Here is a 57,671-nt window from a genome sequence, read left to right on the forward strand (position 1 = left end):
TTATCAATTATCGCTCTAAGCTCGGATACTTCTTCTTGCAGTAATTTGACCCTGTACCTTTTCATCTTTTTTCTAAAGGTACTGAATTATTACGTTATTTTAAATTTTACTTAACACTAGTTGAGAATGCCTGATGAATCTGACTGAACTGAAGAATAGAAATTTTCTATTTGGCTAACATATCCTAAACTCACATCCACAACATCACTCGTGAGAGAACACTAAATAAAGGTTTGCATATCAGTTATTTAAATATTTCACATTTGAGACAATTTTCTAAATCCTTAGATAATATAAGCTTTGGTGTTAATGTAAGATAAAGTTCAGACAAAGAAACTAATTTACATATTGACATGGGTAAAGTTTGAAGGGGGTTGCTTCCCAAGCCTAAGGATTGTAAACTTTTCAAACCCCCGATTTCCTCAGGTAGTTTTTCTATCCCATTATTACTCAGATTTAAATGTTTAAGATGCTCTAAATTAGAAATCTCTTTAGGTATTGTTTCAAAATTACCATTTTGTATATCAATATATTCTAAATTTTCCCATGAACAAATAGCTTTAGGAAAAGCAGATAATCCTGAATTTGGAAACCAAACAGATTGAATATTAAGTAAAATAATATCTTCATCTATGCTAGAAAGACCCGAAAAAACAGCCAAATTCTTCAAACTTTCAAACTTACTGAAGTCCCTATCTAATTCTAATGGATTATCTACTGTAATTTCAATTACTTCAACCCAATTTAATGCATAAATCTCTTGGGGTAACTTGGATATATTGCCAGCAATTGACAAGTTTTTGAGTTTCTCTGATTTTGGTTTTTTTAATACCTCATTAATTATTCGAGTATTATCAATCTTCTTAGCACTAAGGATCAATTGAATTGTATTTTCATCAATGTACTGGTAATTAGCTTGCGCATGAAGTTTTACTATAGTAAAGCAAAAACTAAGAATTAATAAATTTTTCAATAGTAGATTATTTAAAATTCGTTCCAAGTATTGTTTGATAACCACGAGAAAAATTATATACTCCTTGATTATTGAATCCAAATGTACTAGTAGCTGTATAACTTTTATTAGGATAAGGCACTTGATGCCAATATGTTAAGCCTATTATCCTACCATTTGAATCACGATTATAATGAAGAAAAATAGCAGCATGCCATGACACTCCTGTTCCATCAGGTCCAGGAGTTTGACTTAGTCTTAGTACAGCTCCAGGACTAAGCAAACCATTTCTTATGCTATTTTCGTCTATTATATTACCATAACCTAACGCAGAAAGTACACCAGCTGCAAATTGATTTCCTTTTCCTTGCCACTTGCTGTATAATGAATTTGACATAAGCATTTTGCCTAAAACATCATTCCCATAAACATATTCCATAGCTTTATCTACTCTGTTAAAAGTGGTTGGAGAACAATTGTTTCCATTGAATTTAGTAGCACCCCATCTTGGATTTTGACTTTGAGAATAAGTAAGATACTTTCCTACTAAATTATTGAATAGACCAGTACTTGAAGACAAAGCTAGCCCTTCTTTAATACCACCATTAACAAATGGAATTTGGTTCAGTATTTCATAACGGTCGTAAAAACTCAATTCAAGCCCCATACCAGATAGATACTGCTCTAAAGTTTCCATATTATCTCCAGGATCAGCAACTAATACTATATTTCCATTTCCATCTTCTTCAGGATGCCACCCCCCCCATCCGGGTCAACACCATTCACCGGACTATTCCCCATCCCCACATAAGGCGAAGCAAACTGCCTGGCCGGATCCGTACTCAACCATCTTCCTACTTTCCCATCATACATCCTAGCCTCAAACGCATTCCAGCCGGTCTCTTGGTCTTTTTCGGCAAAGTTTCCTGCGGACGGCTAGTCTGGTAGTCGTAGCGGCCTTTGTCCACTCCTTCTAAGTGAAGTTCTTGCAAGATACTACCGTAGGGGTACTCATCCAAGGTGGAGAGCACTTCCAATAAGGAATTTGCAAGTTATAAAATTCAAAATCAAACCTTTCTTTAAAAGGAAATACCGAAACCTTCTTGACAACTTTGTCAGGGATTTGTTACTTTTAAATAGACTCTCCTAAAAGTCCCGGAGGGACGCCATCCAATAGTTCAGGGAGCAGCCCTGAAATAACCATAGGAAATGTAGCCATAGCTCCGAAGGGGCGAAATACAATAACGAGCCTGGGATTAAAAGATATCCCGCCCTTTCAGGGCTGGGATGGAATCTCCCTTTTTTTCAAGGGCTGCTCCCTTGGCTATGTGATTTGGCCCCTTTGGGGCTGAGAGGTTATTTGGCCGTTCGGACTCTTTAGACCTCTAAAGGGTGGGAAGTTTGGATTTATTCCCAACTTTCCCAGCATACATCCTCAGCTCAAACGCATTCCAGCCAGGCTGTCTAAACCTGGCTAATATTTTTAAATGATTTTGTTTACTACTCTTTCAAAACAACCATTTTATTTTTTACCAATTTACTATAACGGCCTAAATTCCAATTGGAGTTGATAAATATTGTATCTCTATTTTCCTTCACATTAAACTCTATATTTTTGTAGGTAGCATCATTTAAATGCACCACAAACACATCTAGTGTATCCTGCTTAGTACTTATTTTAAATTCGTACTTATAATTATCAATACCTGTCTTGTATAAATCATAATAAAGTGTTCCGTTTGTATTTATCGGTGCCAATTCCACCTTGTGAACAAAATCTTTTTGTTCTCCACAACCTATGAAAAATAAAGTAGAAAGGATATATAGCGCATTTTTACTCATAGTGATTAATGCAAAACTTTTGCGTTAGAAGGCATGTCGTTAAACCATGCATTTCGATTAAATACATAATTCGAAAAATGCCACTTAGTATACTTCCATCCTCCGATAATATTATTCCCGATATCCTTCCATTCGAATGCAGTGCCAGGTCGACCTCTTAGCGCATCAAGCATCCTCCCACTTTGTCTATCATTAATTATTAATCCTCTGATTTCATTGGCAGTAGTTATCGCACCAGCAGATCCAGGGCCCCATCTATTCGTCATTAAAACTGTTCCGATATGATGCTCAAGAGCATTATTAGCTTCTGTCCCATTAGCAATTGAGCTGTGTGTCCATTCTGAAATGTGGAAAGCATCACTTATTGGCAAACTGTTATCTATTAATGACGCTAACCACCCCTCACGAGGAAAATCAAATGTGTTAGAAAGGTCAAAGAAATAATCACTGCCTAAACGAGAATTATTAAAGTACTCTAAAAACTTATCAAATCCACCAGCCTGTATACTTGAGCTAATTGCACCAATTACTGAAGGGTCAAGCGCATTGGCAGATAAGTGTGTAAAGCCATCAACCTCTGCTGAGCCATCTATCCAAACCACATCGTTTGTCTGATTATTTCTATACCAATCAAATCCACCATCAGGGTCAAAACGATTAACAGGATTGTTACCCATACCCAAGTAGGGACTGAAATATTGCCCATACGGATCGGTAGTGAGCCAACGTCCTATTATAGGGTCATAATTTCTTAACTCAAACGCATTCCAGCCGGTCTCTTGGTCTTTTTCGGCAAAGTTTCCTGCGGACGGCTAGTCTGGTAGTCGTAGCGGCCTTTGTCCACTCCTTCTAAGTGGTGTTCTTGCAAGATACTGCCATAGGGGTACTCATCCAAGGCGGAGATTACTTCCAGACGGGGGCTGTAGGTGATTTGCAGGTTGTCGAACGGGGACGCCCAGTCCATACGTCCACATCGCTTTTGTTGGGTACAAAGAATTCAATACCATCTATTTAACTTGTAATCAGTTAATTACACCGATAAAAAACATTAAAACCTCTAAAAATATAGCTATCATTCTGAGTAAGAATTTAATATTGACTTACATAAAATGAATAAGCAATCGAAGACAAGTCAATAAATACTAAATAGTTTCTGTTTGTAGCTTAACCCACCTAAAAAGCACCCAAATATATCTACTTCTTTCCTGTGAAAATTGGCCGCCATGAACCAGAGCATGAAAATCCAAATGTTCAGAATAGATTCTCGTAAAGTCTAATTTTGCAAGAAAAAGAGGAGAGTTTCCTAAATGACATACTTTGTAAATAACACAAGTAAGAGAATCACCTGAAGACAATTGATCTGTTAAAATTTTGGCCACATCATCATTAAAGTCAAAAACTTTAGCATAGTGAGAATAATCTTCATTAGAAAAGCTAGTGCTACTAGCTGAACTACCAATTAGTTGACTTAACTCTTTCTCGTCCCGAAAAAACTCATGGCCACATGATGAAAAAAAGAAAACATCACTTAAAAGTGCCTGATTAGCTTCAGACAATCGAGATGTATTAAACCTTTTAAAATCTCGAAAAACCATATCTTCAAGCATTGCCTCACCTATAAACAAATAGGTAAGGTAGTTAAAAATAAGTAGTACCAATAAACCTTTAAAAACAGATTTCTTCTTAATCATACGCCTCTTTTAACCTAAAAATTTCCAGTACGCTTCGGTAAACTTTGATTAATCAAGTTGAGTTTCATTTCATGAGAATTTCCACTTCTACCTCCAATTCTGCCATATAGCCAATTGGAGTTTCTCCCTGAGTTCAATAAAGTTTGCCCTGCTGGACTAATATGCCATAATACTTCATGCAAAATTTGGGAACCTATATTAAAATTGGTTCTATTGGGATCATAATCAGGCAAATCAGAGGGAATAAGAAAAAGGTGAGGACTCTTAGTTACGCCATAAATTTGCCCAACAGTATATGGACCACTTGCTGGAAAATTTGGATCAACAATTGCTCCTCTAATATGTGTTCTAGAGTTAAGCACATCTAAAAATGAATTAGCAATAAATTGATCCTCAGCACCTAAATCAGAAATATCCCACTCTCCATTGGGCTCTATGTAATATCGGGTTTCAACTTTAGTACTTTTTATACCAAACCACTCATGAATAAAGGTTTTATAATATGTCACTTCAACATCTATTTCTGCGACTGACACAGCATTGTCTAACCCAAATTTATCCGAAAAGATAGCATTAACATTTTTGGTTGCTATTTCTGCCGATTTTCTATTACCAAAAAACAACCAAGCTCCATCCAAATCAAACCCTATGATTGGATTATTTCCCATTCCCAAATAAGGAGACCAAAACTGACGATTTGGATCTACAGTAGTCCACCTTCCTATTCTCCCATCATACATCCTAGCTTCAAAGTCAAAAAGACTTGCGCGAGGGGGGATTACAAATCCGCGCCAGCGGGGGAGATTATAAACTAATTACTGATTTTTTTAAGACCTTTTTCTTCATAGTCATCATACAAGTTCATTAACTCAGCATTATTCAATTCAATTTGTTTGATAACTATGCCGTTCTTAAAATTTTCAGGTACAGGAGATTTTTTCGTAGCGTAAATTTTTAATGTATCCCCATTTTGCTTGTAGAAAAAAGGAATTAACCCCTCATAAATATAATCAGTTGAGTTGTCTACTTGAAATGAGTCATTTGGATTCTCGGAAATTACAATTACTTGATGGTCTCCTGTCATTCCCCAACTTTTTAATTTAATAAAAATAGAGAAGTCACCATCTGATGAACGAATTTCAACTTTCCTTGTCGCAGGTTGACTTCTTCTTTCTATTCGATTCAGATAAAAATTAAGTATTCCACCAACACCAAGAAAAACCGTCAGTCCAATGATAATTAAATACGAAAGCTTAATCTTCATTCCTTTTGTCATCTATGTTTCCAGCCCATTTCAATCATTCGCCCGGCATAGGGGATTTCACCATAATAAGGAGCAGGCCCACATGCCCCATCATTTATAATAATATTATAAATAGCTCCCTTACTCAACTCACCATGAACATGGTAAGACCCTGCCAGTTTCATGTATCCTGTTAGCTTAAGGCTTGCTATTCCCAATTTACCCCTACTTGCATTATATCCTGCCAAAAAATTACCGGCTGATCTCGCAGTGGCATATCGGCCATATAATAACTTCCCTGTATTTATTCCGTATGGAGCCATATCAGAGTTCTCTTTTATATCGAATTTCTGAAACCTTTTTGAGGCATCTCTGATCTCTAACAAATTCATTCCTTTAGAAACCTCGTGTAAAGACTCTATTGTAGAATTCCAAGAATCTCCAAACATAATTCTTCCTCCATTTTGAAATTCATCCCAAAAGTATGTTTGTCCCATAAGCATACCACCTGCACCTGTATTTGAGGCTGAATAATTAGCTACAAGATGTGCTTGTGTGTCTTCAAAACTCATATTATGTTGGTAAACACCTAAATCGTCATCATCATAAACAGCCACAACATTCCCATCTTTGTCTGTATGAGTAGAGAATGGACTACCTCCATCGGGATCAACTAAGTTTACAGGATCATTAGTCATTCCAATGTAAGGAGAAAAGCCAACCCGTTTAGGATCAACTGATAGCCATCGCCCAATAACAGGGTCGTAGTTTCGCAGTTCAAAAGCATTCCAGCCGGTTTCTTGGTCTTTCTCGGCAAAGTCCCCCTGGTAGTCATAACGGCCTTTGTCCACTCCTTCTAAGTGAAGTTCTTGCAAGATACTGCCATAGGGGTAATAATCCAAGGCGGAGATTACTTCCAGACGGGGGCTGTAGGTGATTTGTAAATTGTCAAACCATACGTCCACATCGCTTTCGTTGGCCACAAAGACTTTTACCGTGCCGCTTTGGCTGGCGGTCAGTTCCACCGGACTGGGGTTGATTTCGTACCAGCCGCCTTTGGCTGGGGTCACATAGCTGGCCTGCTGGCTGATGGTTGTTCCGTTTTCGTCTTGCAGTTCGATCCGTAGATAGGCATGGGGCACCTGGCCTTCAGTGCTGCCTGGCATCGGGAATACGCCAAAGGTGTTGAGCGGTTGGTCGATGCCATCTCCCCCGTTGCCCAACAGTTGGGTGTTATTGTACAGAGTTTTGTGCACCGGATCGGTTTCGTAACGGAACATTACCGTGGCGCTGATCTTATCGCCCGGCTGTACACTAAATTCCTTGTAAGGGCCTACTGCCTGCAAATTTCCCGCATTCAGGCGGGCCGCTCCCGTACTGTTCTGATAGCCCTGGGAAGGATCGTGGCTCTCCCGGATATTTTGGAAGCCCAATTCGTTTTCCTCTTTGTCCAGCTGGTCCGCATCCACCGTGGCCAGGTAGTCCCATTCGGAGTGGCTTCTGTACACTGCCCGCACATTGCCCAGGTGATCTTTTTGCTCGTAACGCGCCTCCCAGCTCATCTCCTTGGCCAGATAATGGTAGGAACCCAGACGCCCTGCCCCGTAAATGGGAACTTCCAAAGGCATGGTCAGGTCCTGCACCGTTTCGTAAATACCCAACACACTGCCGCTGGCATCCCGTACATACCAGGTGGTTTTACCCGTCTCGTGATTGGTCTTTTTCTGCCGTAAGCCTTTGTCATCGTAGCCAAAGCTGACCTTTAACTGCCCGGAAGCGTCCCGCACGGCCAGTACTTTGCCCGTCACATCGTATTCCAGTTGCTGGGTTTGGGTCTCGCCCTGGTAGTGGCGGTTTTCCTCTATCAACTGCCCGATGGCGTTATAGTGATAGTTGGCATAATCGCTCACGGATTGTAAACGGTTGTTGGTCGTCTGGCTACCGGGAACGGTTTCATAGGTATAGGTAAACGCATCCGTAGCATAGGCCGCAGCCGGGTCGGCATAGTTTCGTTGCAAGTTCAGGATATTGCCGTTGAGGTCGTATTGCAAGCCCTGCAACTTGTACTTAAAGTTGTCCATCTGGGCATTCAGTCCGTTCAAAGTCCCGAAGTCGGCCTGTTTGAGTTGGTAGCGTTCGTCATACTGGTAGGCGTACAAGGAAGGAGCCTCCATAACCTCAGGACTTTGCTCCGGCTTTAAGGTCTGCCAGGCCATGGTCCGGATATTTCCTCCGAAGTCTTCCTTCGCTTCCGCTGGTAAATTGCCTATTTCTTGGGTGAAGGCCGTGGCTCCTCCCGTATAATCCCCGGAGAAGTAGTCCAGCCGCATGCTGAATACATCCGGGGCAAAGTTGCCATCCTGGTCAGCACTACTGTTCAAGCTGTTGATCCCTTTTAACCAACCTTGCAGGGTATATACATAATCCGTTCCTTGCAACTGGTCGGCCACTTCTACCCGCTTCAAGGGGCCGTGCAGGTAATAAATGTAGTTAGCTTGCCGTTGCCAATCCGTCCCGTTAAAACTGGTGGAGGCAGTGAACAGACGCTGATCGGCATCGTAGGTATAGCGATGGTAAAACTCCTCTCCTACCACGCCTTTCTGATAGGCCACCTCGGTCACATTGCCAAAATAATCGTAGGTATAGTCCACTGTTTTCAAGCCCAGCCCTTCGATATATTGTACCATCCAGGTGGCCTGTCCCAGATCATTGTAACTGTACCAGGTTTTGTGCACCACCGGGCCATTGGGTTCCGGTTGGTATTCGGTGTAAGAGACCCCTCCCATGGTAAAATCCTGGCTGCGCCCCGAGCCTGCTACCGGCATATCGTAAGTCATACGATTCACCCCATAGCAATGGGCACGCTCCAGCCCCCCGGTCAAAGTCGTATTGCTATAGGCACTTTCGACCAGTGGGTTTCCAGCCGGATCCTTGGCCGCATGCAAGCTCTCCGAGCCCTCGGGATAGCAGTTTCCGGGAATCACATCCGCGGTAAAAATCACCCCCGGGTCGGCTACAAAACCGGGGTTTAATTCCACCGACTGATGGGCGGTAAAACTCACCGTTCCTTGTACGATTACCTCTCCTTCGGTATAAATCTGGCTTACTTCACTGTAAGAATCCGTCACCGTAGGCCCGGTCACTTTTATTTCGTTAGTTGAACAAATGTCAATCGGTCCTTCGGCTGCTTCGGCATAAGATTGGAACTTGACCGTTCCCTCCCGGTATTCTCCGGATTCCAACACCCGTCCAAAGCGATCGTAGGTGGTATATGAAAAGCGGTCATCCAAGGCTTGCTGGGCATTGCGGGAAAAGCGGATGTTGCCATCCCTGCGGTAAATTAAGTCACCTTGACCTGCATCTGTTTCCTTTTGAGAGAGCAACCAGCCCTGGGCATTGTATTGGAAGGTATTTTTATCGATGTACTCGTAAGCTACGTCCTGTTGCAATTGTTGCACTCCTTTGGGAGAAATGCTGGCCACCAGTTTTCCTATATCGTTGTAAAAATTATAGGTAAAGTTATAATAGGTAAGCTCATAGGCCATTGAGCAAGGCCCCACGGGAACCAGGCGATAAAAACCAGGCCCTAAGTCCAGTATTCCCCCTTCAGTAGGTACCCCGGCTACCGGTTGCATGGTTGTTAAATCTACAATTGACAAAGAGTTTCCATTGACTGTAGTAGTCGTAAGGGTTAGGGTAGTATTTGTACTGTCTGCCTTTTCGGGAATATGGAAATCAAAAGGCGTCAGTTCGTCTCCTTCAACAAAGGTCTTTTGAACCTTCATAGTGATAGGTTGCCCTTCCCGGTCCAAAGCTACAGCAGTGGCCAACACGTTTTCGTCCTGATCCATAAAGGAAATCACCTCCTTGCCATTCACATCCCGGCTGACGCTTTTCAGGCCTTTGCCCATTAGGCTTTGAGGCTTGAGGATATTCTGATTGCCAAATACGATCTGGTTTCGTACGGATAAATAAGCATAAGGTACCGGAGTACCTGTCCCCGCATCTTCGTCCAGTTCCTGCAGCAAAGGAAAGAGCTTGGAATACACTTCATGCCCACTGCCAATCTTATGGTGCTCCCCGGGCCCTCCGGAGCGTTTTACTTCTCCCGTCCCGTCATCATAGTACTCTGTCCGGCTATAGGGAAAGCCGGTTTGCGGGGTATTGGGCTCTTTATCGTTGTTGGCACTGTAATACCAACCCAAAGTTCCCGGGGTGGTATTGTCCAAGGGCGTATTGTAGTCGCTTTCGGTCAAAGGCTGTCCGCCATTCACTGTCACAAAGTCCGGCTGATAAGTAAAACCCTGTATTACCTCCGGCAGAGGGGCGGACATCGTACTGATGACCGGACGGCCGTATTGATCGTAAATGGGTTGCGTAGCAAAAATAGTATTGGTGGCATAGGACTTACTTTGGGATTGTAGCGCAAGTCCTTTTAAATCAAAATAAGATTTACTGGAAGCAATTACATTCCCATCCTTATCAAAAGCGCGGTTAGTAGTCCAGTTAAGGACTTTTTCCGGATCGTCTTCCAGTTCGATAGTAATCGTTTTGCCAGCACTTTCACAATATTCATTCTCAACAGTTACAAGAAAAGTAGATGTTTCCTCCAAAGGGGGAGTTGTATAGATTTTACCAGAATGAACTAAATCATAATTTTTATACCAATTGTATTTGATAGTATAATCCTGGTTCGTTGAATTCAACGTTAGCCTGACTTTACTCCCATAAGGAACCCTGTCTGCAGAAGCCTGTAAAGTAAAATCATCTACAGGTTCAGGTAGAACAGTAATTGCACTTGTATACTTTCCTACACTGCTTCCACTTTTCACATAAGCCCTGTATCTTGTTGCTTCCGTAATACCTTCAGTAATTTGAGAAGACGTTTCATTGATATATTGCCAAGGTCCACCGTCGAGAGATTTTTCCCAACGCCGAACAGAGCCTGTAAAGTTTTTTAATTGAAGCTGAATTACATTGGGTACACAATAAGCAAGTTCAGGGGGAGAAGAGTTCTCTTGTGAAGGAGGAATGATGTTTCCCAGTTCATCTAGTACTTGGATATATCCAGGGTTAGTGGGTTCTGTAACCGTTACCGAAATAATATGGGTCTCTCTCTCTCCACGACAATCTTCAACTGAAATAGGAACTATTTTGAAATTCGTAGTTTCTGTAATTACTTCTCTATATTCTTTGTGATCCGAAGATGTAGGTAATACCACCCATTCACCAGTTTCCTTATCATGTTTTGACCATTCAAACCTTTTTGGAAACCCTTCTACTTTAGTGATTCTAAAAGTTAATTCATCACCTCCGTTATCCCCAAGTTGATAGGATGTACGCGATCCGGTTGAGGTCATTACAACATCCCACCCATTGAGAATTTGAAGTTCTGTTATTTTTGGGGCATCATACATATCCACCGCCTTAGATCCGGTATAATCAATATTCCCACAAGAGTTTTGAACTTTCGCCCGAAATTTTACATCACCAGAAATAGTCGGTATATTTCCAGTAATGTCGGACCAGTATGTTCCATTAGTGGATTGTTGATATGTCAGTAAAGTCCCAGAACCGGAGTAATTTAAAGTAACAGGTTCCCCATAGCAGACAGAGTTATTGGAAACAGAAATTGAGCCTGCACTAGGAGTAGAAGCATAGTAAGTACACTCCATAACCACTCTATTGTCTCTATCATATCCGTATGCTGACAGATATCTTTGATATTCGATATCAGCTGTCCACTTTACCTCGACAGAAGTTGGGGTACTTGACAGTTTGTCCCCACCTTTTACTAGCCACTCCGTTCTAGTCACTTGGGAACCTCCTTCAAGACGGTAAAAATATGTTCCACCTACACATTCCGAATCACCACTTACATTTTCTATAGAACAACTTTGAGCACAACTAATAATAGGGTTAGTATAATAGCAGGCTACAAAAAGCAACAAAATTCTATATATATTTTGATATAGCATACTTTTAAATCGCTAAATATTTCTAGTGAAAAAGTTTTGATTTTGTAATTAGGACTCTCTTACTAAGTAGAGAGTCCATAAAGATAGCTCTACTCTTGTTCCCTGGCATAATGATAATCGTGCTCAGAAACTTTCTTCTCTCCTTGGTATTTCAAGGACTCCTGATAGGTACGTTTCAACCTACCGGCCGCATCGTACTCAAAGCGGGTATAGAGGTTGTGTGGATTCAGGATATAAGTCACCTGCCCGGTGATGGGATCATAGACAAAACTCTGCATAGAAGCATCGATCGGATGGAAGCGGAAGTCGTCAAAACCGACTGCAACCCCTTCGGCAAAACACCCCACTTCCAGTGAAGTAACGGAGGGCTCTAATTGAATATCGTAATTCAATAAGTACCAGTTCCCGGATTTCTTGGTACTGACCGGAGCCGGGGATTTTTGGAGCGTTTGCCCACCATCGGTAGAGTAATACAATCGTCCCTGGAGTTGATTGGTCCATACGCTCAGGCGATAGGTACGTGTCACATCCGGATCACTGAGTTTGAACACAAAACCTTTGCTGCCGGCCGGTACGGAAAGGTGGTACTCCCCGGTATGGGCTATCGCAGCATCTTCTACTATCTGACCGCCTCCTTTATGGACTTCTCCGCCGAAGTACCCTTGTGTATTGGCTACATCTTCCGCTCCTGAGTAAGCAAATTCGGTATACCGGGCATTACTGGCCGAAGCATAAACCATACTTTCCTTGTCCCCCATCTTGCTAGCCGCATAATTGCCGTTGAGATCTTTAGCCTCCAGGGCATGAGAATAACGGTCGAACAAAGTGATTTCCGAATTCTTCTGCCAATGAGGATTATTTGGCTCCGTACCGGCATTCCAGGCATCAAATGCGGTAACTCCAATATAGGTACCATCCGGATTCACCTCGTTACTTTGCCAGGTATAGGTCCGGTGTTTTCGCCAAATATCCGGGTGGTTAGTTACCAAAGATCCATCCAAATCCCGGTATTGCCATTGTTTGTTCCAGGTTTGAATACTTGCTCCAATCAGCTGGTTCCAATCTTCACTAGCTCCTTTAAACGTATAGGAAGCAGAAGTTTGGCTCAGCATATTTTTACGATTTTGTCCAGGGATTTTCACGCCCATTTCCGGGTAGTCTTTGTATGCATGTTTGGTTACACTTAAAAACTGATTTCCGTAACCGTCAGTGGTTAATGTTTTGGTGGGTGTTCCCGCATACATATCGAATGCCAAAGTCCGGGAGGTAGTTTTTACTCCTGTTTGGTAATTAATTTGAGTAATTCCTGTTTGAATCGCAGGATATTCTTCTCTACGGCTAATTACACCACGAATATCATAAATACTAGAGTTTGTTGTTCCTCTTTGTACTAGTTTGATATTACCAAATACTTCTTCGATCACACCTTGATTAGCGTACACACTTAAATGGTTATCATACTCGTCTGCCCAGTCATTCAAATAATTTACGTTTTTTGCACCACCAACATAATCCTCCTTATTAATCAAAACCTGATCGTGTAAATATTCATTTCTAGTTTCACTAACTTTTTCATGGTTTTTATTGTAATATACCACTCTATTAAGTTGCCCTACCCTTGAAGTATAATTTTTAAGAGAAATATTCTTTGATTGTACAAACCCACTCCCTAATTCGTTTGTTTTTCCTGTTGCATGAGTTTTAGTTATATCAGCAATATAATGTAACATACCCTCTTCAAAAACTTCAAAGTTATATTCAATATATTGCGGGAGTATTTCCTCTTGACCATCGTAAACCACATAATCCTTCACTGTCACATATTCATACATTACATTTGGAGGTGGAACTTCCCTAGAATTTATCAATAGATTTGAGAATGATTCATATAGTAACTTCTTATATTCCTCAATATAAGACACATTATTATTTATCAAATCAAAAATACCAGGTTCATAGGATGTAACTCCTGAAGAGATACCTGATCCTGGAATAGTATAATCATAACTTGTAATATATTTTCTCTCTGTAATTGGCTCTGTAATACTTATTTTTTTAACACGCAATCCTCCTCCTAAAGTTTTTTTCAAGTTTCGACTCGAAATATTTCCACCACGAGGTGTATGCCGCACTTCCCTTTCTCCTTCACGGACATAATCAAAAAATAGCCAATGTACTAAAGATGGCGATTCAATTTCCAAATAATTCGAGCCTATTTCTTTAATCAAACCACTTATACGTGAAGCTCTGTCATATATATTTTCCTGCGGCGGATTTTCTAAATCTGAACTATATATTAACTCCCAAACATTATAAGCATAAAATATATCCACTTCTTCATTTAAAACAAAAAACTCATTTAATTGATAATTTGAAGTATTTGATAACAAAACCTTAACTCTATCTCCTGACAACTTTTCAAATGAATCTATATTAAGTGGGTGATTAGAATGTAAGATACTTTTACTATACGAATCAGATTCATATGTTACCTCAACTTTAGCTCCCAGACTAGTAAAAACTTCACTTAAAGACCAAGCATCCACATGTTGTGAGGAAGTTTTTGTTACCGTTCTGTCTAAATTTTCATTTCCTGTATCCCTATAATCAGATTTATACATATTCCAAAGGTCATATGCATCTTTCTTATATTTAGGGTTATCCCCATACTCAAAATGCATAGCAGGAATTGTAGCAATAGCCTCTTGTCCTCTGAATTGCAAAGACTTTAAGGTAAGTTTCCCATCCCCCTTTTCGTCTTCATTATAGTTATTTTGTTTGTCACTAGCAGAATAAAAGGTATTAGGTGTTTCTGAACATAGGGAGTAATCCGTAAGTAAATCGATTCTTCGAATACAACCTTTATTTAAGTCTTCTTTGATATTTACTAAATCATTGTCATCAAGAATATTCTTTCCGAAGTGAATTTGCTCTTGATATTCCCCTTGATCTTCAGTTCTATCAAAATCTTTACTGTAATATCTAAACTTGGAAATACCCGATACAATATTATTATAAACTGTATTTTTATCCCTTAATTCTTCATTTGCTGTCAATGATTTTAACACATCATTCTTCAACAGATAGACATGATCTAATTTTAATAAGCTAATAGGCTTTAACGGGGTTAACTTCTCAATATGACCTGTTATTGGATGATGCCCAATATACTCTCGTTCATAACCTTCACCCCTAAACCTTCCATTGTCTTGACTGATAATACTTTTTCCGTCTTTACGAGAACTTTTCACAAAAAGCGCTGTATGTGTTTGGGTTTTGATAGCATCCAGGTAATAAATTTCTTTTTTGCCAAAAGAAAAAAATTGAAATTTGTTGTCAATATCCATATGAAAGCCCTCCGCAGGACTCCTCCACCGGTAGTTCTCAGCCCACTTACCATATTCAAAGCTTACCCAGTACCCCCAATCACCTTCATTCACTTTGCCTTTCATTTCCCCTGATAGATCTCGATCTACATAATCTACTCCTGTGACAGCAGTCAAATACCACGTATAAGCATATTTTTCAGGTTTTCTTAGTTCATTGTAGGACTCAACCGTTGAAGTTGTATTTTCAGACTTGGAGTATTCCCCAAAGGCATAAACTGGTAACGCATAATGATAGGTCACCCCACTGGTATTAGTAATCATAATTCCTCCGATTTGATCATCGTCCGGTCTTACAAACCCAGGAGCAGTACAATTTATAAAACCCTGACTTTTAGCTAAGCCATTTAAGATTTCTTTGTTGGTAAACCAGTTGATACTTTGAGACCCTGGTAACACATAATCCACAAATTCACCTGTTTCGGGTTCCAAAGCAGAACCATTTAATGATAAAGGAGTAAGGGTATTTGGATCTTCATTATACTCAACATCCCAAGAAGTATTATACCTTATTTTGTTAGAAAAATCATTAACAAACCGAAAATCTGTTTTTTGGGAAGAGCTTCTTAAAGAAGAATTATGATAGTGTTTTACAGTATAAGTATCTCCATCTTTAATATTTTGACGGGTAAGGTATTGAGCATACAAATAAGGCTTTATACTTCCTCCAATCCCTTGCCCATTTACATTATACTGATCATATGCAGGGTAAGTCCCTCCTAGTTCTTTCTCTGGTTTGGCAAGTACGTATGCAGGATCAAATAAATCGTAGGAATCGAATGCAGTTTCATCAAAATTAATATTTGACCCTTCATCATTATTAGGGTAGTATAAAACACCATTTGTAGCGATATCTTCACTTTCATCGATCCAATAGCGTTCATGCCTATGACCCAAGGTGATAGATACAACAGGAAGTACCGGAATTTCAACATTAAACCCAGAACTAGAAGAACTGATTTTGTTAATTTTAGAATTATTTATTCTATTTATAGAAGTACCCATCATTGAAATGGACCCTTTTCCTGATGAAGATATACTCATACCAACTAAACTAACTGTTTGTCCTAGCATTCCTGTACTAACTCCAACTCCAGCACTGGCACTAATAGATTCAAAATTAGTACTAACACCTACATTTGCTCCTATATCTATTGGAAGTTGCCCTCCGGTGGCTTTAGAGAACTTTTCATTTAAATATTTTTCTCTTATATTAACTGAAGCATAAGTACTCCCATATGGCGATACACCAATTCTCCCTCCTACACCCGCGTATTTACCTACACTAACTGATACGCCTAAATACCCCCCAATTCCCTTACCTTGAAAAGTATCCTCCGAATATTGTACCCCAGCAGTAAACTTAGGTCCATGAATAGCTCCAACCGATATACCAATAGTATAAGTATCTCTCTCCCCTCCTTCCCAGTAAAACCGGTCGGTTTGTGTTGCATTGTGGTGATCATCCGGGTAACCATTTATTGTCCTTGTGATAGAACCAGGGTTCAGTGTCCACCCTAAGCCCACCCATGAGGCCTCTTCGTCTGGCATTATCCCCGAATGGTAAGACAAAGACAAAGGATACCCCCCTTCCGGACCTGGCACTTCCAGTAACGGAATATTATAAGTAAAGTCTCCTGTTGCCAGGTTCACCATATCGGTGGTGTCTACCGGCTCAAAGCTGGTGGCTTCCGGGGCTGTAGGGCCTGCGGTCAGCGCCCAGGCTACGGTAGGTGCCGCCAAGTTGGTGAGTAAGGTAAAAAGGCAAAATACGGCAATGGCTCTAAGCCACCGGGTGTTTCGGATGATCATTTGCTTCTAGGGTTTGATTTTTTGGCTGTGTTTCTTATGTTATTTTTTATTGGGAAACTCAATTTGCGGAGCGGCCTGTAAGGTTTCCGTGTCAAAGCGGAATTGCATGTTTCCGGTTCTCAAACCGGGATCTTTCCAGTTAACTTGTACCCAATCGCTACCCGGCCAATCTTCCTTTCCAAAGACTAACATCAAAGTAGTATTCCGGGAAGCGCCATAAAAACGGGGAAAGATGGAATCTGCCAAGGGTATGGTATCGTTCTGGCTGGTGGTCAGAAACACGTGCTGCTCCATGCGAAAAGCCAGTGTTTGCAATACTTCGCTGAAGCGGTCAAACTCACCCACCATTCCCTGCAAAGGCTCCTGCCCGTTGCGGGATGCGTTGAATATGAAATAGGCATATTTTCCATATTGCTGACGCAAGCTGTCCAAAGAAATCGCATGTCCTCCCCTCAATTCTTGCGTCACTAGCAGGTCAGTGGGTTTGTAATACATTTCCACCTCCAAGTCCTTAATAGATTTTTTATGGTACAACCCATGCGACTCGTCCATCACATAGTCCATCAATTCCTGCTCGGAACGTATTTTGGACGAACAACTGATCAATCCCAGGCTAATACCTAACAGGCAATACTTCAGGATACAAAAAAATTTCATTCTAGGAGTTAAGTATAAATTTGGAATCAGGATAGAAAAACCTTTCTATCCCTATGCAATTATTTGACTTTCAGAATCTTTTCTTGTCATACCGCCCTTCCCTGCCAGACACCTTCACACAAACCGGCTCATCAGAAAGGGGAGTTTCAAGTTCCGGAGCAAGCAATAATTAAGGCTTTACATAATTTTTATTCAAGCCTTTCAATACTTCTTCGGTAATATTTAACATCTCTTCGGCATAAACGATGTTACCGGCATTGGTAGCAGCCAGAATGATTTGATAGTTTTGTTTTTTTCCGTATTCTGCCAAATAAGCATTCACTTCATTAATCACCGATTCCGTAAGCTTTTGGTCTTCGGCCTGGGCTTTTTGACGGATAGCTTCCTGGTATTGCCCTAGCTGTTGCTGCTTGGTTTTTAACAACTCTTGAGACAACTCTTTTTCTTTTTTACTCATACGGGCTACGTTCTTTTCGTAGTCCTGGAGTTTTTTGTGGATTTCTTGGGTGAGGGTATCAATATTAGCTTGCCAGGTAACAGTCTTTTGTTGATAAGCTGCCCGGGCATCTATCATCCCTTGGTATCCATTTAACAATTGATTGCTGTCCACATACGCCATTTTTTGGGAAGTGGAGAAATACAAAAAGTACAAAACAGCATTGGAAACCAATAAGATAATAATTAGAATTAGTTGTAAACTTTTTTTCATTAATGACTTAGTTAGGAATTGTCCGAATCAAATCCAACAAAGTGTACCACTTCATCGGTAAAATTTCAGTGCAAAAATGCATTTTTTAAGTTAAGCTCAAAGCAAATGTAAGTAACAAAGCAAACATCTATTTTTTTTCATAACTACAAAATACTTCGTAGGCTATATTCAATTCCTTGATAGATGAAGACCTGTTTTTTAACTCATTCACTAAAAATCATATAGGGGGCACTTCGCAATGGGAATTGATATACCTTCTCCTTCAGCAACTCCTAAACTTCCTCACTCAGTCGAATCATTTTCTTTAACATGTTAAAATTTCGCGTGGGGGCGTTTTGAAAGAAACAAAGAAAACCCGTGAAATATCGTAGCCTTCTTGAAAAGGATTTTCCTCCAAAACTTTTTGGAGTTGGGCTCCTGTGCGAACCATTACGGCTAAGTCCGGACCTATGTACTTTTTTATCAAATTCTGTACATATTTTTCCAATTTGGTGGCCGTTTGCTCTGTTTTTAAGAGTACATTTCCACTTTGAACCCAAGTACGGACATTGTTAAACCCGTCATCGCTCAAGACCTGACGAAGTTGTGCCATGGGTACTTTGTTTTTCCCTGTGGGCATTACTCCCCGCAATAAAACTATGTATGTTTTCATTCTAATTTTTTATTTGTTAAAGCATACGGAATACTCAATAAATACCTGAAAAGCATCCCTGACCTAATATAGAACATACGTCTAAAAAAGTCGGGCCACACAATGTTAACCGGACTTTTTCATGGCAGTGTTTTTCTTTTCGTGATCCAAATTACGGAACACTGTTTTTACCCTTTTGTAAAAGGGATGTGTTTTTCTACTTTGTGAAGTGCACTTTGTTCAAATACCGTCAATGTATCCTACCTTCGGATACTCAAAACGGGGCCAGGTAAGTGATCTTAATTTCTACCTTGTTCTGAATTTCTATAAATCTCCGGCTTACACTCGCCGACTACAGTATAGGGTTATACCTCTAAAAACCGGATGAGAGCCTTGTTAAACGTTTTCAACCACTACGTTCAAGACAATGATTATTTCAGATATTTGCCTGTAAAATACCGATAAGAAACATAGATTCCCCTCAAAACCTCCCTTTCTTCCGGTCACGATGGCCTCAACAGCGATTTTCTTGGAAAATCGCCAAAGGCATTTGGTATAGACCGTGCAATAAAGCATTGAACACCTATTGGACAGGTTGCTCAAAACCTTGTTCCTTTTATATCACTCACCTGGCTTTCTCCACCTCCTTCACTTCAGCCCCGGCGGGTCGTTATTTTGACCTGTCTATTGAAGACCTGACTAACAATGTAATGCTGTTTTATATTGAAAGGGCACAAGGTTCTTTGCACAATTCCAGGATCAAGCAAAACAATGGTTTGGCGGATTTACCCAACGCCCTATGACATACCTGACTTCTATACAATATCCAACTCACCTATTTCTTATAACCGTTGGTCAAAATTGTAAGCTTTATGTACTAAGCATTTCAGATACCTCCAAAATTCCCGGCAAAACACTATTCCAATTCCGATACTCGAAAACATCAACACCCTACCTATATTGGGTTAAAAAGTATTATAAAAAAATAATTGGATAATTTAAAGATGTGACTAAATTTGGGGAATTAAAAAAATAAGGGTTACCTGGTATGTATCTTTCAATTAAGTAGAAAGACTGCTTCAAAAAGCAGATGATTTTTTTACCGGGAAGATAGAAGGGTTTTGTAATCTTTTGTACTCCCGTGCTTAAATCATAGGATTAGGTTTACGATATACAAACAACCTATTACTTACTAAAAATCAACAAATTGGCTCTATTACCAATACTAAAAGAGGCCTTGGATATTATTTTTTTTAAAACAAACCAAATGAACTTTAATTATGTCATTTTTAGCCCAATTATCGCTCGAAGAGGAAGTGTATAATGTGATCCATTGCACCTATCATTTTGAGCAAGACGTGGACCGGAACCACAAACCTTCCGGGATTCCCCGGGGTGGTAGAATCACCCTGCTAATAGAGGCCAGGGGAAACTCCGAATTACTTCGCTGGATGGTGGACCCTGCTCATACCAAAGATGGAAAAATTACTTTTTTCAGAAGGGATGAACACGCCCGTTTGTTTCACCTCCGGTTTCAGAAGGCCTACTGTATCGAATACCACGAACATTTTAACCACGATTCCAATGTTCCTATGCAGATTCAGTTATGCATTTCCGTACAGAAAATGCACGCTGAAAAAGCTGCCTTCGAAAACAAATGGCCGGTTACCCTGTAACATTTTTTTATTATCACTTTGTACTTATTTAAACTACGATAAACTATGGCAAAGCCCGTTGATATTAAATTATTTATTGGTGGAAATGAAGGAGAAGAAATTTTACAAAACAGCAATTTCAGCATAAAATTAGAGCAAAAGATTGCCGCTCACCATAAACTGACCATTGAATGCCCCATGGAAGCCCTGGAAGATACCAGTGGGCAATTTGCAGAAAAAGCGCAAGGCTATATCGGACAAACCTTAAGTCTTAGTATCAATACGGATGAATTGGTGTTTAACGGTATCGTCATGAATGTAAAAATTAATAAAGAAGATGGTGGGAACGGATCGATGGAAATTACAGCCTACAGCCCTACAAAGTTGATGGACAATGGCAAAGACTCTCAAAGTTATGAGCAGAAAACGCTGAAAGAAATCATAGATGCCGCTGTAAAGGGACATCAATACGAGTTCAATGTAGAAAGCAAACCCCGTTACCAAAACAAAATCCCCTATACGGTTCAATACAAGGAAAGTGATTTTGACTTTATCCGCCGTCTGGCAGTGCGTTATGGAGAATGGTTGTACTACGATGGACAAAGCTTACAGTTTGGCAATAGCGGTTTGAAGGTTACCCCTTTGCGCTTTGGAGAAAGCCTCGAAAGTTTTAATGTCTCTATGATTACCAAACCCCAACGGCATACCTATTTGGCATATGATTTTCACCAGGCTGGCACACATAAAGCCGAAATGAAAGGCCCTGAGAAGCAAGAAGGAAACTCTTCTCTCAATATGAAAGTTGCCTATGCCTCTAAAAACCTATATGCCAAAGTACCAACAGCCATCTACAATAATTCCTTGATGGAAAACGGACCAAGTGAATTAAGCAATGTATCAGAACTAAAATCCAAACACGCGTTGAATACCGTCGAGATAGATGGGGAAAGTGATGAAGTGCAAATAGCCTTAGGCAATATTGTGGATATCACCGGGAAAAACATGGCGGTAGTGGGTAAAACCGATCCTTATGGAAAGTATATCATCACCCGCGTAACCCATGTGGTAAAAAATAGCCGGGAGTATAGTAATAAATTTGAAGGCGTTCCCCATACCATAGAAGTACCGAATTACTTTGATGAGAATGCCGTCCCTTCTTGCGAAGAACAATATGCGATAGTAGTAGATAATCATGATCCCAAAGGGATGAGCCGTATCCGTGTCCGGTTTCCGTGGCAAATTGACGGTCAACTATCCCCCTGGCTCAGAGTGGCCACCCCTTATGCAGGAAAAGGCAAAGGCTTTCATGTATTGCCCGAAATCAACGAAGAAGTATTGGTGGGTTTTGAAAACGGCAATGCCGAAAAACCCTTTGTGATTGGCGCCATGTTTCATGGACAGGGCAAAAGTGGCTTCGGTGGCAAAGGGAACCATAAGAAGGGCTTTGTAACCGCCAGTGGGAATCGACTGGAAATAGATGATGAATGGGGTTCGGTAACTTTGGCTGATAGTGCCAGATCTAGATTGATCTTAGATGGCTCTAACAATGCTGCAATCCAATCAGAAGATCTAATTGCTTTGGTTTTAGAAACTGAAAATAGTACTTGGACTTCTGCTGCCACAAAGTTATTAATGAAAGGAACAGGCGAGGTACTGCTAGAAGGGGAGAAAGTATTAACGCTTCAAGTAGGGGAAAGTAGTATCGTATTACAAAAAGATGGAACAATTATATTAAGTGGAAATGATATTATTATTAATAGTAATAAAACGATAAATACGAGTTCTTCTGAGGAAACAAACATCAATGGAAAAGCTGTAAATATCAATTGATTCTTATTCCTTTATAAAAAGGATAATCTCATAGCTTAAAAGTTGATTAGAATGAAGTTGATTCAACTACTAAAGAAGGTTTTGGTAGTTGAATCCTTAATGAAATTAATAAATATACAGTAATAAAATAGTTAACCAGCAACTAATGAATTCAAACAACAATAAACGAAAAATAAGCTTACTCTATGACGAGCAAGAACAGACGAACTATGGTACTACCAATCCCCGAAGAACTTCGGAAGGGATTCTATTTACCTTGAAGCAATTTGGCAAGGAAAAATATACCAGTTCGTATACAACGGAGGTTTTGGTGAATGGAGGGCAAATGGTTACTCATACCGAAGACAAAGAGTTTACTTTGAACCTCTTGGAAGCTGGCAGCCAATACAAATACAAGTTGGATACCTTAAATAGCAATATTGAGGACAATATGTTGCTTAATGATCAACTTGGAGACATCTTAACAAAATCCATGGCTCTAAAAGACAACCTGGAAGTTTTGTTAGATGACAAAGGAAAATTGGTAAAAGTTACCAATAAAGCCGAACTGAGAGCCAAGTGGGAAGAGTTGAAAAAGGAATTTCAACAAAATGAAAAGATTAAAAACCTTCCGGTGGGAGTACAACAAGATATGTATAAAAAGGGAGACTCCGAATTTACTCCGGAAGCCCCATTGGCTGCCGAACTGAGGAATACCCTCTATTATTCCACATTGTTTTTCCCTTTATACAATATACACTTTTATGAAGAGGCGGCTAACCCTATTTCCGGGCAATTCATCAACTCTCTTCTGTTTGATGATATCCGTATCCCTCTACACCTTTCTGTGGACATCTCCCGGTATACACAAACCGGAGAATACATTTTAAAACTAGACGGTAGTATCAACAAAACCCACCTTAGTCGAAAACTATTGGAAGAGAAATTCAAGAAAAACTATCCTTTTGTCAAAGGAAAATTCACTAAATACAGCTATGATTTCTATGCACTTTATGTAATAGACGGGGAAACGCATCAAATTAATTACATTGAAGTGGAAACCGAAGAAAAAGTGGGAGACAACCTGGAAGCTTACCAAGAATTAGAAATAGCAAAAATCATCGAAGAACCTCAAAACACAGCAAATAATGAGTGAAAGTTATGTACATGAAGAGGTGATCCTGACTTGCACCAGTGGATTTCAGACCTCCAAATTAAACGTGCAGGATAGAGGGGTTACCATTGCCAAGGGCAAAAAAATTGCCACCGAAAAGGATAAGCCGACTTGCTTTGCCTGTAAGTGGACGGCCGTTTTGGCTGCTGCCGCAGCCGCTATATTACTCACCGTAATGGCTGCACCCTTTCTTGTAGGGGTACTTGCAGCCTTTTTGATCGGAATGTCTGCCCAAGGTTCTGTAGGCAACATTTTATGTTGGCTTTTATTAAGAGGGAGCCAATGGAGCAATATACACCCTACGGTAAAAATAAAAGGAGAGCGCGCTTTGATAGGCAGTTCAGAACTGACCTGTTTGATCGGTGGAGGGGATATTCAAATGTTTTTCTCTCCGGCCATGGCTCAGAAACAACACAGAATTAACCTTATTAAAAATACCACGGAAGTACTCGGAGCGGCCTTTATGGGAAAAGGACTGGGTATGTTTGTGCATTCAGCAAAAGCCATTGGCTTTGCCAAAGCTGGAATAGCCTTTGTACAAAGTACGATTAAGTGGACTGCCTTAGGCTATCTAATGTCTGAAACATCAAACAGTGTTGCAAATGTGATTAACTATTGGGGAGATGAAGAAAAAGATATTGAATATACATTTGATGATTTTGGAAAAGCAACTCCCTTTATAAATACGTACAATGCAAAGAAAGATATATGGCTTGATGGCAGTGTAGATGATGACCCGTATACTATAGCTAAAAACGACTACCAAAAGCCCTTTACCGAGCCCCTGGACGTTGCCGCAGAAAGAAAATACACCCCCAGTAATTGGGTAGAAAAGATAGCCCAACACAAGGCCGATCAAAAAATGGCCTCTCCTGAAATGACAAATAAATTGCAACAATATCAACAGAACCAGAGGGCCGATTATATCCAAAAGAACCCCGTCCACCAATATAAAAACCGAAAGAACAAAAAACTAAAAAGAAGGCAATGGCATAAAGAAAACAGGCGCAATGGCAAGGCCAGAAGATATGCCGAAGGGAAAAGGGATGCAATCAGCAATCGCATGAATAGCCGCACACAGAATACCATAGCCAATAGCATATTCAAAAACTTTAATTATGCGGTAATAGCTGCATTCTTTGTCTCAGATGTAATTTCCAAAACCTTAGAAAAAAGATTAGATAATGAAGTTTACGGAAACGATAGCCCGGAAAATCAAGCAAAGTCTTCAACCAAAGTCTTTGCGCAAAACGTGTAAAATATTTTTATTTTACGGAACCCTTTTCGGGCTTTTCAGAGTATTTTACTACTTCCCTGAGGAACCTTTTTCTCATACTATAAGCTTACATATTTTTAATGGAGATGCAGCTATCTCAGGTGAATATATTTCAGATAAAGTTACAATACTTGTTGTTATCCCTTTATTTATATTATGTTTATATGCTTTCTTTTTTTTGCTTTTAGCAAAAAAAAGAAAGTTTTCATATATCAAAACGACTTTTAATATTACTCATGTTATCGCAATTTTTTGCTTAGGGTGGTTTGTTTTTGGGAAAGCACGTCAATATCTTAACTTGGTAGGAATCAACACGTATTATGAAGTAGAACGTACTGTAATCTCTAAAAAACAAACTTCTAAATCTCATAATGGAGGAGGTTTCAGAGGAGCCGGGGGAGGCATTGAAACAGATTATGATATTGAATACCCTACCACTCATTCCAAGAAAGGCTATAAAAGAATCACTATTTGGAAAGGGGACTGGGAAAAGATTGAAGAAGGAGATAGCCTGTTGATTTACTATTACAGAGGACATTTCAATGGGGTTACCCAGGTGACTTTAAAAAAAGATTAAAAACAAATCCTCCCATCAGAGTACTTTTTCAATCTAAATCTCTGATGGCTTTTTAAAGAAAAGTCGCTTTCAGCACTCCGTTATTACTTATAGAACACCCAGTGTTTTGTTGGAGTTTAAACCGTCCGAATGAAAGAAGTAAAGGAAATACTTGTCAAAAAAATCAAGCAAAGTCTTCAACCCAAGTCTTTGCTCAAAACGTGTAAACTATTGTTGTTTTACGGAACCCTCATTGGACTTTTTATTTATTTTTTCCCTTTTCCTGAGGAACCCTTTTCTCATACGGAGAGTCTATATATCTTTAATGCGGATCCGGCATTAGCTAAAGAGTATGGTTCAACTAAATCAACAACTCTTTTACTAGCATTTTTTTTTATACTATGCTTATATTTTATATTTTTCTTAATCTTTGCCAAAAGAAGAAAGCGCGCCTATATCACGGATACTTTTAGCGTTTTTCATGTGATTATGATTCTTGTGGGAGGGTTTGTACTGTTTTTCAAAGCCCGTCAATATTTTAATTTGGTAGGAATCGACACGTATTATGAAATAGAGCGCACCGTGGTTTCTGAAAAATATACGTTCAGATCTCACAATGGAGGAGGCTTCAGAGGAGCTGGAGGGGGTACTGAACTCGATCATAAAATAAGATACCCAACCACCCACTCTTCAGAAGGAATTGAAACTATAGAAATATGGAAAGGGGACTGGGAAAAGCTGGAAGAAGGGGATAGTCTGTTGATCTACTACTACAGAGGACATTTCAATGGGGTTACCCAGGTGACTTTAAAGAAAGATTAAAAACAAATCCTGCCATCAGAGTACTTTTTCAATCTAAGTCTCTGATGGCTTTTTAAAGAAAAGTCGCTTTCAGCACTCCGTTATTACTTATAGAACACCCAGTGTTTTGTTGGGGTTTAAACCGTTCGAATGAAAGAAGTAAAGGAAATACTTGTCAAAAAAATCAAGCAAAGTCTTCAACCAAAGTCTTTGCGCAAAACGTGTAAATTGTTATTGTTCTATGGAACCCTAATCGGACTTTTTATCTACTATTATCATTTTCCGAAAGAACCTTTTTCTCATACGGAGAGCATACATATTTCAAATGGAGATGAGGCTTTATTGGGAGAATATACTTATGGTTATTTTACTTTTTTCATGTCGTTATTTCTATTTGTATTTGTTTTATATTTCCTTTTTTTTTCTCTTATAGCCAGACGAAGGAAACTCTCCTATATTACGGATACATTTAGTCTTTTTCATGTGATTATGATCTTTTTTTTAGGTTTATTTTTATTCCTAAAGCTAGAACAATTTCTAAACCTATTAGGCATCTCTACCTATTATAAAGTAGAACGTACCGCTATCTCTCAAAAAGATGTAAACAAGTATAACCTGAGTGGTAGTAGAGGAGAAAGCAAAAAAATAACAGATTATGATATTGAATACCCTACCACTCACTATAAGAAAGGCTATAAAAGAGTTACTATTTGGAAAGGGGACTGGGAAAAGCTGGAAGAAGGGGATAGCCTGTTGATTTACTACTACAGAGGACATTTCAATGGGGTTACCCAGGTGACTTTAAAGAAAGATTAAAAACAAATCCTGCCATCAGAGTACTTTTTCAATCTAAGTCTCCTGATGGCTTTTTAAACAGAAGTCGCTTCCAGCACTCCGTTATTACCTATAGAACACCCAGTGTTTTGTTGGGGTTTAAACCGTTCGAATGAAAGAAGTAAAGGAAATACTTGTCAAAAAAATCAAGCAAAGTCTTCAACCAAAGTCTTTGCTCAAGACGTGTAAATTATTGTTGTTCTACGGAACCCTGATCGGGCTTTCTGCGTATTTTTTCCCTTATCCAAAGGAGCCCTTTTCTCATACGGAGAGTCTATATATCTTTAATGCGGATCCGGCATTAGCTAAAGAGTATGGTTCAACTAAATCAACAACTCTTTTACTAGCATTTTTTTTTATACTATGCTTATATTTTATATTTTTCTTAATCTTTGCCAAAAGAAGAAAGCGCGCCTATATCACGGATACTTTTAGCGTTTTTCATGTGATTATGATTCTTGTGGGAGGGTTTGTACTGTTTTTCAAAGCCCGTCAATATTTTAATTTGGTAGCAATCGACACGTATTATGAAGTAGAGCGTACTGTAATCTCTAAAAAACAAACTTTTGATTCTCATAATGGAGGAGGATTCAGAGGAGCCGGGGGAGGCATTGAGACAGATCACGATATTGTATACCCTACCACTCATAGTACAGACGGTTATGAGAGAATTACATTATCAAAAAAAACTTGGGAAAAGCTGGAAGAAGGGGATAGTCTGTTGATCTACTACTACAGAGGACATTTCAATGGGGTTACCCAGGTGACTTTAAAGAAAGATTAAAAACAAATCCTCCCATCAGAGTACTTTTTCAATCTAAGTCTCTGATGGCTTTTTAAACAGAAGTCGCTTCCAGCACTCCGTTATTACTTATAGAACACCCAGTGTTTTGTTGGAATTTAAACCATCCGAATGAAAGAAGTAAAGGAAATAAGTCTTTCCGTAAGGCATTTAAATTTATTTTGTGAAGTGTTATGAAATCTTCTTTTCTTGCTTACAGACTATATAAATAAAACGCTGAATGGGTCTAAGTATATAGGAGGAGATGATTCAATAATGGAGTGTTTCCCGGATTTATGAACAATTCGTACTCTGTTATTATCCAAAACACTAATTTCTAATCATAAAAAACTATCAGTCTATGAAACATCTGATCACCACAATAATAGCCCTATGTATTACAACTATCGGATTTGCACAGGGAGAATTGAAATTCTTAGAAACCTTTTTTAACCTTAACGTAATTGAGGAGAAGGAGAAAACAATTTATACTTTTGAAATTGAAAATCCAAGCAATGAACCGGTAAGTATCTATTCAACAAGCGTTTTTTGCCAATGCATTACCATAGACTTCCCGTTCATGAGTTTTGGTATAAAACCTGGATTTTGGTCTTCATTCAAAGTCATCTACGACAAGAAATGTCATGACCAATATGGTTTGAATCACCATGAAGGTGATATAAGAGATATTACTATTAGAACCAACGCAAAAAATGCCCCGGACAAATTGGAAGTCCAGGGGTTTACCATTATACTGGAAACTTGGTCTAACAAAAAGGTACAGAAGAAACAAGACAACGGTTTACAAGGAAGACAAGTCAAACAACAAGGAACCTTTAAGGTAGATGGAAACGAAATTGAAATTCGCTTATGGGACCAACGAAAGGTAGATGGTGATGTAGTTTCCTTAAAATTTAACGGAGAGTGGGTAGTAAAGGATTATGCGTTGAGAAAACGGAAGAAGACCATCCTTTTAACATTTGACCCCGACCAAAAGAACGAATTGATTTTGTTTGCCAAATCGCTTGGCAAAGAGCCTCCCAACACAGCCGCTTTATCTATTAAGAATGGAAAAAAAGTGAGGCGAATGTCGCTACAAGCCGACTTGAATTATTGCGGTTCGATCCGGTTTGTACAATAATTTTGAGTAAAAATGAATAAGAGGTTCAGTGATTAGGTAAAAACTCAAATCACTGAACCTCTCAGTTTTATAGATTGGGAAGTTTGGCGCCCTCTGGCTTAATTTTTAAAAGTTTATTTTAAATTTCATTGTTTGTACCCTCTGGCTTGGAATACCAAACCGCCCCTCCTATTTTCACTATAGACCTAAATTTACTCCTACGGGTTTCCTCAAAACCCAATTCTCTTTTTGCCGTTCTCAAAAAACGCTTTAATATCACTGACTTCGCTTCTTCATATCCTTCATTCGAATAAGCAATATCTGCTAATTCTAACTGTTTCCCGTTTTTAAATTTAAAAATAAAAGAAACCAAATATTCATCCTTGGGAACAATAGCACTATATCTCCTTTCATAGTCATGACTGTAAAAACCTATAAAATCTGTTGTTGAATATTGCTTCTCTTTCTTTCCTGTTTTGATATAGACTATTTTGTTTTTGGTATCAAAGGTTATCTCCACTGTTTTTCTAAAAAAAGAAAAAGCTGTTGTCCCAATAAATAAAATAAAAACTACCATGGCAACAAGGCCATAAAGCTTGAAGTATGGAAATAAATAAATTGAGTACAATATAACAATTGGAGAAACAATTGGAATACAAAGCAAAAAAACAAGCCAATAGTTTAGTGTTATTACATTATAAAATGTAAATTTTTTTAATGTTTGTTTTTTCTTAAGCTTCATGGGCTATCATACTTATTCCTTCTCTATTTTCTCTCAGAAATAAGACTTTCTTGATTTATTAAAAGACGTTTTCAGGCTAATCCAAACTAAGATAATTAGTCCTATCTTATTTTCTGAACCAATCAACCCTTCGGCCTGGAATACCAGACGAACCCCATCCATTGAAGCCACCTACGTTTACTCTTTCGAAGAGGTTGAAAGCCCAATTCTTGAATCGCCACTCTCAAAAACCTAGAAAGTTTTTTGTGTTTTTCTTCTTCAAATTCATTGGTAAACTTAAAATCTGTAATTTCTATTTTTTCACCATTTTGCAATTGAAACTGTATCGATATTATTGATTTATTGCGATTTAAATAATCGTGACTGTAAAAACCCTTTATATCCTCCATAGGACATTCTATTTCCCTTTTACCAGTATTTATATAGACCAATTTATTTTTTGTATCAAACTTTATGATGACTGTTTTTTTTAAAAATGAAAGGAAATAAAATATACTACCAAACATAAATAAAGTTGCTAAGGCCATTCCATACATTTTAAAAAGTGGATACAAATAGACCACAGAAAATAGAAAAATTGGGGAAGCAATTGTAATAATTACTAATGCAACTACCCAATAGTCTAATGTAATTACGTCTTCAAAGATAAATTCCTTTATTGTTTGTTTTTTCTTAAGCTTCATGGGCTATCATACTTATTCCTTCTCCATTGTGTCACCGAAATAAAACATTCTTGGTTTTATTAAAAGACGTTTTCAGGCTAATCCAAAATGAGATAATTAGTCCTCTCTTATTTTCTGAGCCAATCAACTCTTTGGCCTGGAATACCAGACCGCGCCCATCCATTGAAGCCACCTACGTTTACTCTTTCGAAGAGGCTGAAAGCCTAATTGTTGGAGCGCCACTCTTAAAAATTCACTCAGTTTTTTGTGTTTTTCTTCTTCAAATTCATTGGTAAACTTAAAATCTGTAATTTCTATTTTTTTACCATTTTGCAATTGAAACTGTATAGATATTATTGATTTATTGCGATTTAAATAATCATGACTGTAAAAACCCTTTATATCCTCCATGGGACACTCTATTTCCCTTTTGCCAGTATTTATATAAACCAATTTATTTTTTGTATCAAACTTTATGATGACTGTTTTTTTTAAATACCGCAATACTTGAATCAAACCACCAAACGAAAATAAAAACAGGAAATATATTCCATACATTTTAAAAAATGGATATAAAAACTCGGTATAAAGAAATAAAGCTGGAACAAAGAATAAAAAGAACGAAAGATAATGTACAAACCTTATAGTAACTACATCTTCAAAGGCAAACTCCTTTAATGTTTGTTTTTTCTTAAGCTTCATGGGCTATCACATTTATTCCTTCATTATTAATATCTTCCATCACCACATTTACTAATTCTTTCCGAGTTTCTTCTGAAAAATAAGTGGTAATAAACGGAAAGAAAAAAGCGATAAGCCCGCCTCCTTTTACACCTAGTCCCCCAATTTTTTTAATATTTTGCATAATAACAGCTTTGGTTGTTGTATCGGGCAAAACCTCTTGCAAATATTTGGGTCGTACTGTTCCTGTTCCATCTTTAGACGCTTGAACCATTGCAGAAGGATATTTATTATTTCTAATATTTTCCTTAATTTGCTTCCCTACTTCTGTCTGCCAGATCTCTCTGGGGTTAATCCCCTTCAGTTTGTTTACATCATTAGCTAATTCTTTCCCTATCTTTATTTCAGAAATAATTCCGTTTATCTCCCGGAGATATGCCTTTCCATCAAATAAAATAGTAAGTTTTCCTTGCTCATTTTTAGCAAACGATCCAGTCTTACCGTCAATTTCAAAAATATCCGAACCTGCCGACAACTAACTTATACATATATAGTTTTAGAAAGGAAAAAACAAACAATTGGTCACTCTTTCTATAAAGAATGACCAATTGTTTGAAAGCCTCAGTTTCTTCAAGGCCACTTGCTTTTCATACCAAGCAAATCTCTAATTTGAATTGTTGTATATGTATTTTTCAAAGTTATCCTTATAAAGGATTTTTAGTAACTACACTATTACCCTTTTCTGCCAGAGTAGCCATAGCTTTATTGATATCTTGCACAGCAACTTCCGCAAAATCCCTCCTTGTTTCCTCAGAAAACCAAGTAGCGAGTGATGGGGCAATAAAAAACAGAGCTCCTAAGCTTAGCTTGGCCCCTGTTTTCCCCATTCCTTTCCTAAAAGCTTCAGAAGTTACAGCTTTACCTTCTTGCACCATTGTGGGATTCATCCTTCTTGAATTGAATTGAGTCATTGCATCTTTTAGATGATTTATTTTACCTGCATTTAAATCATCTAAAAGCGAATTTGCAAGTTCATTATTTTTTAATACTTGTCTACTCAGACCTGCTAGTTTCTTTAATTTTTGCTTCAGTACTAAATCCCCAACTGTCGCCTTTCCACTTTCCACAGCCTCAGCAAAATTTTGAAGATCACTGAGATCACTCAAATCTGAAGGTTTTTTAGGTGTTCCTCCATACCAATCAGATTTATCTACTTCATTATTCAACGATTGGTAAACTGTATTTTCCTCTAATGATTCATCTGTCCGCATATACTCTCTCTGAAGATAGGTTGTGGTCCAAATAACAGCAAGCCCACTTGCATTACTCTTAACCAAACAATAAACCGCTTTTCCAGATCCATATTTTGCAGACAATCCAGCCCACCCACTCGGAAATAATAAACCCGCGATAAAAGAAACAGCAGTATTTACACCAAGCTCAATCCGGTTATTAATTTTGATTTTTTTTGCCGCTTCAGTGGCAAGACTTTCACTTAGAAAGGGCTTTAAAACACTCCCAGTATTACATCTTAACATTGACGATAAAGTAATTGCTTCATATCCATCAAATTTAACTGTAGAATGGGTAAGCATCCATTTACCCATATCCATTGGGTTAGTACATTGATGAGTAATTACCTTTTTAAGGCTAATACCACCCACAATTACCATTAAAGCCAACCCTGCAAACACCCAACCTATTGGGGTACTAAAAATCAAAGCGGCAACAAAAATTCCAGCCCCAAATGATATCCATGAAGCAGCTTCCGTTATAGGAGATTTACAAGAAAAGGGTTCCTTAAGATTTTTATCTTGTATGGTCAACAAAGGTTCATTATTATGAAATGCAGATGTTTCACTTCGATTTGCAATCAATTTCTGAGGTGTGGGACTCATCTGAAAAGTACAAACTACATAAGTGTGTTGTGGAATAAAAGGAGTACTCATGATATTTACATATTATATAATCATAAATTTAATATGTGATTCAAAAATGGACTTTAATTTTTTTCATTAAAGATGTCATTCTTCTCACTTTTAATAATACTGCAACTTTCTAAGTTATTAATCTAATATGTAGTCTGAATTATGGGAAGGAACTGGTTATTAATTTACTTTTATAAATGCTAATTTTTTATTAAAACCAAGTTTATTTACCAGTGTTTACTTTAATTCTATCAAATAGATACTGTCTAACATCTATCCAAAAAACATATTAATAAATAATGTGAATTATCTAAATTGAAATTATACACGATTAAATATAAAGACCATTGTATCTAGCAGTTTCAATGTGAGTTTTTCACCTTATTTATCTTAAAAAATCAAACCAACCTGTGTTATCTGTAATTAGAGAAATAACAAAAATGATAAAGATTGGTATCATTAACGCACCGATTACAAATGGAGTTCGAATAAGAAATAATGCAAAATAATCAGAATTAATTATTTCTTTTTTAAAATTATTTTCTAGTATTTTTTTTAAATATCCTACTCTAACTAAGTGTTCTTTTCTACCTTCATTTTTATTACGATGTATAAAAATGAAGGTATTATTCAAACGAATAACATAGACCCCATAAATTTTTAAAATAAACAAGTAAATATTATAACTTGAAATTTCATCTCTCAAAAAAACATTTCCACTATTTTCTATATTAATAATATTATCTCCCTTCAAATTTATTTTTAATTCTGTTTCCTTCTTTTCTGTATATACATAACTCAGCCCCCCCGCTAAACCCATGATACCCATTGCTATTCTTTTATATTGAATTAAATCAGTCAATACTAATACGATTGTTACAATAGTCACAAAAATTGCCACAATGACTACTACTTTACTTGTTAATGAAGGAAAAACAATTTCTTTCTCTTCTTGCATCATAATTCCACTTTTTTTAATTGAAATTGGGTGAGGCATTCATAGTTATTTTTAATCTTCTCACTGATAGCCGCATTTGCTTCTAACAGTAATCCTGTTTGAGCATCCACAGTATAATTGATGCGATAGATATAATTAAACTCGGAGTAGGAATATTTGATCAATGGTTTATAGATTTCATCATACTGTTGCTTTAAGTATTCCTCAGATAAACTATCTCTTTGCAATGTCCCAATCAATTTTAAGACAATTGTAGAGGCAGTTTCTTTTATTTTCACTTTTTGGACTTTGGTATTTAATTTTTGATTGGGAAATAGTTGAGAAAACTGCTCAATTGTAAAATCTTCTAATTCTTCCCCTACATTTGCTTTGAGAAAAATATGATAAAACAAGTTTTTGTGAATAGCATTTTGAAATTTCTTTTCATCAGAAAATTCTTGATTGCCTGTTGTAATGATATCTTCCGCAGCTTTTGGGTTTTGCTCCTTTATTTTTTGGTAAAATTCAATTTCAGGCAATTTTTGATCTCTGAAATTTTGCCAGTCGGCATGCAAGTTTGGTAAATTTAAAATTCCAATGATTTCTCCTTTCTTGTTTTGAGTAAACTTTACATTATGCCGGATAAATTCTAAAGGCTCCGTAATCTGAAAGGCATATTCCATAACCTGTGGGTCAATGGAACAAATATAATCCTCCAACTTTACATGAAAATATTTTACTTTTGAGAAAGCCGTAGAAAGCAGGTATTGCGTCTTAATTTCCAAAGAAAAAGTAATCTCATCCAGTACTTTTGTAATATTAATTTGGCTGCATCGATACCGCGCTACCTTCTCAAAGTTCAAACTGAGGTTCAATTGATCCTTTTCAGATAGCTTTTTTTCTTTATCTTTTTGGAATCTTGAGTAATAAAAATCCACATTATCCTCTTCTGCTAAAAAACTAAATTTCTTTTTAGTCATAATTCCTTCTTATTTCTATCTTTTGTATGCAAAAAACTTTATTGGTAATTAATTAATATAAATCACCCACCAGTGCAGATGATGCTATTAATCCTCACTTGTTTTAAAAAAATCGGGAAGCTTTACAGATAAAGACCAAATGACAATCATTTATTTGATATCACATACTTCACTTCCAAAATATAAGATAACTATGAAGCCCAAGTTTGCTTTAAGCCATCTTTAGTAGGGTGAGAGTTGTATTGGGCTACCTTTCAGGCTACCCCTACTCTTATGCGTATAAAAAATGCCCTCTTTTAGTTAATTATCTTTCCTCAAAGTTAGCAACACCTTCGAATTACCCAATTTTTAAACAAGTTTTTTTTTAACCTTATGTGGGTATAATAACTCTCCTTTTAATAGAAGAATGCTTTTTGAATACATGGTTTTTTAAAGCGTTTTTGGAAAGGACTTTCCCGGAAAAGTTAAGTAATAAACAAGCCCTGTCAAATTGAAACGAATTGACAGAGCTTGGTAGATATCTTTTGTTTCGTCTTTAGTTATTTACAAACGCTCCCAAAAATAAGGCGGTTCTATTCCCAAGGAACGCAAATATACATAGCCCTGCCCACGGTGGTGGATCTCATTATCGACAAAATAGAGGAGTAAGGAATACACTTTGCCTTCGTATTTACCGAAACAAACGGTCGTTTCATGAAAGCGCTCGAGGGATAGCTGTGGCCAATACGTATTTATTTTCTCTGTAGTTTGGTCCCATATTTCCAATAATTTTGCTTTGCTGTTTCCATGATCCATATCGTTTTTTAAATCCTCCCACTGATCGGTAACCAAGCCCTTAATTCCCTGGCTCGCAATGGACAGTAACTCCACCGCCATCTCTGCAAACGGACGCATGCCGCCTATGGAGTAAGTAAAGAGCTTTTCTTCGGGAAACGCTTCTATCATTTTCCTAGTCAAATTTCTATGCCCTTGCCAATGTTCCAACAATTCCGAAGGGCTGATCACTTGACTTACATTCGCTTGTGTTTCGGTTTTCATAGTACAAAAAATTAAATTGATTTTTCATTGTATGAAACAAAGCTAAATCCGGGAACTGACAGCCCTATGTCAGTCGATCTTAATAAATTTTCATTGAGCGCAAGCTTAGAACATATTTAAATTTCATCCTCTGGGTTAAAGGCTCGGTTTTCAGCATCCTACCGGATAGTTTAGTACAAGTATCTCAGGCCATGTCATCATATTTGCTTGTAAGAAAGAAACAGGGCAGGCCTTCAAAAAGGGAAGTCCTTTGGCGTCCTGTAGGGCTGGCGATACATATACAAGGTCCGGTCAGTCTCCATTTGCGGAGATATTAATTCGTAATTACAAATTAGTAATTAACAATACCTTAGTATTCCGCTTCGCCAGTTTTCAATATGTCTGACAGGATAAATTCCTGGATATACAACCTTATAAATAACTGATAGTCAGAAACAAAAACCTAGTTACCACTAACTAATTACTCGTAACTAAACACTACTTACTCACTGTTTTTTGTTGATCGGAAGCTTCTTGCCTTCCCCAGTTTTTATTGGGTTGAGCTCCTAATACCAAGGCCAAAGTCCCTCCTTTGGCAAAGGTATCGTGGGTAAAATAACAGGCATTCCACACCTTTCCATTGAGCTGGGCCGACTGGATGTAGAGATTTTCTTTCGAATTATTTTGAGTCGTGATGATAAACTTTTCCCCTTCGTAATACTCCGGGTGCAAGATTATTTCAATCCGGTCAAATAACGGACTAGTGATGTCGTACTTCGAATTGGCCGAAGCCCCTCCGTCCATCTGAAAAAGACCCAGGGCCATTAATACGCCTAAGGCTCCCATTTGCCCTTGATCTTCGTCACCGTTGTAGCCTCCGTAAGGACTCGTGTCCCCGAAGGTCACCTCTTTTACTTTGCGCACCCACTTCTGCGAAAGCCAAGGAGCATCCGCATAGTTAAACAAATGCGCCATATGGCAAGAAGGTTGGTTTTCGTAATCAATCCAGCTTTCGGCATGCTTACCATGGTCGGTCACAAACTTGTGCTTTTCCGACTTCAGAAAAGAGCTCTCCACCATTTGTACATACTTTTCATTGCCCCCGGCTAAGGCAATCAAACCGGGAAGATCGTGCGGTACAAAATGGGTGTAAATGGCTGCATTGCTTTCGCAAAAACCAAGGGTATTAAACCCTTTTCCGATAGGGGCAAAATCAACGATCCAGGTTCCGTCTTTTTCCCTGGGATGGATAAATCCGGATTCGGGGTTCCACAAATGCCGGTAGTTCTGCGAGCGCTTGGTAAAGAGTGCATAATCCTCCGGCTTTCCCAAGGCCTTGGCCAGTTGAGCCAGGCACCAATCCTGATAGGCATATTCCAGGGTCATGGAGGCCCCGTCTTTGTGGATTCCTTCCCCTTCCAGACGCTCGGGGACATAGCCTCTTTCCACATATTCACGCATTCCTCCACTGATGGGGATTTCACTATGGTCATAGCCGGCCCGGTCTCTGATCCCTCCGGGAAAGGCATTCTTTCGCAAACCTTCATAGGCTTTTTCCACCTCGTAATTCCGGATGCCCTTGTGATAAGCCGTGGCAAAAAAAGAAACGGCCGGGTCGCCGATCATCACATAGGTGTAATTGCCGCCCGATGGCCCCCGGGGGATCAGCCCCCCGTCATTATACATATTGACCATACTGTTGCAAAAGCCTTCCATCACTTCGGGATACACCATCGACCAGAGGACATTGAGCGTCCAATGACTCCCCCACCAGGCATCAAACTGGTACTGAGGGTAAAGCGGTTTCCCATTGTCATCCAGCCGGACTCGCTTGATCAAAGGTTGAGGGCCGGTCATGTCACAGTATTCTCCGTTCAAGTCGCTTACTATCCTTCTTCCCAGCAATGAGCGCCATAGATCCGTATAAAATTTGGTGCGTTGCGGTTCGCTCCCTCCTTCTACCCGTATTCTGGATAACATAGTATTCCATTCTTTCCGCGATTCGTTGACTACCCTGTCAAAGTCCCAATGAGGCAATTCTCCCTCTAGGTTTTTTCTGGCGTTTTCAATGCTCGTATAAGAAATTCCCACTTTCATTTGTACCGGCTCCTGCCCGGTATGGAAGCGCACATAGGCTCCGTTATTTTTTCCGGAAATAGGCTCGGTATGCGGCAATAAGGTACTGTCCTGCCAGCCTCCGAACTCCTGAAAAGGCCGGTCAAATGTTGCCACAAAATACACATAAGTCGATTTAGGTCTCCGGAAGGTGCCCGTCATCAAGGCAAAGCCTTCTATTTCCTGTTCACTGACCTTGCGAACCCCGGAGGAATCCACACCTCCGTGCCCCAGCATTGCTCCGGTATGAAAAGCGATATAAGCACTGTCGGTAGCGGGAAAAGTATAACGGTGCATGCCCACCCGGGTGGTAGACGAAAGCTCCGCCTTAATGCCATACTTATCCAACACTACTTTATGGTATCCGGGTTGGGCGATTTCGCTTTCATGGGAAAATTGAGACTTGGTATGTTCCATGCCCAAATGCCCTTCAAATGGGCCAGTGGTAGGCATAACGGGAATGCCGGACATCTGCCAGGCATGTATATGACTAAAGCATCGGATCTGTAAGGAATCATAGAGATAACCGCTGTTCCAGCTGCCCTCGGTCCGGGTATCGGGACTGAGGTTAACCATGCCGAAGGGCCTGCTTGCCGAATTGAAATAAAACCAACGACTTTTATGCGAATCGATAAAAGGGTCTACGAAAGCCACCGGTTGTTTTTGCTGTTGAGAACAAGATAAAAAGAATATACATACAAAAAGTAAAAGTTCTTGCCTTCCTAAAATCCACCGTAATGCTCTCATCATACCAATAGTTTAGTACAATTATCCAATTTAACTGTATCAGTAAGTTACTCATTTTTTCTATACCTACTACATAAAACCGGGCATTTTGAAAGACTGACACAGCGGAAGGTTCAACGCTGTCAACTGATGGTGCCAAGCTAACCCATATATTTATACGATATACCGGTATAGTACACCTCAACGATTAGCCCAAGTATAAAAATCACCGAATTGTCTGGCATTAAATCTACGGATTTACGTCATTGTAGTCAGAATCGTTTACCCAAATGACAGAATACTTCTTTGAGACTTTTAGAAATCATCATATCCGAACAAGACAAAGCCGAAATCGAAGCACTTCTGAATGAAGATCAGATTATTGAAAAATGGTTTTTTGCAATTGATAACCATCAGGTGACGCTTAAAGTATTGACCCAGGGCGAATATGCCACAGAGCTGTTGCTTGCCTTAGAAAAGCAGTTTAAAAAGTACCGGGTCGTCATCTATCCGGTGGAAGGGACGCTTCCTAAAGTAAGCCCCCCCGAAGAAAAGGAAGATGAAAAAATCAAAATCGGGAAGTTTTTCACCATTAGTAAAGAAGAACTTTACAACGATATCGACCAACCCGTAAACCTTACGGTGAACTTTATCCTGATGGTCATCCTATCTTCTTTTGTGGCAGGCATCGGTATTCTCAAAGACAACATTGCCATCATTATCGGAGCTATGGTGATCGCTCCTTTTCTGGGACCGAATATGTCGATGGCCTTTGGCACTACCTTGGGTGATTGGCCCATCATCAAAAAATCGATCCTTACAGGCATCAGCGCTACCCTGGTGGCACTTTTTATTTCTATTCTTTGGGGCTTTTTTGCGGAAGAGGTAAATTTCATTGCCAAAGATGCCAAAATAGAATATCAGGATATCTTGTTGGCTTTGATCTGCGGTTTTGCCGGAGTCATCTCCATCGTCAGCGGGCAAGGTCCCACCCTTGTCGGAGTGATGGTAGCAGCAGCGCTACTTCCTCCTTTGATGAGAGTAGGATTATTGGTGGGAGGAGGAAACTATTCGGATGCCTTTAATTCATTCCTGATTTTCAGTACCAATATCATATGTTTAAACATCGCAGGGATTATCACTTTTTACCTGGCAGGGATCAGACCCGGACGCTGGTGGGAAAAGGAAAGAGCCAAAAAGAAAACCCGGAATGCTTTTATCCTTTGGTCACTGGCATTGACGCTTTTAATTATCACGGTCATTTTGATACGAGCCATAGAAGAATAACCGTACGGATAAACGCTATCAGGTACATCGAGTACCTCTGCCGTACTTTCAAAAACATATACCCTCTGTCGTTATGAGGGAGTCCAATTGTATTGGTTCAATACTTTTTCTGGGTTGAGGTGGAAATCAACTCTGATCAGAGAGCTGTTTTTAATATCGAAGTGAATTAACCTTTTTCTTTTTCCTGAAAAATGTTTCAAAAACGCCTCCTCTGTGTTATTTTTTTCAACAATAGCGTTGGCTGTTCTTTTCAAAAAGTGCCTTGATGAGCCGATTTTGCTTCCATCTTCGGTCAAAAACTATACGTTTAAATCACTTCATCAGTAGAAAACAACAACATGTACAAACCCTTTAGTAGCTTTTTTAAACACAATTCAAAAAAAATCACCATTAACTTCTGAATGAAACGGTTAATTTAGAGCATGTTTAAAATTCGTTTTTGACCCAAAGGGTAAAATTTAAACATGCTCTAATACAGGAGCACTTTAAGCATATTAGTTTTGAATTAAACTCAATTTTGATTTCATGGACATACTTACCCATACTCTCTCCGGGGTGGCCGCCGGAACGGTAGTTGCCGGCTTTTCATCGAAAGGATTCCGTAAAAAAACAGGGATCATTGCCCTCGGAGGCTTGGGAGGAGCATTGCCTGACCTGGATGCCTTCAGCTTGTGGTCGGGATTTGATACATACATCGGAAAAGCCCTTGCCCTCTCCCACTCCGGTAAAGAAATCTATTTTTCCAAATTCTGGTATTCTCATCATGGCTTTCTCCATTCCATCACCGCCAGTTTGCTTTTGGTTTTTTTAATGGCTTGTCTGGTTTTTTGGGTCAAAAGAAATTCCTCATACAACTTATTACAAAGCGTCAAAAAAAAGCAACTGTTTTATCTCAGTTTTGTTTTTGGCTTTCTCCTTCATCTTTTGGAGGACATGCCCACTCCCTCCTCTGTGTGGGGAGGAGTGAATTTCTTTTGGCCCTCTCGAGAATATATAGGAGGCACCGGACAAATCTGGTGGTGGAATAACTACGATATTTTTCTCATTGTTACCGGAGTGATCGTACTCAATTGCCTGTTATTAGTTCTTCGCAGATTCATCCGTTTTGATGGAAGAAAATTCACCGTTGCGGTTTTTATGCTGGGCTTCACACTGGCCCTGGTACAGATCAATACCCGGGGCTTTGACTTCCATTATACCGGACATACACCCAAGTACCAGGAATACGAAGCGAAATCAAAGGAAATTCAGAAACAATTACTGGGCGAAAAACTGTATGGCTGGATGCAGTTATTTGACAATCAGTTAAAAATTTACTTTTAACCGGGGCATAAGGGTACCCATTGCTTTATCCGTTTAGTTTTGAGATCTTTAAAAAAAGAAAACAGATCGGACATGAAACAATCAATGCTCATAAAGATGCTCACCCTTACCCTCTTCACCGGTTTGATTGGAACTTTTGTTGCCTATCGTGCTGGCTTCTTTAAAGCAACACTTGATAGTAATTCCCACTCAAGCCAGATGGACACCTTACAAAGAACGGACTCGATAAGCTTGAAAAAGCAATGGATGCCCTCTTCCAAAGTATTAATTTTAAAAGAAAACGATCTATTAAAAAAAGACTCGTTGGAACCTCCATTTCACTCCGATTCTGTAAAAATAAAAGATCCGAAAATCATGGGAAGCTCAAAATCGGGCATTCTTCTTACCCCGGAAATACTTCTTGATTCGCCAAGTACTCCACAAAAACATCCGTAATGGAATTTCTAAAGCTCTTAGAAGCTACCGGAATCAGCTTGTTCTTTTTACTTCTGGTATTCGTTCCCATGGAAAAAGTATTTCCTGCCAAACCCGGTCAAAAGATTTTCAGACCTCATTGGCTCATGGATTTTTGCTATTTCCTGGGCCAATATTTATTATGGAGTAGTGTGGTCATCTGGGTGTTGAATGAGTTTAACAGTTTTCTTACCGGCATGGTACCCTCTGCCTTTCGCAATACCGTTCAAAGCCAGCCTTGGTGGCTTCAGGCTCTGGAAGTCGTATTACTTAGTGATTTCCTGATTTATTGGGGACACCGGTTACAGCATCAGATAGGCTTTTTATGGAGGTTCCACAAAGTGCATCACAGTGCCGAGCATTTGGACTGGTTGGCAGCCCACCGGGAACACCCGCTCGATTCCATTTATACCATCGGTTTAATCAACTTACCGGCCTTTATCTTTGGTTTTCCATTGGAAACACTGGCCGGGGTGATTGCCTTCCGCGGGATATGGGCAATTTATATCCACTCCAATGTCCGGCTACCCCTCGGACCTTTAAAAATGCTGATCGGGGCTCCCGAGCTACACCATTGGCATCATAGCCTCGACCGGAAAGCCGGAAATTACGCAAACATTTCCCCGCTGATGGATCTCCTTTTCGGTACCTATACCTGTCCCCGGAAAGAGCCTGTAAGAGTTGGCATCCGGGAGCATTTCCCCCAATCGTATATTGCCCAATTACTGGCTCCTTGTTTGCCCCAGCACATTTGGAAGCGACTTGAAAAGCGGCTGAAAAAGAAGCTCAATTCGTCTGAGTACCCACAAGCTTCCTCCCGGCAATAAAGCCAAATTGCCACATTTAAGGTAATTTCTTATATTTCTCTTTTTATTCCTGATTTCAAACCCTTTATCATGTATTACGCTCCATCACTCATCTTCATCATCCTGTCTTTACTTTGTTGCAATCAATCAACTTTCGGGCAAAATAAACCTCTATGGCAATTTAAAACCCAAGGGGCCATCGTCTCCTCTCCGGCAATCCATGAAAACACGATTTATTTTGGCTCGGCAGACGGACATCTGTTTGCACTTAACCGGGAAAACGGAGTGGAAATATGGAAATACAAAACCGAGGGGAAAGTACACGGAAGTCCTCTGTTAATAGAAGACCTTGTGATCGTCAATAACTCTTTGGGGGAATTACTAGCCCTGGAACAAGCATCCGGAAAGTTGAAATGGAAATTTATCAGCAAAGGTGAAAAAAGGCTGGACATGTGGGATTATTACCTTTCTTCTCCTGTCAGTGATGGCAAACATATCTTTTGGGGAAGTGGTGATGGCCACCTTTATGCCTTGGATCATTCCAATGGTAAATTGAAGTGGAAATTTTTGACCGGAGGAATAATCCACGCCCGTCCTTTGTACCACGAAGGAAAACTGTACATCGGAAGCTTTGATGGATATATGTATGCACTCCATGCCGAACAAGGGGAATTGATTTGGAAATTCAAAACGGTAGGCGATGCCTATTTTCCGAAAGGCGAAATCCAGCGGGGAGCCACTCTCCAAAACGGAACATTGTATTTTGGCAGCCGTGATTTCAATGTATATGCATTGGATGCAACAACCGGTACCGGAAAATGGAATATGAAAGAACGGGGAAGTTGGGTCGTGTCCCTTCCGTTGGCAGACGATCAATACGTTTATTTCGGCACTTCGGACACCCACGCCTTTTATTGTTTTGATGCACAAACCGGAGAGGTGATTTGGAAACGACATTTGGGAATGCGCGTTTACGGAGGTGCCCAACGTTATCAAGACCGCATTTACTTCGGATGCTTCGATGGCGTATTATATGGATTAAACAGGGCCAATGGAAAGATCGAATGGAGCTTTGCCACCGAAGGCAACCGGCAAAACCGGCAGGAGGTCTTTGATGAGTCAGGCAATTTCCGGCAAGGCTTTGAATTGTATGGAGCGGATATGGAAACGTCCGAACAAAAAATCCTGGCTATGGGCAGTATTTTAGGCACTCCCTTGATTGACCCCACCAACGGAATCATCTACTTTGGAAGCACGGACGGAAACTTTTATGCCGTTCGGCTCAACTGATCATTGCTGTATAAAGGAAGGAGTGGAAGCCAACCAACAACCTTTTTTATCCCATAGCCAAACTTCGCTTCTTCCTCTGAACATATTAACTACCGTCAGGATTTCTTATTCATAAATTCCTCAAAAAAGGCTTCGCGATAGCTGTTGCCAATGGCAATTTCATACGCCTGGATAAAAATATCATTGTTGTCGAAAGAATCTATATGCAGGGTATTGACAATATAGGATTTATTCACCCGGAAAAATGTGTTTTTTGGTAATTGTTCATGAATAGTCTTCAGGTTCATTTTGGTGATAATCCTTCGCTCTGCCAATTGAAGAATCACATAATCTTTTAAGCCTTCAATAAACAGGATTTCTTTAAAATTCACCTTAAAAAACCGCCTTTCGGATTTCACAAAAAAGTACTCACTTTCAATTTTTCCTATATTCTCCTTTTCTTCGGTCAATAACAAGGAGTGGTAAGAAACGGCCTTATCCACAGCTTTTTGAAAACGAGCGGATTCTATCGGCTTCACCAGGTAATCTATCGCATCCACTTCATAGCTGTCCAAGGCATACTCCGTATACGCAGTGGTGAATACGACCAAAGTACTTTTGGGAATGTTTCTGGCAAACTCTAAGCCGGTCATATTAGGCATTTGAATATCCAGAAAAATCAAATCTACAGCTTGTTCATCCAGAAAGCGGGTCGCCGACAGGGCACTGTTAAAAGCGCCCAGCAAATTCAATTGCCCTGTTTCATGAATCAATAATTGTATAGCCTCCCTGGCCAGCGGTTCATCATCAACAATAATACAATTCATAGTGTTATCTTTAAATCTACCGTAAAGGTATTTTGCTCATCCGATATGTTCAACGAATAATGCTCCGGATAAAGCAATTCCAATCTTCTTTTGATATTTTTCAAGCCCAGCCCTCCGGTCATTTTCTTTTGTATTACGACATTGGGTTTGGAGTTTTCACATTTGAATACCAGTTGAGGACCTTCTATTGTAAAAGAAAGATGAATATACGATAAGTGATCGCTGTCCGGATTGTGTTTTACCGCATTTTCAACAAACGGAATAAACAAAAGCGGAGGAATCCATACCGGGTCAATTTCTCCTTCCTTTCGGATGGAATATTCAAAATTGTCCCTGCGTATTTTTTCCAGATTCAGAAAATCATTCAAAAAATGAATATCCGAACGTAACAGCACTTTCTCTTTAGAACTGTCATTAATTTGGTATCGCAATAAGTCTTCTAGTTTAAATAAGACTTGTGAAGCCTCCTCCCGGTTTTTCTTGATCAAAACATGGGCATTGTTCAGCATATTGAATAAAAAATGCGGGTTAATCTGGTTCTTCAAGTACTTTAACTCCGAATGCAAGGTCGTTGACTCCAAAGCATCAATGCGTTGGTTGTTTTGGATCCAATGCCGTAAAAGTAAAATTGCAGATGCCCCTGAAATGATCAGGCTAATCAAGATCACTGAAGACAACACACTCAAAAGCATCGCTTTATAGCCTATCTGTATAAACTCATTGCTCAACTTATACAGAACACTTTGAATGACAATGATCAAAAGTATCGCGACAAAGACAACTCCAAACACCGATAGAAAATAGGTAGTCAGCCTGTTTTTCAATAAAAACCGGGGGGCTAGTACGTAGATATTCAAATAGATAGCCAGCAAATAGAGTAACGTGTATGCCAACCAACCCAGAAACAGTTTCGAGGGGGTTGTATTTGCTTCCGGGATATTTAAAACCATATCAATAGAAATCACCGTAAAAATCAAGAGCAGTACTAAATGCCTGTAGACCTTAAAGCGGGGACTTAGGAGAAAATCAGCAATAAATTTATTATTTATCATCGTCTATAATGAAATAAAAATCCGTATTCGTTTCAAATTTACAATTGTAGGCAATGGGAATACCGGGATAAAAAGTCCAATGCAGAAGGAAAACCTCTTCGCTCGTTTGTTGACCGCTATCTGCCACAAATCCGACCGTTCTTGAATTTTATCCCGGCCAAGCATTTTTCACATGCCTAACTCCAACTGCAAAGCATTTGTCATGCGTTCGCTTTTTACAAATTCCAGTGAATACTTCTTAGGAAATAAGAGCTCAAGCCGTTGTTTGATCTTTGAAAAATCGAGGTCTATCAAAGTCGTTTGGTTGTTACAATTACAGATAAAATGTACCTTTTGATCATCCGATTTGAAGTGCAATTGTATGAAAGTCATTTCCCCCTCTGTTTTCGTATGGTTAATAGCCTGTTGCACAAAAGGGATAAACAACAAGGGAGGTACTAGCATTTTATAAATACTTCCTTCGGTGGCAATGGAAAACTCCAAGTTGCCGGAATACAACTTTTCCAGGTTCAAATAATTCGTAAGGAAATTAATTTCGCCCGTCAGCAAGACTTTCTTTCTGCCGCAATCGTATAACTGGTACCGCAACAGATGGCTTAATTTTAACAGCATTTCTGAAGCTTTGTCCGGTTCGGAAGTGGCCAAAACGCCAATCCGGTTAAGCATTTTAAAGAGAAAGAAGGGATTTACCTGTTCTTTTAACTGCTCCATTTCCGATTGGACTTTCATGTTCTCCAATTGGTGAATACGTTGATTATCAATGATAAAGGATTTTAATAAGACCGTCACCGAAATTCCTATCACAAAAGTCATATAAATAAAAAAAGTAGCGAAGCCATCCAGGATAAAGATGCCCGTAAGCTCGGGAAAGGAAACCTGTACGGGATTTTGCAGAAAATACCTATAGGTACAGTATTCCAAAACCAATTGAAGTAGCCAAACACCCAGCACAAACAACGATAAGGCAGCTACATACCACAAATATTTTTTGGTTAATAATAACCGGGGAACCAGTACAAACATATTGAAATACACCATGATCAGATAGGTAATTAACAAACTGATACTCAGATAGGACTGATACCCAAAGTTGACGACTCCCATATCCTGATAAGAGACAAAAGCCCTGTTCATGGCAATACTGGTCAGTGCCAAAACAAGGATCAGATGCCTCCATATTCTGAACCTGGCATCAATCAGAAGATCAAATAAAAATGTGGATTTACCTGTATTCAATTCGTGCATAGTGTCCTTTTTAAATGAAGGTCAACTTCATTGTTGTTTTGTCAAACCTAAGGGGTTTCGTTCTATTTTCAGACTAACCTCTTGTTTTGTTTTTCATGATTCGCTATATCACCTTTGAGCGGGTATCAAGCACCCGGAAAGGGTTTACATCTACAATCCGTTTCGTTAAAGTTATCCCCTTCCGAATGGATCAGGAAGGGGGGAATTTCATAGCTGGTAAAAGTAAACTTTCTAAAGAAAAAGGAGTTGTTAAAAAAAGACAAACCACTTCCATAAACTAAAAGATGAACGGGACATAACGGGCAAATACCGGTCTTCGTAGTCTTCGATTAAAAGTATCAACAATGCCGCTTCGTCCGCTTCCGGAGTGTCGTCCGGAGCATCAAATACATCTTCCAATCTTCTAATAGCGTTTTCGTAGTCTTCTCTGGTTTTTAATATTTCAATTTTCATAGAATGAATCTATAGTTCAATATTTACATATTTTGTAGCATGAGGGCATTGGCCCAAGTTGTGGCTTGCACCCAATAGAAAAGCTCCTCTCCGGGAAATGAGTGATTCAAACTTCAGTAAAGAGTAGTATTCGAAAGGACCAAGGGTTTGAATTTACCATTACAGCCTACCTGTCTATTTCGTTAAATTTTGCCCTTGAGGCGGCTTTTTTTGAAAGGTATATTTCAAGGCTACGGAAGCATAGGGAGCAAATCTAAAATGTGGATTTTCTTGGGGATCATCGTTAAAAAAGTCCTTCAAAGACTTCTCCTGATAATAGGCATATCGATCGCCCGTCACTCCTACCGTTATGGGGATGGATAAGGCATTACCAAGTTTAATTTCAGGCTGAAGGCCAAACACCGTATATCTATGAGAGAAGATAACGTCTTCCCCGTTTTTTTCGACCAAGGCCATCATCCCGTTCATTTCGCCCACCAAATGCAGGTAAAACAACTTATTCAGTTTCATCCCGACTGAAAGCTCCATGGTATTCATCACCGATATTTTTGCCAGGAAACGCCCGTTGGTTTTCCAGTTAAAATAAAAGGCCGGAAAAATCATCGGATAACCAAAAATACTACTCAGCGCTGCTCCTCCTCCTATTTCCAGGTTGGGTTTTAAGTGCCGGATAAAAATGACACCCCCTTGCCCCAAGAGATTGTCCGCTCCCATAGTCGCGAGATCATCGGTATATACCCCAACCCCCAGCGAAACCAACAAAGACCATTTCGTATTCAAGGGCCTTAAATGAGAGACTGCCACCTGGGCATTGTATATATCTGACAAGAGCGCCTCCTCAAAAGTACCTGTATTTTCCAAAGATGCATATAAACCACTCAGTCCCACCATCCAGGCAGTAGGCCGGTTTTCTTCATTCAGTTTCATAGAAACCGGTATATTGATCCCCCCTTGGTAAATCCTGGCTTCTCCTTTGCCTCCGGTGTATTCATCCTTTTCATCTTTGAATTTTGACGTGCCTATATAAGTCGTTTTCAATTGTATCTGAGCAGTACTTTCCAAACTCAACATCATCCCCAACACGATAAAACTAAACAGAGCTTTTTTCATATCTCAAAAATTAAATTGCGATTGTTTTATGCGAAAGTAGCCCTGTTAGAAACGCCATCGGGGAATAGTAGACAAACCGGGAAGACTTGTATACAAACCGCCCGGTTCGGTATAGCAACTTATTGACTGCTTTTGGAAAAGAGTGGAAATTCGTGAAAACGCTTGATAAAGTTGAATTGAAAATGTCCGGAATTTAAGACGAGGCTGGCTTCTTTGGCAAAGGAGGAGTATATCATATTGTTGACAAACGAGGCCCTCAGCGACCAGGTCTCATGATTATACCCTACGGACATCCGGGGAAACACCGTTGGAGAAACCTCCAGGCTTTGCTTTGTAAATTGTGAAATATCTTCCCCTCCAAACTGAATGCCCAAAGACAAGGACCCACTGATAAAATACCGCTTTTTAATCAGCCACGTATACGCGTACCCGCTACTGATACCCAGTTGGAAATTCTGAAGCAAATGCGGATGCTCCGGGGTAATCAAAGTGCTATCCGATTGAATTTTATTGAAATACACTCCGGCTCCCAACAGGATGCTTCCTGCGGGCTTCAATTGCTTTTCACTTTGGTTAAAAGCCGCCTTGTACGAAAAGCGTTTCCAGTTGAAAATATACTGACCGAATATGCCATACTGCCGGATGCTCAGGTCCGGAAAAATCTCCAGCCTTGTATTCTTTTGCTCATTGCTTTCAGTGTAAAACCCTTGGTATCGTTGAATAAACATATCCACCACAAACTTCCGCCCGTACTGATGCATTTGTAAATCCAGGTACTTGGTCTTGCCCTTTTGTTTATTCCTCATAAAGTCAAACCCGTACCCGGCACTAAAATTCAACACAGTGTTATGTTTCGAAAAACCCAACCCTATACTGACCGGATTGTTGGGCATAAATATCCTGTCTTGGGCCTCATCACTCAGAAACAAAAAATTTCTAGCCAAGTAGCCTCTTAAGGCAAACCGTTGCTCAAATGCTCCTATATAGGCACTGTCCACCTTAGCCTGCCCCATGCCCGGCATAGAAACAAGAAGTAAAAAACTAAAAATATAAGCGTACTTTGGCAAAATCATAGAAGACATTCCTTTCAATAATTCTGATTTACAACTCAGCAGACCAGATGCATTGCAAGTTTCAAGTTGGATAGGTATATTGAAAAAAGTATATCGTTTCAAAAGCAGCTTTAGTTTACACAAAAAAACTAAAAAATTCATAAACACTCTCCATTACCTCCCAAATTATACAAAGACAACAACCCCAAGAAACAATAGTAGACAAGCCTTGTGATTTCGTATACCAAAATGCAATTTATTAGAAAACGGTTCAAAAGTATGAAAGTACCGTTTCGGCCTCAGTGGCAAAGCTCCTGAAACGGGTCATTCTCCGGCCGGAAGTTTAAGTGATTTATTTGGCCCCCCACCCGGTTGAACAGCCCTTTTATTTTTCAAAAACAAACGTCCCAATCAGTTTTCAGATTCTTCATTATCCTATCCGGTTATAGGCTCTTAATCGTATTTGCTTTCCCTACCGTAAAGCGTAGCAGGCACTTACTTCAAAGCATTCATAAAGCTTCAACAAGAAGGCATGGCAACACTACTAATAAAGAAAATTGTCCGTCAATGGAAGTGATTGGCTTATTTAAAAAAGATATATTCAGTTGAAACGATTTCAGCTTGTAAATAAAAATAAAAAGTATAATTTCAACACCACAAAATAACTGCCACACATATGTTTATACTATGACTAGCCCTTTGGATTCAATTGTCAACCAAACATTCGTATGAAAAATCAAATCCTTATTTCCTTTTTAGTTACACTTTTGTTCGGTGCCTGTCACCCTAAAGAAAATGCTCAAACCATTCAAGAAACAAAAACGCCTGTGACCATTTCGGAAAATCCCCATCCCCTACTTGGGACTTGGAAAATGGTCTACGGTGAAATCCGGGAAAAAGACTCCCTTCAGGTAAAAGACATGTCCAAATCTGAGTTTATAAAAATCATTAACGACAGTCATTTTGCCTTCTTCAATCAAGAGCCTGGTAATTTTTATGGCGGTGGTGGTACCTACTCCTTAAACGGTGATCAATACACGGAAACCTTGAGCTACACCGGGGCAGAAGAAGTCAGGGGGCATAGCTTTCCTTTTACCATCGAAATTAAAGGAGATTCATTGATTCAGTACGGACGGGAATTGGTAGAGGAGGCTAATATGGACCGGCACATTGTTGAAAAGTATATCAGGGTGAAATAGTCCTGGGCAGCCTTTAAATTTCAATTCAAAATGAAAAGGTAAATGCATGGTGACCGATCATGTAAGCACTTCTCAATGGAAAAACATTATACCTTATATTGATCGTACTGTTCGACTGGGGAGTGAAGAGGATTTCAGAAGTCTTCTTTCCCCCGGTCAAACACTTCTTGGGCATTGAATCGCCACCAAAACTCCCTTGATCAAAATCCTTCGTACAAAACCTTGTAGTCTCATCTATTTTTTGGAACCCTCTACTTGCCAGAAGTTTGGGCCAAAATGTCCTGAGGAATGATTTATAAAATATTCCCGCAACGAATTATAAACATGCTCTAAAACTTTGAAGAGTGAATTAACTGAGGAACCTAGCAAACATAATACATTCACTACCGGAATAACCATTAAAGAGGACTTTTACAAGATTGTCTTCACAGAGGCTTATAAGTTATCAAAAAAAGTCTTGCTCTTTTCGCTCTCGCCAGTATACACCCTAGCTTCACAAAGCACCTCCGCAGAAAAAAATACCTATATAAGGCTAAAAAATAACAAGCAAAAATTTGCATATATTTAATAAACACCTATTTTTGGGGATCTTTTTTTTAGCTGCAGCAAAAAAACTTTTTCTTTCAAGACTAATTCTACGCGCAAACTGACATACAGTCAACAAGTTGAATTCTATTATACAAATATTTCTGAATTATATTCAATCCATTAACAACTTATGAAAAACAACGTAAATTTTGTATTATTTGCCTTTATGGTAAGCATTTTCAGTTCTTGTACCCAATTAGGCCTTGTGAAAGAGGACTTCACCACCAAAGAAGGCTTGAAAGAGTTTGAAGAGGAACTGATCAGTAAGTTTGGAAAAGATGCCTACTTTACAGATTTCGGAATTTCACACTCTCAACATGGAAGTGTAGCTAACGTTACCGTTACTTCTGATCCTTCCAGCCTGAAAATGGGTAGCTGGATTTATCATAAAGGGCTTTGGGAGCAAACTTCTGACATTACCCTGGAAATCCCTGACGGTGCCAAAGCCGAAGATTTTATGTATACGCACAAAGAGTTGGATTTTGATCAAATAAATGAATTGGTAGAAAAATCGAAAACCAAAGTCAAAGAGGAAAAAGATATGGATGTCGTGGTGTATACTATATATTTAAGCGCTCCGGATGATGCCGACTTTTCCAGAATGCGATACTCCTTAGATTTACGACCGGAAAACGGGGGAACTAGTTTTAGTTTTTATTACAATATGGATGGTTCCCTACATTCCTTTGATTATTAGTTACTATTGTTGAATGAAAATACCCTGATTTGAATTAAGTAACTTCTCCTGTTCTGTCAGGGTATTACACCCATTCGTAAATACATGGAGGGTTGAACTTCCATTGTCAAGTCCAATATTTTAAGGAAAACCAAAACTACTTTACCCTATCTGTATTTTCCAAGCACGAAAGAGGTAAGCACTCGATCCTTGAAAATTAAATACAACCATTCAAATGAAAAGAAAATTAAAGCAGGAATACAATACGCTGGAAAGTATCAAAGATTTTTTGGCAACCAAGACCTCCTTAGAATGTTTCATTGCGTTGGATGAGTGGATTTTTGATGAGATAAGAGTCTCCAGAAAATGTGTAGTGGTCAAAAAAAGCGGTATTGCCGGAGCAAAAGTTGTTTTTGAAGAAGCAAATATTGTGGACATTCAACCGATCGCCCCAAGCCGGTTTATCAACACCCTTACCATGAGAGGCCTGTTGGCTATGATCATTCAATTCATCATTTCGGGTGCACAGAATAAAGTAGCCGAAGAAGTCGAAAATCATTTATTAGAAATTCAAATCATTTAATCCATGGACGCTATTCAATTTACTTATAAAGCAAAATTTTCCTATTTGAATAAATTTCTTCCTCCGCTTGTTTTGGGAGGCATCGGTGCGTATTGTTATTTAGAGCAGGTGAGTATCTCTATTAAAAGAAGACTTACCATCTTACCGTATCCCTATAGCTTTTATGTGTTTGGAGGGGCCGGTATCTTGCTTCTTGCCTATGCTATTTACAAATTAGTGCAATATATCAAGGCCAGCCAAAATCATCATGATATTACCCTCACGGAAAAATACATTACTTTTCCGCAAGGGAGTTCCGAAAAGGTACAAGTCTATTATGATGAGGTGCAAAGCCTCTATATTCAGGAAGATTCGGAGGACGGGGAATCCATTACGATAGATGTAAACAACAATAGTTATAAGTTTCAAGAAGAATACTTTAGCTCTTTATCTCAGTATACGGATTTCAAAGCCATATTAGAGAAATTATGCACTAAACTTACTCATTAAGGGAGCCTAAGCTTTTACCACTTACTTTTCACTCCTTGGTGGATTAAAAAAACAATACTCCAAAGATGCTTCTTCAAAAGAAATTGTGTCTTTGGAGTCTATTTTTATGCTTCTCTAAGCATACCGGAACCAGGAATGACAGAGATTAATTCGAATTATTCTTTTTATCTTTTTCCACCGCCTTTTCATACGCATACTGCAAATAAGGCAGCAGTAAGGTCTTAAAGGTTTCATCCGTTGGGTTCACTACACTGACCCAATACATATTCCCATAGACCGGATGAGGGAATATTTCATTTTCTTTTGTAAAATCAATCTCAGCTTCCCAATAACCACCGATACCACTTTTTGCTTCGATATGAGCAAATAAGGCATTAAACCGTTCCTTCCCGATGCCAATATTTAAACGGTAGTAACCCTCCCGATCTAACTTTGAAACATGATCATACTCATTGTCATGGGTAACCACCGTAGCAAAAGGAAAACGATTGTCTGATCCGTAAAGAAAAAAGTAATCGCCATCCTCCGATTGGATAAAATACGATTCGCTAAATGTCTGAGAAACGGCTTCAATAACTTGCGCTAAGTTCATAGTCTTTTTTTAGTAAAATTGCCTACAAGACTGTAGAATTGCAAGTAGTTATCTTTTTGTTATATAGTGACCTAAAGTAAAGTTTTGTCCACAGATGAAGGATACGCCCAAAAAAGAAAATAAAAATTCTCAAGAATGTCCTTTTCAAGAAGCCATGCACCTCCTTTCCGGAAAATGGACCATGTCAATCATCAATACTTTAATGTATGGAACGATGAGGTTTAAAGAATTGGAACGGTCTGTCGAAGGTATTAACACCCGGATGCTAGTGAAAGAACTCAAACAGTTGGAAGCAAAGAAGATCGTCAATAGAAAAGCGTATGCCACAGTGCCTCCTACCGTAGAGTATTCACTTACCGAAAAGGGTGAGTTGTTAAAGCCTGTCATAACAGAAATTCAAGCTTGGGCATTGAAGGTATTGATTTAATGTGGCCGTTGATCAACCGGTCACTTTCCTCATCAGCCCTTCCAACGGCCCGTGGGGTTGCTTGCGCTTCCAAACATTAGCAAACACAATGCATGCCACACTAAATACCAATGCATAGCCTAAAGAAAACTCAATCGAAAACGCTCCCATTGTATTTTGACTGATCAGATCCATCACTACCATCCCGATCACTACATGCGCCACATAAAAGGTAAGCGCAAGCTGTCCGGTATTTTTTAAGGATTGTATCATTGTCGTATGTTCAAATTTGGAAGAGAGTAGTATACAAACGGAAATGACCGTGATGGCAATACTGCTTCCCGAAATCATATAGAAAGGCAAAGGAGGCATTGGACTGGTGCCAAAAAGTGCTTCTACCTCCTCTTGACCTGCAAAAGAAAAACCGGCTATGAAAAGGCGCGAAAGTACTACCGTGCAAACAAATATACCTGAACTGATCCCGGCGGATTTCAATAGGAATCTTTCATTTCTTAAGTCCTGTCTCCCAAACCATACCCCAACTAACATAAACGCAACCCAGGGAAATACGGGGTGAAACCCATTGTAAAAGAGGTTATTGAGAAAACCTTTAACCGTCCAAAAACCGGTATATTCTAACGTTTCGTAGTTCCAGCCTGCATCATAATTCCAGAGAGCCATCAACAGGGGATAGAGAGCTACAATACAAACCGCCAAGCCCACTATCATGCTATTGGAAACGGGTAAAACCAAAAGCGTGATGAGCATATAAACACCATAAAAATGCAGAATATCAGCTGGCCAAAGCGGCAAATATATCAGACCCACGATAAACAGAAATAGAGCACGTTTGAAAATCCGGGCTCTCACTTTCGTCAACTTCTGTGCGTTGTTACTTTCAACGGCCGAGTTTGAAATAAAAGCAATCCCTACACCGGCCAATACGACAAATGTTGCCGCAGCCTTTCCTTCTAACAAGCCGACCATCGTCCGTATCCATTCATTTCCCAAACCTCCGAAGGCAATCTTAAAATTCACCAAAATCATCCCGATAATGGCTAAACCCCTTGCCACATCGATACCAATAATGCGTTTTTCCATATCACATTGATTTCATTACCATAAGTATTCAGTTCGTACAACACCTGAATTTATCAGGTATTCTTATTTATAATTTTCCGGAAAAAATCTCTCTCTGGCATACAAAAAATAACGGAACAGCTCATACTCTGAAAAAGAAAATCCTTACCTATATGAAGATTCCGCGTAGGTTCAAGACCTTAAAAATTAACCCCCAATTCCAATTCAAACCCATAATCACTCTTGTATATTTTGGAGGTTTGTATTTGTTGAAAAAAGCCGGCCCCGATCACAATCCCGAAATCTTCCCAAGGGATCCATACCAATCCTTGCCGGCCTTTGACCCCGATCAGGAAATTGTTTTTTCTCTTGTTTTGCAGCTCTTTAATGGACTCAAGCCCTACCGGTATATGCAATCCAAGACGACCGTACAAGCCGGGTAGAATTTTGACAAGCCCTTCCAATCCCCCTCCCAGAGTGTAAGAATCAACGGATTTGTAACCCTTCCGTTCCAAGACTTTAGGCTTCAGACTGTACTGGTCGTATGAAAGCGTAAACGGCAAAATAAAATCCTCTTCGCTGTCTGCAAATCCGGTATACGTAACTTTCCACCCTTGGCGGTATTTGCTAAATATTTTTTGAACGGTGAGCAAATTGTACCATTTCCGTAACGGGCTGTCAACATCCAAGATCCTTGGGTCTTTGAAGGAATTTACTTCTTCACTGTCTAAGGATTTCATCTTTGCGAAATCAGATTTCTGTAAACAGTCATTGATAAAATTAAGCATACAAAATTCCAAGGCGGCTCTGATTCTCTTTTCGTGGCTTGTATCAATTGCTGATGCCTGTGACAAGGGAAATACCTCCTCTTCATAATGGCGGATTTTATAAATCTCCTTCAACTGGTTTCCCACCCGTTCAAAAAAGCCCAGGTACATATGCACTCTTGTTTTGATATCGGTAATACTGCTTTGGGATTGCTGTATTTCCAAGTCCCAAATTTTAATTTGTATCGCCCTCCCCGCTTTGGTATAAGGAAAAGAAGTATCCATAAACCCTTGAACAGCCTCTGTTGCATTGGGGTATAAATAGAGAGGAATACCTTTGGGTTGTCCGTTTTTTGTCCACCCCAAATTCTTTCGCGTCCTTTCATCCAGCACTTTTTGGATATAGACAGACCGGGCATCATGCTTAAAAGGCTCCGTATTCAAAATCACTTCACCTTGCCCGAAAGTAGAAAGCGAACTACCTAAAAAGCAGACCAGATAGACAATAGATCTCACAATACCGGATTTTATCGTTGTGTACTGTAGTGAACTTCCACTTCTCTGATTTCATCCACATCAAACTGCAACACCAAATTTTGGTCTGTCAACCGGAGGATATTGGCTTTTACCTTCTCTCCCTTGTCATCCTTCATCAGGATATATTTGCCGTTAACATTCAACAGCCAGAAACCCCTCTCCTCTTTTCCTTCCGACACAGATGTAAAGTGCTTATCGTCTTTCAAAAAAAGATAATCTCCTTTTTCTTTTCGAGAGGGCTGATATTCTTCCGAAGCGACTTTGTATTTATCCAAATACCACTTTTTTGCTAAGTTATTTTCGGAAAGTGTTTGTGCACTGGTATAAAGCGCAGTGATCAATAATACCGCAATCATTACAAATGTTTTTTTCATAAAAATTTCACTTTATTTTTTTGACAAAAGTAGAATTGGGTATGGGCATCTTGTTTGTCCGTTTCGGACAAAAAACGAAACGAATGATAGGATGTTAACCCTAATACACGGACAACATGAGGTTTCTTTGGATTTCAATTGTTTGACATATGGCTTTTCCAAGCTTATTTCAGAGAAAAACACCCTCGATTATGTACCTTCGTACTTTATTTACAAACCATAATGGCATTACGTAAATAAGTACTATGGATCAATTGTAAACAAGGCGAAAAAAATGCTTTAGGTATGAAAGAGCTTCTACAAAATATCGGTATCGACAATTTTCATAACTTCCTTTACGAATACGAACCTGTCTTATTAGATTGGTGGGACCCGGAACATCAAACCTCCATAGAAATACAAGTGGGAAAAGACGAGGAAGGATTTATCGAGCTTACCGTGTTTTTCTGTCCTATGGTGGAACAAATTGTGGAACGCAACCCTGTTTTCTACACTAGTTTTAAAGAGGAAACAATAGAAGGTAATACACTCATTGCCAAACCTGTAGCCGACAGGATAGCCAGCGAATTAACACTGGAATTCTCAGAGGAACAAAATGCCTATTTCACTCAGTCGTACCCGGAAAGTAAACAGATTTTGGAGGAGCTATTGAATTTACTTTCCAACAAAACACCTCTGTACACTTTTGATCTCAATGAGGAAGAAGAGCAAACGGAAGATTTAATGCCGGAAAATGCCTTGGAACACTTTATTGCCATGCTTTCTATGAATTTGGAAGAGATGAACCAAGAAACCATTCTGGATGGGT

At 39.2% G+C, this 57,671-nt stretch carries 53 protein-coding genes and 1 pseudogene (1 of these 54 running past the window's edge); 21 read left to right on the forward strand and 33 right to left on the reverse strand.

All coding sequences use genetic code 11. The features are described from left to right. Window positions 1–244: 244 nt before the first annotated feature. The 14 genes and pseudogenes from AAG747_RS25245 to AAG747_RS25310 form a co-directional block, all read right to left on the reverse strand. Window positions 245–973 carry a leucine-rich repeat domain-containing protein gene (locus AAG747_RS25245; protein WP_346824033.1) on the reverse strand — a complete coding sequence of 243 codons (729 nt, stop codon included), beginning with the start codon at window positions 971–973 and terminating at the stop codon, window positions 245–247. 7 nt (window positions 974–980) lie between these two features. Further along, window positions 981–1,649, reverse strand: coding sequence for a hypothetical protein (locus tag AAG747_RS25250; protein WP_346824034.1), 669 nt, complete (start codon window positions 1,647–1,649; stop codon window positions 981–983). Between the two features lie 26 nt (window positions 1,650–1,675). Next, window positions 1,676–1,855 (reverse strand): annotated as a pseudogene (locus tag AAG747_RS25255) (RHS repeat-associated core domain-containing protein); the annotation flags it as partial. A 597-nt stretch (window positions 1,856–2,452) separates the two neighbouring features. Then, a complete protein-coding gene (locus AAG747_RS25260; protein ID WP_346824035.1) occupies window positions 2,453–2,794 on the reverse strand; it encodes a hypothetical protein in 342 nt (113 codons plus the stop codon). Window positions 2,795–2,799: 5 nt separating this feature from the next. Then, entirely contained in the window at window positions 2,800–3,471 is a 672-nt protein-coding gene (locus AAG747_RS25265; RefSeq protein ID WP_346824036.1) for a hypothetical protein, read from the reverse strand. A 74-nt stretch (window positions 3,472–3,545) separates the two neighbouring features. Then, on the reverse strand, window positions 3,546–3,758 hold the full coding sequence (locus AAG747_RS25270) for a hypothetical protein (protein WP_346824037.1): 213 nt from the start codon (window positions 3,756–3,758) through the stop codon (window positions 3,546–3,548). A 178-nt stretch (window positions 3,759–3,936) separates the two neighbouring features. Continuing rightward, window positions 3,937–4,485, reverse strand: coding sequence for a hypothetical protein (locus tag AAG747_RS25275; protein WP_346824038.1), 549 nt, complete (start codon window positions 4,483–4,485; stop codon window positions 3,937–3,939). Between the two features lie 14 nt (window positions 4,486–4,499). Next, window positions 4,500–5,225, reverse strand: coding sequence for a hypothetical protein (locus tag AAG747_RS25280; protein ID WP_346824039.1), 726 nt, complete (start codon window positions 5,223–5,225; stop codon window positions 4,500–4,502). A 71-nt stretch (window positions 5,226–5,296) separates the two neighbouring features. Continuing rightward, the gene (locus tag AAG747_RS25285) at window positions 5,297–5,761 is read right to left on the reverse strand and encodes a hypothetical protein (protein ID WP_346824040.1); all 465 of its coding nucleotides are present in this window, start codon (window positions 5,759–5,761) and stop codon (window positions 5,297–5,299) included. Further along, on the reverse strand, window positions 5,758–11,544 hold the full coding sequence (locus tag AAG747_RS25290; RefSeq protein WP_346824041.1) for an RHS repeat-associated core domain-containing protein: 5,787 nt from the start codon (window positions 11,542–11,544) through the stop codon (window positions 5,758–5,760). Before AAG747_RS25290 ends, AAG747_RS25285 begins: the two co-directional genes overlap by 4 nt. 251 nt (window positions 11,545–11,795) lie before the next feature. Next, window positions 11,796–16,904, reverse strand: a complete 5,109-nt coding sequence (locus AAG747_RS25295; protein ID WP_346824042.1) for a hypothetical protein — start codon at window positions 16,902–16,904, stop codon at window positions 11,796–11,798. A gap of 39 nt (window positions 16,905–16,943) precedes the next feature. Then, entirely contained in the window at window positions 16,944–17,561 is a 618-nt protein-coding gene (locus AAG747_RS25300) for a hypothetical protein (RefSeq protein WP_346824043.1), read from the reverse strand. A 169-nt stretch (window positions 17,562–17,730) separates the two neighbouring features. Beyond that, complete coding sequence (locus AAG747_RS25305; protein WP_346824044.1) at window positions 17,731–18,270, reverse strand: OmpH/Skp family outer membrane protein; 540 nt, start codon at window positions 18,268–18,270, stop codon at window positions 17,731–17,733. Between the two features lie 304 nt (window positions 18,271–18,574). Then, entirely contained in the window at window positions 18,575–18,922 is a 348-nt protein-coding gene (locus AAG747_RS25310) for a DUF1697 domain-containing protein (RefSeq protein ID WP_346824045.1), read from the reverse strand. Between the two features lie 554 nt (window positions 18,923–19,476). Here AAG747_RS25310 and AAG747_RS25315 point away from each other — a divergent pair. The 10 genes from AAG747_RS25315 (at window position 19,477) to AAG747_RS25360 (ending at window position 28,928) form a co-directional block, all read left to right on the forward strand. Then, entirely contained in the window at window positions 19,477–19,704 is a 228-nt protein-coding gene (locus tag AAG747_RS25315) for a hypothetical protein (protein WP_346824046.1), read from the forward strand. Window positions 19,705–20,181: 477 nt separating this feature from the next. Further along, complete coding sequence (gene tssD / locus AAG747_RS25320) at window positions 20,182–20,577, forward strand: type VI secretion system tube protein TssD (RefSeq protein WP_346824047.1); 396 nt, start codon at window positions 20,182–20,184, stop codon at window positions 20,575–20,577. 45 nt (window positions 20,578–20,622) lie between these two features. Further along, the gene (locus AAG747_RS25325) at window positions 20,623–22,386 is read left to right on the forward strand and encodes a type VI secretion system Vgr family protein (protein ID WP_346824048.1); all 1,764 of its coding nucleotides are present in this window, start codon (window positions 20,623–20,625) and stop codon (window positions 22,384–22,386) included. Between the two features lie 145 nt (window positions 22,387–22,531). Continuing rightward, complete coding sequence (locus AAG747_RS25330) at window positions 22,532–23,521, forward strand: hypothetical protein (protein WP_346824049.1); 990 nt, start codon at window positions 22,532–22,534, stop codon at window positions 23,519–23,521. Further along, a complete protein-coding gene (locus AAG747_RS25335; RefSeq protein ID WP_346824050.1) occupies window positions 23,514–24,797 on the forward strand; it encodes a PAAR-like protein in 1,284 nt (427 codons plus the stop codon). Before AAG747_RS25330 ends, AAG747_RS25335 begins: the two co-directional genes overlap by 8 nt. Continuing rightward, window positions 24,724–25,392 carry a hypothetical protein gene (locus AAG747_RS25340; protein ID WP_346824051.1) on the forward strand — a complete coding sequence of 223 codons (669 nt, stop codon included), beginning with the start codon at window positions 24,724–24,726 and terminating at the stop codon, window positions 25,390–25,392. The genes AAG747_RS25335 and AAG747_RS25340 overlap by 74 nt, the downstream gene beginning before the upstream one ends. Before the next feature lie 462 nt (window positions 25,393–25,854). Then, window positions 25,855–26,193 carry a hypothetical protein gene (locus tag AAG747_RS25345; protein ID WP_346824052.1) on the forward strand — a complete coding sequence of 113 codons (339 nt, stop codon included), beginning with the start codon at window positions 25,855–25,857 and terminating at the stop codon, window positions 26,191–26,193. 129 nt (window positions 26,194–26,322) lie between these two features. Then, a complete protein-coding gene (locus AAG747_RS25350) occupies window positions 26,323–26,988 on the forward strand; it encodes a hypothetical protein (RefSeq protein WP_346824053.1) in 666 nt (221 codons plus the stop codon). Window positions 26,989–27,118: 130 nt separating this feature from the next. Further along, entirely contained in the window at window positions 27,119–27,790 is a 672-nt protein-coding gene (locus AAG747_RS25355) for a hypothetical protein (RefSeq protein WP_346824054.1), read from the forward strand. 358 nt (window positions 27,791–28,148) lie between these two features. Continuing rightward, window positions 28,149–28,928, forward strand: a complete 780-nt coding sequence (locus AAG747_RS25360; RefSeq protein WP_346824055.1) for a DUF1573 domain-containing protein — start codon at window positions 28,149–28,151, stop codon at window positions 28,926–28,928. 118 nt (window positions 28,929–29,046) lie between these two features. Here AAG747_RS25360 and AAG747_RS25365 read toward each other — a convergent pair whose 3' ends face one another. From AAG747_RS25365 to AAG747_RS25405, 9 genes are all read right to left on the reverse strand, one after another. Further along, a complete protein-coding gene (locus AAG747_RS25365; protein WP_346824056.1) occupies window positions 29,047–29,649 on the reverse strand; it encodes a hypothetical protein in 603 nt (200 codons plus the stop codon). Window positions 29,650–29,771: 122 nt separating this feature from the next. Further along, window positions 29,772–30,332 carry a hypothetical protein gene (locus AAG747_RS25370; RefSeq protein ID WP_346824057.1) on the reverse strand — a complete coding sequence of 187 codons (561 nt, stop codon included), beginning with the start codon at window positions 30,330–30,332 and terminating at the stop codon, window positions 29,772–29,774. A 123-nt stretch (window positions 30,333–30,455) separates the two neighbouring features. Beyond that, on the reverse strand, window positions 30,456–31,013 hold the full coding sequence (locus AAG747_RS25375; protein ID WP_346824058.1) for a hypothetical protein: 558 nt from the start codon (window positions 31,011–31,013) through the stop codon (window positions 30,456–30,458). After that, entirely contained in the window at window positions 31,003–31,527 is a 525-nt protein-coding gene (locus AAG747_RS25380; RefSeq protein ID WP_346824059.1) for a hypothetical protein, read from the reverse strand. The genes AAG747_RS25375 and AAG747_RS25380 overlap by 11 nt, the downstream gene beginning before the upstream one ends. 169 nt (window positions 31,528–31,696) lie before the next feature. Then, on the reverse strand, window positions 31,697–32,941 hold the full coding sequence (locus AAG747_RS25385; protein ID WP_346824060.1) for a hypothetical protein: 1,245 nt from the start codon (window positions 32,939–32,941) through the stop codon (window positions 31,697–31,699). A 364-nt stretch (window positions 32,942–33,305) separates the two neighbouring features. Then, window positions 33,306–33,881, reverse strand: a complete 576-nt coding sequence (locus AAG747_RS25390; protein WP_346824061.1) for a hypothetical protein — start codon at window positions 33,879–33,881, stop codon at window positions 33,306–33,308. Beyond that, window positions 33,878–34,837, reverse strand: a complete 960-nt coding sequence (locus AAG747_RS25395; RefSeq protein ID WP_346824062.1) for a hypothetical protein — start codon at window positions 34,835–34,837, stop codon at window positions 33,878–33,880. Before AAG747_RS25395 ends, AAG747_RS25390 begins: the two co-directional genes overlap by 4 nt. A gap of 543 nt (window positions 34,838–35,380) precedes the next feature. Then, window positions 35,381–35,875, reverse strand: a complete 495-nt coding sequence (locus tag AAG747_RS25400; protein WP_346824063.1) for a DinB family protein — start codon at window positions 35,873–35,875, stop codon at window positions 35,381–35,383. 477 nt (window positions 35,876–36,352) lie between these two features. Further along, window positions 36,353–38,719 carry a GH92 family glycosyl hydrolase gene (locus AAG747_RS25405; protein WP_346824064.1) on the reverse strand — a complete coding sequence of 789 codons (2,367 nt, stop codon included), beginning with the start codon at window positions 38,717–38,719 and terminating at the stop codon, window positions 36,353–36,355. Between the two features lie 282 nt (window positions 38,720–39,001). Here AAG747_RS25405 and AAG747_RS25410 point away from each other — a divergent pair, with 282 nt between their 5' ends. From AAG747_RS25410 to AAG747_RS25430, 5 genes are all read left to right on the forward strand, one after another. After that, window positions 39,002–39,982, forward strand: coding sequence for a TIGR00341 family protein (locus AAG747_RS25410; protein WP_346824065.1), 981 nt, complete (start codon window positions 39,002–39,004; stop codon window positions 39,980–39,982). Between the two features lie 525 nt (window positions 39,983–40,507). Next, on the forward strand, window positions 40,508–41,305 hold the full coding sequence (locus tag AAG747_RS25415; RefSeq protein WP_346824066.1) for a metal-dependent hydrolase: 798 nt from the start codon (window positions 40,508–40,510) through the stop codon (window positions 41,303–41,305). Between the two features lie 72 nt (window positions 41,306–41,377). After that, a complete protein-coding gene (locus AAG747_RS25420; RefSeq protein WP_346824067.1) occupies window positions 41,378–41,740 on the forward strand; it encodes a hypothetical protein in 363 nt (120 codons plus the stop codon). Then, complete coding sequence (locus AAG747_RS25425) at window positions 41,740–42,585, forward strand: sterol desaturase family protein (RefSeq protein WP_346824068.1); 846 nt, start codon at window positions 41,740–41,742, stop codon at window positions 42,583–42,585. Before AAG747_RS25420 ends, AAG747_RS25425 begins: the two co-directional genes overlap by 1 nt. Window positions 42,586–42,654: 69 nt before the next feature. Next, the gene (locus AAG747_RS25430) at window positions 42,655–43,854 is read left to right on the forward strand and encodes an outer membrane protein assembly factor BamB family protein (RefSeq protein WP_346824069.1); all 1,200 of its coding nucleotides are present in this window, start codon (window positions 42,655–42,657) and stop codon (window positions 43,852–43,854) included. Window positions 43,855–43,949: 95 nt separating this feature from the next. On the opposite strand, the gene AAG747_RS25435 is transcribed toward AAG747_RS25430, so the two are convergent. The 6 genes from AAG747_RS25435 to AAG747_RS25460 all read right to left on the reverse strand — a co-directional run bounded on the left by AAG747_RS25435 (window position 43,950) and on the right by AAG747_RS25460 (window position 49,602). Further along, window positions 43,950–44,660 carry a LytR/AlgR family response regulator transcription factor gene (locus AAG747_RS25435; RefSeq protein ID WP_346824070.1) on the reverse strand — a complete coding sequence of 237 codons (711 nt, stop codon included), beginning with the start codon at window positions 44,658–44,660 and terminating at the stop codon, window positions 43,950–43,952. Then, a complete protein-coding gene (locus tag AAG747_RS25440) occupies window positions 44,657–45,712 on the reverse strand; it encodes a sensor histidine kinase (protein WP_346824071.1) in 1,056 nt (351 codons plus the stop codon). Before AAG747_RS25440 ends, AAG747_RS25435 begins: the two co-directional genes overlap by 4 nt. Window positions 45,713–45,880: 168 nt before the next feature. Then, entirely contained in the window at window positions 45,881–46,957 is a 1,077-nt protein-coding gene (locus tag AAG747_RS25445; RefSeq protein ID WP_346824072.1) for a sensor histidine kinase, read from the reverse strand. A gap of 249 nt (window positions 46,958–47,206) precedes the next feature. Further along, on the reverse strand, window positions 47,207–47,410 hold the full coding sequence (locus tag AAG747_RS25450) for a hypothetical protein (protein WP_346824073.1): 204 nt from the start codon (window positions 47,408–47,410) through the stop codon (window positions 47,207–47,209). A 174-nt stretch (window positions 47,411–47,584) separates the two neighbouring features. Next, window positions 47,585–48,520 carry a DUF6268 family outer membrane beta-barrel protein gene (locus AAG747_RS25455; RefSeq protein WP_346824074.1) on the reverse strand — a complete coding sequence of 312 codons (936 nt, stop codon included), beginning with the start codon at window positions 48,518–48,520 and terminating at the stop codon, window positions 47,585–47,587. A 119-nt stretch (window positions 48,521–48,639) separates the two neighbouring features. After that, on the reverse strand, window positions 48,640–49,602 hold the full coding sequence (locus AAG747_RS25460; protein ID WP_346824075.1) for a DUF4421 family protein: 963 nt from the start codon (window positions 49,600–49,602) through the stop codon (window positions 48,640–48,642). Window positions 49,603–50,300: 698 nt separating this feature from the next. Between AAG747_RS25460 and AAG747_RS25465 the strand changes: the two genes are divergently transcribed. From AAG747_RS25465 to AAG747_RS25480, 4 genes are all read left to right on the forward strand, one after another. Further along, entirely contained in the window at window positions 50,301–50,771 is a 471-nt protein-coding gene (locus AAG747_RS25465; RefSeq protein WP_346824076.1) for a DUF4488 domain-containing protein, read from the forward strand. 718 nt (window positions 50,772–51,489) lie between these two features. Further along, the gene (locus AAG747_RS25470; RefSeq protein ID WP_346824077.1) at window positions 51,490–52,056 is read left to right on the forward strand and encodes a hypothetical protein; all 567 of its coding nucleotides are present in this window, start codon (window positions 51,490–51,492) and stop codon (window positions 52,054–52,056) included. 214 nt (window positions 52,057–52,270) lie between these two features. Continuing rightward, on the forward strand, window positions 52,271–52,618 hold the full coding sequence (locus tag AAG747_RS25475; protein WP_346824078.1) for a hypothetical protein: 348 nt from the start codon (window positions 52,271–52,273) through the stop codon (window positions 52,616–52,618). Window positions 52,619–52,621: 3 nt separating this feature from the next. Next, window positions 52,622–53,107, forward strand: a complete 486-nt coding sequence (locus AAG747_RS25480) for a hypothetical protein (protein WP_346824079.1) — start codon at window positions 52,622–52,624, stop codon at window positions 53,105–53,107. 145 nt (window positions 53,108–53,252) lie between these two features. Here AAG747_RS25480 and AAG747_RS25485 read toward each other — a convergent pair whose 3' ends face one another. After that, entirely contained in the window at window positions 53,253–53,699 is a 447-nt protein-coding gene (locus tag AAG747_RS25485) for a DUF6194 family protein (RefSeq protein ID WP_346824080.1), read from the reverse strand. Window positions 53,700–53,793: 94 nt separating this feature from the next. On the opposite strand from AAG747_RS25485, the gene AAG747_RS25490 reads away from it, so the two are divergent. Beyond that, the gene (locus AAG747_RS25490; protein ID WP_346824081.1) at window positions 53,794–54,126 is read left to right on the forward strand and encodes a winged helix-turn-helix transcriptional regulator; all 333 of its coding nucleotides are present in this window, start codon (window positions 53,794–53,796) and stop codon (window positions 54,124–54,126) included. Window positions 54,127–54,138: 12 nt separating this feature from the next. Here the strand turns inward: AAG747_RS25490 and AAG747_RS25495 are convergent, their stop codons facing one another. From AAG747_RS25495 to AAG747_RS25505, 3 genes are all read right to left on the reverse strand, one after another. After that, complete coding sequence (locus AAG747_RS25495) at window positions 54,139–55,206, reverse strand: DUF418 domain-containing protein (RefSeq protein WP_346824082.1); 1,068 nt, start codon at window positions 55,204–55,206, stop codon at window positions 54,139–54,141. Between the two features lie 179 nt (window positions 55,207–55,385). Continuing rightward, on the reverse strand, window positions 55,386–56,468 hold the full coding sequence (locus tag AAG747_RS25500; protein WP_346824083.1) for a hypothetical protein: 1,083 nt from the start codon (window positions 56,466–56,468) through the stop codon (window positions 55,386–55,388). An 11-nt stretch (window positions 56,469–56,479) separates the two neighbouring features. After that, window positions 56,480–56,863, reverse strand: coding sequence for a lipocalin-like domain-containing protein (locus AAG747_RS25505; protein WP_346824084.1), 384 nt, complete (start codon window positions 56,861–56,863; stop codon window positions 56,480–56,482). 285 nt (window positions 56,864–57,148) lie between these two features. On the opposite strand from AAG747_RS25505, the gene AAG747_RS25510 reads away from it, so the two are divergent. Then, window positions 57,149–57,671 carry the 5' portion of a hypothetical protein gene (locus AAG747_RS25510; RefSeq protein ID WP_346824085.1) on the forward strand. 155 nt of this gene lie beyond the right edge of the window, so the window shows 523 of its 678 coding nt (coding positions 1–523); its start codon is at window positions 57,149–57,151; the stop codon falls past the right edge of the window.

This window comes from Rapidithrix thailandica (genome assembly GCF_039710355.1).
Lineage (GTDB): Bacteria > Bacteroidota > Bacteroidia > Cytophagales > Flammeovirgaceae > Rapidithrix > Rapidithrix thailandica.

Bases quoted from the DNA above. Each gene is read 5' to 3' on its own strand.
- AAG747_RS25250 (WP_346824034.1), bottom strand. From the start codon at position 1,649: ATGGAAACTTTAGAGCAGTATCTATCTGGTATGGGGCTTGAATTGAGT.
- AAG747_RS25260 (WP_346824035.1), bottom strand. From the start codon at position 2,794: ATGAGTAAAAATGCGCTATATATCCTTTCTACTTTATTTTTCATAGGT.
- AAG747_RS25265 (WP_346824036.1), bottom strand. From the start codon at position 3,471: ATGGGTAACAATCCTGTTAATCGTTTTGACCCTGATGGTGGATTTGAT.
- AAG747_RS25270 (WP_346824037.1), bottom strand. From the start codon at position 3,758: ATGGACTGGGCGTCCCCGTTCGACAACCTGCAAATCACCTACAGCCCC.
- AAG747_RS25275 (WP_346824038.1), bottom strand. From the start codon at position 4,485: ATGATTAAGAAGAAATCTGTTTTTAAAGGTTTATTGGTACTACTTATT.
- AAG747_RS25280 (WP_346824039.1), bottom strand. From the start codon at position 5,225: ATGTATGATGGGAGAATAGGAAGGTGGACTACTGTAGATCCAAATCGT.
- AAG747_RS25285 (WP_346824040.1), bottom strand. From the start codon at position 5,761: ATGACAAAAGGAATGAAGATTAAGCTTTCGTATTTAATTATCATTGGA.
- AAG747_RS25295 (WP_346824042.1), bottom strand. From the start codon at position 16,904: ATGATCATCCGAAACACCCGGTGGCTTAGAGCCATTGCCGTATTTTGC.
- AAG747_RS25300 (WP_346824043.1), bottom strand. From the start codon at position 17,561: ATGAAATTTTTTTGTATCCTGAAGTATTGCCTGTTAGGTATTAGCCTG.
- AAG747_RS25305 (WP_346824044.1), bottom strand. From the start codon at position 18,270: ATGAAAAAAAGTTTACAACTAATTCTAATTATTATCTTATTGGTTTCC.
- AAG747_RS25310 (WP_346824045.1), bottom strand. From the start codon at position 18,922: ATGAAAACATACATAGTTTTATTGCGGGGAGTAATGCCCACAGGGAAA.
- tssD (WP_346824047.1), top strand. From the start codon at position 20,182: ATGTCATTTTTAGCCCAATTATCGCTCGAAGAGGAAGTGTATAATGTG.
- AAG747_RS25325 (WP_346824048.1), top strand. From the start codon at position 20,623: ATGGCAAAGCCCGTTGATATTAAATTATTTATTGGTGGAAATGAAGGA.
- AAG747_RS25330 (WP_346824049.1), top strand. From the start codon at position 22,532: ATGAATTCAAACAACAATAAACGAAAAATAAGCTTACTCTATGACGAG.
- AAG747_RS25335 (WP_346824050.1), top strand. From the start codon at position 23,514: ATGAGTGAAAGTTATGTACATGAAGAGGTGATCCTGACTTGCACCAGT.
- AAG747_RS25340 (WP_346824051.1), top strand. From the start codon at position 24,724: ATGAAGTTTACGGAAACGATAGCCCGGAAAATCAAGCAAAGTCTTCAA.
- AAG747_RS25350 (WP_346824053.1), top strand. From the start codon at position 26,323: ATGAAAGAAGTAAAGGAAATACTTGTCAAAAAAATCAAGCAAAGTCTT.
- AAG747_RS25355 (WP_346824054.1), top strand. From the start codon at position 27,119: ATGAAAGAAGTAAAGGAAATACTTGTCAAAAAAATCAAGCAAAGTCTT.
- AAG747_RS25360 (WP_346824055.1), top strand. From the start codon at position 28,149: ATGAAACATCTGATCACCACAATAATAGCCCTATGTATTACAACTATC.
- AAG747_RS25365 (WP_346824056.1), bottom strand. From the start codon at position 29,649: ATGAAGCTTAAGAAAAAACAAACATTAAAAAAATTTACATTTTATAAT.
- AAG747_RS25370 (WP_346824057.1), bottom strand. From the start codon at position 30,332: ATGAAGCTTAAGAAAAAACAAACAATAAAGGAATTTATCTTTGAAGAC.
- AAG747_RS25375 (WP_346824058.1), bottom strand. From the start codon at position 31,013: ATGAAGCTTAAGAAAAAACAAACATTAAAGGAGTTTGCCTTTGAAGAT.
- AAG747_RS25385 (WP_346824060.1), bottom strand. From the start codon at position 32,941: ATGAGTACTCCTTTTATTCCACAACACACTTATGTAGTTTGTACTTTT.
- AAG747_RS25390 (WP_346824061.1), bottom strand. From the start codon at position 33,881: ATGATGCAAGAAGAGAAAGAAATTGTTTTTCCTTCATTAACAAGTAAA.
- AAG747_RS25395 (WP_346824062.1), bottom strand. From the start codon at position 34,837: ATGACTAAAAAGAAATTTAGTTTTTTAGCAGAAGAGGATAATGTGGAT.
- AAG747_RS25400 (WP_346824063.1), bottom strand. From the start codon at position 35,875: ATGAAAACCGAAACACAAGCGAATGTAAGTCAAGTGATCAGCCCTTCG.
- AAG747_RS25405 (WP_346824064.1), bottom strand. From the start codon at position 38,719: ATGATGAGAGCATTACGGTGGATTTTAGGAAGGCAAGAACTTTTACTT.
- AAG747_RS25415 (WP_346824066.1), top strand. From the start codon at position 40,508: ATGGACATACTTACCCATACTCTCTCCGGGGTGGCCGCCGGAACGGTA.
- AAG747_RS25420 (WP_346824067.1), top strand. From the start codon at position 41,378: ATGAAACAATCAATGCTCATAAAGATGCTCACCCTTACCCTCTTCACC.
- AAG747_RS25425 (WP_346824068.1), top strand. From the start codon at position 41,740: ATGGAATTTCTAAAGCTCTTAGAAGCTACCGGAATCAGCTTGTTCTTT.
- AAG747_RS25430 (WP_346824069.1), top strand. From the start codon at position 42,655: ATGTATTACGCTCCATCACTCATCTTCATCATCCTGTCTTTACTTTGT.
- AAG747_RS25435 (WP_346824070.1), bottom strand. From the start codon at position 44,660: ATGAATTGTATTATTGTTGATGATGAACCGCTGGCCAGGGAGGCTATA.
- AAG747_RS25440 (WP_346824071.1), bottom strand. From the start codon at position 45,712: ATGATAAATAATAAATTTATTGCTGATTTTCTCCTAAGTCCCCGCTTT.
- AAG747_RS25445 (WP_346824072.1), bottom strand. From the start codon at position 46,957: ATGCACGAATTGAATACAGGTAAATCCACATTTTTATTTGATCTTCTG.
- AAG747_RS25450 (WP_346824073.1), bottom strand. From the start codon at position 47,410: ATGAAAATTGAAATATTAAAAACCAGAGAAGACTACGAAAACGCTATT.
- AAG747_RS25455 (WP_346824074.1), bottom strand. From the start codon at position 48,520: ATGAAAAAAGCTCTGTTTAGTTTTATCGTGTTGGGGATGATGTTGAGT.
- AAG747_RS25460 (WP_346824075.1), bottom strand. From the start codon at position 49,602: ATGTCTTCTATGATTTTGCCAAAGTACGCTTATATTTTTAGTTTTTTA.
- AAG747_RS25465 (WP_346824076.1), top strand. From the start codon at position 50,301: ATGAAAAATCAAATCCTTATTTCCTTTTTAGTTACACTTTTGTTCGGT.
- AAG747_RS25470 (WP_346824077.1), top strand. From the start codon at position 51,490: ATGAAAAACAACGTAAATTTTGTATTATTTGCCTTTATGGTAAGCATT.
- AAG747_RS25475 (WP_346824078.1), top strand. From the start codon at position 52,271: ATGAAAAGAAAATTAAAGCAGGAATACAATACGCTGGAAAGTATCAAA.
- AAG747_RS25480 (WP_346824079.1), top strand. From the start codon at position 52,622: ATGGACGCTATTCAATTTACTTATAAAGCAAAATTTTCCTATTTGAAT.
- AAG747_RS25485 (WP_346824080.1), bottom strand. From the start codon at position 53,699: ATGAACTTAGCGCAAGTTATTGAAGCCGTTTCTCAGACATTTAGCGAA.
- AAG747_RS25490 (WP_346824081.1), top strand. From the start codon at position 53,794: ATGAAGGATACGCCCAAAAAAGAAAATAAAAATTCTCAAGAATGTCCT.
- AAG747_RS25495 (WP_346824082.1), bottom strand. From the start codon at position 55,206: ATGGAAAAACGCATTATTGGTATCGATGTGGCAAGGGGTTTAGCCATT.
- AAG747_RS25505 (WP_346824084.1), bottom strand. From the start codon at position 56,863: ATGAAAAAAACATTTGTAATGATTGCGGTATTATTGATCACTGCGCTT.